Below are 57,671 nucleotides of genomic sequence, written 5' to 3'. Positions count from 1 at the left end.
ATTACTGGTTTAGGCGTCAAACATTATGAACTAGATAATTATGAAGCAGATGATATTATCGGTACCTTAGCAAATAAAGTTGATAAAGAACTTTTTGATGTGGTCATTTTGACGGGGGACCGTGACTTGACGCAATTAGCAACCGATGAAATCAAAGTAGATATTACGGTCAAAGGGGTAAGTGATATCGAATCTTATACGCCAGCTCATATCGCAGAAAAATATGACGGCTTAACACCTTTACAAATTATTGATATGAAAGGATTAGCTGGTGATGCATCAGATAATATCCCTGGTGTCACAAAAATTGGTGAGAAGACAGCGATTAAATTGTTAAAACAATATGGATCTGTTGAAGGAATTTATGAACACATTGATGAAATGAAACAAAGCAAAATGAAAGAAAATCTTATCAATGATCGTGAACTAGCCTTTTTATCCAAAAAATTAGCAACGATTAATATTGATTCGCCTGTCGATATTGCGATTGATGAGTTAAAATACGAAGGCAAAGATTTAGAGAAATTAATTCCATTTTACAAAGAAATGAATTTTAAAACTTTCCTTGAAAAATTAAATGTTGTAGACGATACAAAAGATATGGACGATATCTTATTTGAAGTTGTTGAACAAACTAGTCCGGAAATGTTTGAGGAGCATGCAGCTTTTTATGTAGAAACATTAGGTGACAATTATCATATTGAGGATATTGTTGGTGTCGCTTGGGGTACAAAAGACAAAATTTATGTCAGCAATAATGATGCGATTTTTGAAGATGAAGCCTTTCAAGCATGGTTGTTTGATGAACAAAAAACGAAAACAGTTTATGATGCGAAAAGCACTGAGGTTCTGTTAAATCGTTATATCGGCCGTCCAAAAGGGTTAGTATTTGACGTCTTATTAGCTGCTTATTTATTAGACACCAATGATACCAACAATGATATTGCTGGTGTTGCTGAACATTATGGTTATTCAGATATTCAATCAGACGATGCTATTTACGGTCGAGGCGCTAAAAAAGGACTGCCAGAAGAGGAAGAAGTTTTCTTTGGCCATTTAGCACGTAAAGTGAAAGCTATTGGATGGTTAACGGATAAATTAAAAGAAGAATTAGAAGCAAAAGGCCAAACGGCTTTATTTGATGAAATGGAATTTCCATTATCTAAAATTTTAGCTGAAATGGAAATTACAGGAATCCGAGTAGATGCTTTACGATTAAATCAAATGAAAGGCGAATTCGCCGAGCGACTACAAGAAATTGAACAACGTGTTTATGACCAAGCAGGCGAAGAATTTAACTTGAATTCACCTAAACAATTAGGTGTCATCTTGTTTGAAAAAATGGGCTTGCCGGTTATCAAAAAAACAAAAACCGGCTATTCAACTGCCGTTGATGTCTTAGAACAGTTAAAAGCACAAGCGCCAATTGTCGAAGATATTTTGACGTATCGCCAAATTGCTAAAATTCAATCCACTTATGTTGAAGGTCTATTGAAAATGATTCAAGCCGATGGTAAAATCCATACCCGTTATGTCCAAACACTGACGCAAACGGGACGCTTAAGTTCAGTTGATCCAAACTTACAAAATATCCCAATTCGTTTAGAAGAAGGACGCAAAATTCGGGAAGCCTTTGTCCCAAGAAAAGAAAATTGGGTCATTTATTCTTCCGATTACTCACAAATCGAGTTACGGGTATTGGCGCATATTTCTGATGATGAACATTTGAAAGCGGCCTTCATTGAAGGACAAGATATCCATTCAAGTACTGCCATGCGTGTCTTTGGAATTGAAAAAGCCGAAGATGTGACACCGAATATGCGCCGTCAGGCAAAAGCGGTTAACTTTGGGATTGTCTACGGTATTTCTGATTATGGTTTGTCTCAAAACTTAGGTATTTCTAGAAAAGAAGCCCAGCAATATATTGATACTTACTTTGAACGCTATCCAGGTGTCAAAGAGTATATGGAAAATGTTGTTCGTGAAGCCAAAGATAAAGGATATGTTGAAACGTTATACCATCGTCGTCGTTATTTACCAGATATCAATTCTCGTAATTTTAATGTACGTTCATTTGCAGAACGTACAGCTATTAACTCACCAATTCAAGGAAGTGCGGCGGATATTTTAAAAATTGCGATGATTGAATTAACGAAACGATTAAAAGAAGAAAAACTAGAAGCGACCATGTTATTACAAGTTCACGATGAGCTCGTATTTGAAGTGCCTGAACATGAATTAGAACAATTAGACCAATTAGTTCGTGAAGTCATGGAAAATGCAGTTACATTACATGTCCCATTGATTACAGATAGTAGTTGGGGCAAAACATGGTACGATGCAAAGTAAAGAGGTGAGACCATTTGCCAGAATTACCAGAAGTCGAAACTGTCCGTAAAGGGCTTGTTCGTCTCGTTCAAGGAAAGACCATCGCATCTGTTACTGTTCGATGGCCACGAATTATTGAACTGCCAGAAGTGGAACTATTTCAAGAACAACTAATCAATCAAACCATCGAGACGATTGAAAGACGTGGAAAATTTTTAATTTTTAAATTAAGTGATTTTGATTTAATTTCTCATTTGCGAATGGAAGGAAAATACGAATTTTCTCAAGAACCGCAGACGCCCGGCAAACACACGCATGTGATTTTTACATTTACTGATGGTTCGCAATTAAGCTATCATGATGTCCGAAAATTTGGACGCATGGCATTAGTACCGAAAAATAGCAGCTCATCCTATAAAGGTATTGTCCAACTTGGGCCAGAACCAATTGTTAGTGAATTTAAGAAAGAACGCTTTGAGCAACAATTAAAAAAATCGCATAAAGCAATTAAACCTTTATTATTAGATCAAAAATTAGTGACAGGTTTGGGAAATATTTATGTTGACGAAGCCTTATGGGAAGCAAAAATTCATCCAGAAACACCTGCCAATCTGCTTTCTGAAACGGAAGTGATTGCCTTACATCAAGCAATTATTGATGTGTTGGCACGAGCTGTTGAAGCCGGTGGAACAACAATCCGTAGTTATGCCAATGCTTTAGGCGAAGCGGGAAACTTCCAAGTTTCCTTGCATGTTTATGGACAGACAGGACTCCCGTGTAATCATTGTGGGATAGCGATTGTGAAAACTAAGGTTGCACAACGTGGCACGCATTATTGCCCGCAGTGTCAAGTAAGAAAGGGTGATGACTGATGAGTATGGTACTAGGAATAACTGGGGGTATTGCTACTGGAAAAAGTACGGTTGTCAATTTCTTACGTCAACATGGATTTCCAATAGTCGATGGAGATGTGATTGCTCGTGAAGTCGTCGAGCCAAATACTCTAGGTTTAGCAACGATCGTTGATACATTTGGTGTGGATATTTTACAAGAAAATGGTACGTTGAATCGAAAAAAATTAGGGGCGCTTGTTTTTAGTGATGAGCAAAAACGAGAACAGCTCAATGCAATTCTTGGTCCAATTATCCGTTTAGAGATTTTGAGACAAATCGATAACTATAAATCGCGGTCATCATTAGTGATTGCCGATATACCATTATTATTTGAATCCCATTATGAAGATGTAATGGATCAAGTAGCAGTAGTCTATGTTCCTGAAGAAATACAAGAGCAACGCTTAATGGCACGTGACCAATTGACCAAAGAAGAAGCACAACAACGCATCAAAAGTCAAATGCCAATTGAAGAGAAGAAACAACTGGCAGATGTTGTATTTGACAATCAAGGCAGTCAATTAGAGACCCAACAACAAGTTGAAAAATGGTTGAAAGAACATCATTTTTTGAAGTAAGTTAGTGAGAAAAGACCGTATGAAATCTACTTCTAAAAATAGATTTCATACGGTTTTTTTTACATGTTGGTTTTGTCTCAGGAATGACCATCGTCACTATTCTTGTTTCAGCGATTTTACGCAGTTTTACAATTTTTATGTCATAATATACGATAAAAGTAATGGTAACCTTTTTTGAAAAGGCTTACCATTGCTTTTTGTTTGTGCTATATTGAAAGGAAAGGAGTTGAGTCGATGAAAAACTATCAAGGTGTCGTATTTTTTGATTTAGATGGGACGTTATTAAATAAACAATCACAAATTAGCTCGAGCAATTTAAACGTATTGAAACAATTAGCAGAAAAAAATTATTTAACGGTAATTGCCAGTGGACGTTCGCCTATTGAAATTGAAGAGATTACCAAAGCAACAGCGATTCATTCGTATGTTAGCTTGAACGGTCAGTATGTGGTGGTAGAAGGGGAAATACTTGTTAATCACCGAATCGATACTGCTATTATCGAAAATGTGTTAGCTTTTGCTGAAGAATTAGGACATCCGGTATCCTGTTATACACCAAAGGAATATCGCATTAATTTTATTGATGAAGCGACAAAGAAGCTCTATAAATTAGACAATGCGCCGTTGCCTGAGATTGATCCGTTTTTCTATACAAAAAAAGAGATTAATATGCTGTATCTCTTCAGTGAAGAAATAGCACACGATGCTTTACTGATGGAACAATTTAATGATCAGTTGACTTTTTATCGAGATAGTCCTTTTTCGATGGCAATTGTTAATAAAAATCGTTCCAAAAAAGCTGGGATTGTCGAATTGTTAGAGAAATTAAATCTATCAGATTTGAATCAGACTTATGCATTTGGTGATGGCAATAATGATATTAGTATGTTTGAAGTTGTGCGACATGCAGTTGCGATGGGAAATGCTAATGAACATGTCAAAGAAGCTGCGACATTTATTACGCATGACCATGAAGCCGATGGTATTGAATATGCGTTAAAACAATTGAATGTTCTTTGAGAAAGTTGTATGAGGAGTGAGAAATATGATTAAAGCAATTGCAGTAGACATGGATGGGACCTTTTTAAAGTCAACCAATGATTACTCTCGGGAACGATTTGAAAAAATTTACCAGGAGTTACAAGAAAAAGATATCAAATTCATTGTTGCGAGTGGCAACCAATACGCGCAATTATCTTCTTTTTTTCCAAATCAAAGTGAGATTACGTTTGTTTCAGAGAACGGTGCATTAATCTTTGAAAAAAATCAGTTGCTCAAAAAAGCCACTTTTGATTCGATAACTGTCCATAGCGTGTTGAGATTTTTGTTACAGTTGGATGTATCAATTGGTATTGTCTTATGTGGTGCAAAGCAAGCATATATGCTGGAAAAACAACCAGAGGCATTCCAGCAATTTGCAAACAGATATTACTACGCACTAGCAGAAGTGGCTTCTTTTGATAATCTACCGGAGGATGAATTTGTCAAAATTGCTTTACAAGTTCCAGAACGAGAGGCAAAATCGCTAGTGGACCAATTAAATCAGCACTTTTCAAAGGATATTACGGCTGTTGTGAGTGGTCATGATAGTGTAGACTTGCTTATTCCTTCTGTCAATAAGGGGCAAGCATTGCTTTATTTGTTGAAGCGATGGCAAATTTCAGCGAGTCAATTACTTGCTTTTGGAGACAGTAATAACGATTTAGAGATGTTAAAATTGGCAGAATTTAGTTATGCGATGGCAAATGGCAGTGAAGAGGTACTTCAAACCGCTCGTTATGTGGCACCTTCCAATGATGATGAGGGTGTATTAACTGTCATTGAAACATGGTTAGCTAAAATGAGTGGGATAACATAGTGACGTAGATAGATGTTAATTTTGTACACTTTTTCGTCAAAAATACTTGACCTAGATGTTACTTTAGGTTGTACACTTACATCATAAAAAAGGAGGATGATATGTGTGAATAAACCTTATATATTTTGTCATATGGTAACATCGATTGACGGGAAGATTGATGGCCCTCACAAAGCTTTACCTGCACGCAAAGCAAGTGCAGATTTCTTTTATAATGTTGCTTTTGGACCGGATGCTTATTATGATACACAAGCTTGGTTATCTGGTCGCACGACTTCAGATGAAGCTTTTACCAAATACAAAGAACCTGAATTACCTGAAAATGCACCAATCGTACCTGAAGGAGATTTTATCGTCGAAACAAATGCGCCGAAATATTATGTATCGGTAGATCCTTCTGGCAAATTAGCGTGGGAATCAAATACGCTAGACTATCGAGAAACGCATGCGACGATTATTGAAGTCTTGACGGAAAAAGCGTAGCATGCTTATAAAGCCATGCTACGTGAACGCAATATTCCTTATATCATATGTGGTGAAGACACATTAGACTATGAAGCTGTAGTAGAAAAATTGTACCGTGAATTTAATATTCAGACATTAATGCTAGGTGGTGGAGCGGTATTGAACTGGTCATTCATTCAAGCTGGTTTATGTGATGAAGTCAGCGTTGTAATGGCGCCATTTGCAGATGGAAATGCGAAAACATCAACCTTCTTTACAGCAAAAGAAGGTGTGTCAAAAGATACCCCCGTATCGTTTGAATTATTAAATGTGGAAAGTGAACCAGATGGCACAGTTTGGTTGAGATATAAAGTGAAAAAAGCTGAATAAGGAATTGCTTTGTAAAACTGTCATTGAAAAAAAACAGGAAGTTTCTTCAAGAAACTTCCTGTTTTGTTCTACAAATGTGCATGGTCATAACATGCTTGAATTTCAGCAGGTAATTGATTCGGTAACATTGCCAGAATGTTTTCTTCTGTGCCATCATTCATAGCTGTTTCATAGTACCAGCATTTGTATTTGATCATATCTAATGTTTTTTCTAAATTACGTAGTTCGTCTTCAACGGCTTGTTTCTGTTTTTCAAAGAGTTCTTTCCGTTGCTGGAATGTTTCGCTACCTTGCATATTCCATTCCATAAATTGCTTAATGTCTTTAATTTCTACACCAGATTTTTTTAAACAATCAATCACTCGCAACGCTTCGAGTTCATTTTCAGAAAATTGTCTGATACCACCAACTCTTTGCATATCGGGAAATAATCCTTCTTTGTCGTAATATCGTAATGTTGAAATTGGTAACTGAAACATCTCAGAAACCTGACCAATTGTATACATCCTATTCACTTCCTCGTAAAAAAATAAAACCTCTTGACCTAAAGTCAGGTTTAGGGGATATGCTTATCATACATTCAAAATGAATGGTATGTCAAACAACCAAAAAGGAGAGGATACGATTGAGTAAAGAATTAACAATTACACAAGAATGGGACAAAGTTTTTCCAAAAAGTGACAAGATAAATCATCGAAAAATTACTTTCCACAATCGTTATGGAATCACATTAGTCGCTGATTTATATGAACCAAAAGACGCACAAGGGAAATTATCAGCATTAGCGGTTGCTGGACCATTTGGCGCGGTGAAAGAGCAATCATCTGGTTTGTATGCACAAACGTTAGCTGAACGTGGCTTTTTAACGATTGCATTTGACCCTTCATTTACCGGAGAAAGTGGTGGTACACCACGTTATGTTGCGTCACCAGATATTAATACAGAAGATTTCCAAGCCGCAGTTGATTTTCTATCCGTGCAAGACAATGTCGATCCAGAAAAAATTGGGATTGTCGGTATTTGCGGCTGGGGCGGTATGGCTCTAAATGCAGCGGCAATCGATACAAGAATTAAAGCAACTGTCGCATCAACGATGTACGATATGTCACGTGTCAATGCACAAGGATATTTTGATACAATGGACGCCGACGCAAGATATGAAGCGCGCCAAAGTTTAAACCAACAACGATTGGTTGATTACAAAAATGATTCGTATGAACGTGCAGGTGGTGTTGTTGATCCTTTACCAGATGATGCACCAGATTTCGTCAAAGATTACCACGCATACTATAAAACAACTCGTGGCTATCATGAACGTTCATTGAATTCCAATGATGGGTGGAACATTACGTCGTCACTTTCATTTATGAATATGCCATTGTTGCAGTATATTGATGAAATTCGAAGCGCAGCCTTTTTAATTCATGGTGAAAAAGCACATTCTCTCTACTTCAGTGAAGATGCTTATAAAGAATTAAAAGGAGACAACAAAAAATTAAAAGTGATTCCAGGAGCTTCACATACCGATTTATATGATCAAATGGACATTATTCCGTTTGATGAAATCACTGTGTTTCTGAAAGAGAATTTAAAGTAGTTAGTATTATTTAATTAAACTATCAAACAGCAGTGTTTAACGAGGAAACATAGCTGTTTGATTATTGATAAAGCATAATCATTAATGAAAGTTCCATTCTATCTCCAATGCTTTTAACACATATCTTAGTATGTGATAGGTGAAAATGAGAAACATGTCTGATATTGAATGCGCAATTTTTATTTAAGGAGTGAAGGCGATGGTTCAAAATGTAAAAATAAATGGGCGAGAGGTTTTCCCAATTGGCATTGGCACTTGGAATATTGGAAACAACAAACTAGATCAAGATAGAGAAGTCGAGGCGATGCTAAAAGGTATAGCTGCTGGTGCACAAGTTATTGATACGGCTGAAATGTACGGTAATGGACGATCTGAACAATTAGTCGGACACGTTTTAAAACAGGTCAATCGAGAAGATATTTATTTGATTTCCAAAGTTTTACCTGAAAATGCCTCAAAAAAACGACTAGCTCAAAGTTTGGAACGATCCTTAGAACGGTTAGATGTCCCTTATTTAGACATGTATTTGCTCCATTGGAAAAGTACCGTGCCGTTAGAAGAAACAATTGATGCGTTGGAACAAGTCAAAAACGATGGTAAGATTCGTGCTTGGGGCGTTTCTAATTTTGATACAATAGATTTGCAACACATGATGACATTACCCAATGGAAAAAACTGTCAAACAAATCAAGTGAAGTACAATTTAATTGATCGAGGGATTGAATATGATTTACTTCCTTATATGCAAACCCAACAATTGCCATTGATTGCATATTCACCAATGATTAAAGGGAATTTAAAAGGCTTGCTTTCTTCACAAAGTAAAGTACTTGAAACAATTGCGCTAAATCATCAAGCAAGTATTTCGCAAATTTTATTATCTTGGAGCATACGGAATCAGCAAACAATTGCTATTCCGAAATCGAGTAATCCAAAACATATGATTGATAATATCAAAGCAGCCGACATTCAATTGACAGAAACAGAATTACAACAAATTGATAAATACTTTAAGAAACCAATGAAGAAGCAGTCACTTGCTTTATGGTAATGAAGGGAAATGAATGAGAATGAAACCTTACGTAATTGTTCACACGCACACGTCTTTAGACGGAAAAATTAATAGTATGAAACTTCCTGAATTTTACTCTGCTAGTCAACAATACCAAGAGATTGCTTTACACCCAGATACCCAAGTTTTGGATATTAAAGGATACTTGAATGGGCGTGTCACAACAGACGATAATATGACCCACTACCAAAAACCAGAGTTAGATGAAAACGCAGAAGCAGTTCCTGCTGGGGATTATATTGTCAATGACCATGCAGATATGTATTATGTTTCAATTGATCCGTCTGGAAGATTAGGTTGGACAGTCAATGCTGTTGATTATGGGAAACGACATGCACACATTATTGAAGTATTAACAGAACGGGCATCAAATGCCTATAAAGCCTTTTTAAGAAAAATGAAAATTTCTTATATTATCGCAGGTAAAGACACTCTTGATAATGAGCTTGTCTTAGATAAATTGTATACATTGTTTCATATGGACCGAATCATGATAGGTGGTGGCGGCACACTCAATTGGGCGTTCTTACAAAATGGTCTGGTAGATGAAGTAAGTATTGTCATGGCACCAATTGCAAATGGTGATCCAGATATGCCAACCTTATTTATGGCGAAAGAACCCTTATCCCAAATTGCCCCTATGTCATTTTCGTTAATGGATGTCAAACCTTTAAAGGATAGTACTGTTTGGCTACGATACAAAGTAAACAAAGAATAGCTATTTCTTAGGATGATTGAGAAAATCAAATGATGTAAAAATCGTTAGTAAAATTCTTGACTTCATGTACACTTTAAGTTGTAAAATAGTGTCAGATTGTAATAGGAGGAGATTCAATGTACAACGTAAAAGCAAGAGCCGCTTTTGGTGCAACTGAACCATTTCAACAAACAGAAATCACACGCAGAGACTTAGATGAAAAAGATGTGTTGATTGAAATCAAATATGCAGGGATTTGTCATTCTGATATTCATACCGTACGTGGAGAATGGGGCGAAGTAGAGTACCCACTCGTTCCAGGTCATGAAATTGCAGGGATTGTGAAAGAAACAGGTACTGCCGTACAAAAATATCAAGTAGGTGACCGTGTAGGCGTTGGTTGTATGGTCGGTTCTTGTGGGCATTGTGAACATTGCCAAGATGGCGAAGAACAATATTGTGAAGGTTCGAATGGCCCTATTGACACCTACGCTGATGTGGATCAATATGGTGATTATACGCAAGGTGGTTATTCTACACATATCGTAGTGTCTGAAGACTTTGTGGTACGGATTCCCGATACTATTCCATTAGAAAAAGCTGCGCCTTTGTTATGCGCAGGCATTACAACTTATTCACCATTGAATCATTGGCAAGCTGCTGGTAAAAATGTTGCAGTTGTTGGCTTAGGTGGCCTAGGGCATATGGCAGTAAAAATAGCTCGTGCGATGGGCGCGAATGTAACAGTTCTTTCGCAAACACTTAGCAAAAAAGAAGACGGATTACGTTTTGGCGCAACCGATTATTATGCCACATCTGATTCAGAAACATTTAAAACGTTAAAAAATTCTTTTGATTTAATTATTAATACGGTAAGTGCGATTCTTGATTTTGATAGCTATTTAAGTTTATTGAAATTAGATGGTACAATGGTCAATGTTGGCGCACCAGCAGAGGCTGCACCGGTGCATATTGATAGCTTGATTTCTGGGCGTCGTTCGTTTGCCGGTTCTGCCATTGGTAGTATCAAAGAAACACAAGAGATGTTAGATTTTTGTGGAAAACACAATATTACACCAGAAATTGAATTAATTTCTGCAGACAAAATTGATGAAGCGTACGAACGCGTACTTCGTTCAGATGTGCGTTATCGTTTCGTGATTGATACAAAAACAATTTAATAGCTAAAAAACGTCTTGCCTATAAATAGTTAGGTAAGACGTTTTTTTGTACATAGCATAGCTATTATAATTCGATAATCGCTTTTGTGATCCCAAATGCTGGATAGTTTGCCAAAATTTCTGGCACGGATTCAAGTTGGATTTTGTGAGAAAGTAGAGGCGCCAATTGAATTTTCCCTTGATTTAATAAATGCACCGCTTTTGATAAAGTAAATGGGTTGATAAACGAGCTCGTAATTTTTAATTCTTTACTAAAAATATCAAATGCAGGAATCGTTAACTTTGTGTTAGGAGAAGGGACGCCAAACAATAAAATATTTGCCCCTTTGCTTGCAGTGGCAATAGCTGCTTCACTTGTTTCTTTTCTACCTACACATTCGATAACCAAATCAAAGCTCTCTGTTAATTCGTCTGTTGAACTGTAAACTTCATCGGCACCTAAAGCAAGAAGTTGAGCATGCTTTTCTTTATTTAACTCACAGACATTCACTTTGGCCGGAGAATACAGTTGCACTGTTTGTAAGAATAAAGAGCCAATAAAGCCACCACCGATAATTAAGACAGTAGTCTCTGGTGTGATTGGATCAATTTGATCAAATCCATGGAGGACACAACTTAATGGTTCGACCATTGCCCCATATTCGAAAGGTAAGTCTACAGCTAATTTCAAACAAGCATTAGCAGGAGCAGCGCAATATTCTGCCATTCCACCATTTCTTGTCACACCTAGTGCAGATAAATTTTCGCATAATTGTATGCGTCCTTGACGACAATATTGGCAATGGCCACAATACATATTCGGATCAACTGCAATATGGTCGCCTACTGCTAGCTGTGTGACATTTTCTCCGATTTTGACAATTTCACCTGCAAATTCATGTCCTAACACAACAGGTGGGGTTACTTCAGCCGACCCAGGTTCACCATTAAAGATGTGTACATCAGTTCCGCAAATGCCACAGTATTTGACCTTCACTAAAACCTCATCGGCTGTGATTTCTGGGATAGCTAAATCTTGTATCGTCATTGTTTGTTTCTCAGTTAAAACAAGAGCTTTCATAAACATTCTCTCCTCGCAAAATAATATTCTGCTTCATTATATAATAAAACGTTTTCTAATTGAAAGTTATCTTCATAAAAGGTTGAAAATTTTCGATTGTTACATCTCGTTTTACGTAAAGAGAATCCCATGTTTTGTAACGGAATGAAACGCTAAATATAATACTCCTTGCTAAATTATGACACAAACTGTGATAGCTACCGTTTGACATAATATAGATGAACGCCTATATTTATAGATAGATATCTATCTATATTAGGAGGAGAAAGATGGATTATGAAAAAACAGCTGGAATATTGAAAGCTTTAGCTGACTCTAAACGGCTAAAAATTATCGATCTTCTATCTTGTGGCATGATGTGTGCTTGCGATATTTTGGAACATTTTGATTTTACACAACCAACACTATCACATCATATGAAAGTGTTAGAAAAAGCTGGCATTGTTCAAGTCACAAAAAAAGGACTTTGGCATTATTACCAGCTCACAGAATCATTTGTTGAAGAATTTGATCAATCAATGACACAACTGTTCTCCGATGAATCAAGTTGTATTTGTCATGAGGCAAACCAATGTACTTCTAAAGAAACGATGGTGAGCATACATGAATAAAAAACAAGAAGCAACAGGTATTAACTTTTTTGAGAAGTATTTAACAGTATGGGTCTTACTTTGTATGGCGTTAGGCATTTTAATTGGGCAATTTTTCCCTAGTTTCTCGCAAGAACTGGAAAAAATACAAGTGGCAAATACCAATATTCCAATCGCTGTCTTAACATGGATTATGATATTTCCAATGATGATGAAAATCGATTTTAAGTCAATTTTAGACGTGCGGAAGAATTATCAAGGATTGGCTATTTCAAGTATTACAGCATGGTTAATTAAACCATTTCTTATGTTTGGTTTGGCGACCTTTTTCTTTTTTGTTGTTTTTCAAAATTTTATCCCAACTGATTTAGCAAGAGATTACGTTGCTGGAGCAGTATTGTTAGGAACAGCGCCTTGTACTGCGATGGTATTTGTCTGGAGTAACTTAACAAAAGGTGACCCTGCACATACACTGGTTCAAGTATCGATTAATGATTTATTGATTATTGTGTTATTTGTTCCAATTGTCTCTTTATTACTAGGAATTAACAATGTCTTTGTTCCTTGGGGCATTCTTTTTGCTTCTGTCGCCTTGTTTGTTTTGGTTCCTTTGGTTGGTGGTGCGTTAACGCGCTATTTCGTGATTAGATATAAAGGACTTACTTATTTTGAAACAAAATTTTTACCGAAGTTTGATCCCATTACGACAATTGGTTTGCTTTTAACTTTAATCATAATTTTTACGTATCAAGGAAATATTATCATCAGTAATCCTTGGCATGTCTTAATGATTGCGGTCCCTTTAGTACTACAAAATGTTATTACCGCTAATTTTGCTTATTTTGCTTGTAAATTAACTAAACAACCACATAATGTGGCAGCTCCAGCAGCCTTAATTGGTGCGTCAGATTTCTTTGAATTATCAGTTGCTGTGGCGATTACCTTATTTGGTGTTAATTCACCTGTTGTTCTTGTGTGTACAGTTGGAGTGTTAACAGAAGTACCTGTGATGTTACTTCTTGTAAAATTAGTTAATAAAACTCGTGGGTGGTTCCATCCAGCGAAGAATTGAGGAGAAAAAATGAAAAAAGTTTATTTTTTATGCACAGGAAATTCATGTCGTAGTCAGATTGCCGAAGGGTATGGCAAAAAATATTTAACTGAGAATGGCTACGAAGTGCGAAGTGCAGGGATTGAAACACATGGTTTAAATCCAAGAGCTGTTAAAGTAATGGCAGAAGATGGCATTGATATTACCGTTCACACATCCGATTTAATTGATCCAGCGTTTTTCAATGAAGCCGACTTGATTATCACGCTTTGCGGAGATGCAAAAGATAATTGTCCAGTGATTCCGCAAACAGCAACCCATATTCACTGGGGATTAGAAGACCCAGCGAAAGCAATTGGGACGGAAGAAGAAATTATGGATCAGTTTAGAGCAACACGTGAGATAATCAAACAAAAAATTCAAGAGCTGATGTGAAAAAATCTATTATAGTTCTGAAGATATGCTTAAAATGTCTGTTTATCGTACCGATACAGAAGAATGAGTATTCAAAAAAACTGTTTGAATTAGAATGAAAAAATAGTTATTTTTAAATATGAAAATAACAAAGAAATCTATCTTTGTGAAGGTAATATTAATTTCATAGAAGACTAGGTTGGGCGTAAGCTTTCAAGACACATTCTCCAAGGGAGAAGAGAATTTTGTTTGCTTACGCTCTTTTTGTGTTCTATAGAAAAAGAAAGGGACTTTTTATCAAGAAACAAGGGAGAAACTAATTAAAAATTGATGCTGGCGCAAAGAAGAGTTTTAAGCATAGATGGATACTTTTCGGTGAAACGTTTCTGTAAAATGTTTTTAGATATTATTTTTCTATTATAAAATACAATAGTAAAAATACCTTTTTATATTGTATACAGCGTGTTTAAATACTTTTACAAAAAATACAAAAAGAAAGGGTTTACATTTTCATGGAGGAGTTGTATAATCTTCTATAGAAACGTTTCACTAAAAAGAAAGGAACCCTGTATATGAAAAAACTAAAAAAGTTTTATGATCAACGACAATTACATTGGATGGTGCTTCCGGGGGTAGCATTTATGATTGTCTTTAACTATATTCCGATTTATGGAATTATTATTGCTTTTAAAAATTATACGATTATTGATACAGTCTCTTCTGCACCATGGGTTGGACTTGAAAACTTTCGAATCATTATGGAAGATAGTTTTTTTTGGGAAGCGGTTCGTAATACCTTAGCGATTAGTTTAATGAAACTTTTTTTAGGATTTGCGATTCCAATTATATTAGCGATAATGATTTTTGAAATGAGAGATGGGTATTTAAAAAAGGTGATTCAGACGATTTCATATATTCCTCATTTTTTTTCTTGGATTGTGTTAGGAGGCATGTTGATTTCGTGGCTTTCAACAAGTGGTTTTATCAACCAAATCATGATGTCGTTAGGCTTAATGAATCAGGGTGTCAATCATTTATTAGATCCTGATAAGTATTGGTGGATTGCTGTTCTTTCTGATTTGTGGAAAGAAGTAGGTTGGGGAACAATTCTCTATCTTGCTGGCATGTCTCGCATAGATCCAACGTTTTATGAAGCGGCGAGAATTGATGGTGCTTCAAAATTAACACAAATCCGAACGATTACTTTGCCCCTATTAGCGCCGATTATTTCGTTGAACTTAATTCTAAATGTTAGCGGTTTATTGGGATCAAACCTAGATCAAACGTTGGTTTTAATGAATGCTCAAAACCAAAACAAATCAGAAGTAATTAATTCATTTGTTTATCGTATGGGGCTAACACAAGGGGACTTTTCTTATGCGACAGCAGTTGGTTTAGGGATTTCTGTTATTTCAATTGTTTTATTAGTCATTACAGATCGCATTACTAGAAAAATGAACAATGGACGGTCGGTTATTTTATAAAGGAGGTAACAGCTGTGATTAAAAGAAAATCAAAAGAAAACAAATGGTTTTACTTTTTTAATACGTTAATTCTTGTGTTGTTTTCTTTATTAATTATCGTGCCAATTTGGAATATTTTAGTTTCCTCAGTTTCGTCAAGTTCGGGCTTAGCCGGCAAAGGCTTAGTTTTATGGCCGAAAGGATTTACGCTAGAAAATTATCGGAAGGTTTTTTCGGATAGTAGCATTCCGCGAGCATTTTTGATTTCTGTTTTAAAAACAGTCATCGGTGCGTCGACGCATACGCTGTTCTGTGCGATTGTCGCCTATGGACTTAGTAAATCTAGATTAGTCGGGCGTAATATCTATACAACGATGGGCGTTATTACAATGTACTTTGGTGGGGGTATGATTCCCACGTATCTTTTGATTAAGTCATTAGGACTCTTAGATACCTTCTGGGTATATATCATTCCAGCTTTATTTAGCTATTATGATGTGGTTATCTTAATGAACTTTTTCCGAGAAATTCCACCATCTTTAGAAGAATCCGCCAAAATAGACGGAGCTAGTGAGTTTCAAATTTTTTATAAAATTTTTTTACCTCTAACAAAACCGGCATTAGCCACCATCATTTTATTTAATGGGGTTGGTCAATGGAATGACTTTATGACCACGAAATTATACATTACCAAAGAATATTTGTATCCATTGCAGATGAAAATTTATGAGATTATTGTTCAATCTAACTTGAGTACCATGACAGAGAGCGGCAGTACAGATATGGTGGTGCAGGCAACAACGCGTGGTGTTCAACTTGCAACAATTGTTATTACAACGATACCAATTTTAATTATTTATCCATTACTACAAAAACACTTTATCGGCGGTATGATGGCCGGTGCAGTAAAAGAATAAAGAAAGTAGGGAACAATATGAAAAAAGTTTTAGGCGGTTTATTAGTGGCAACGGCGGTCGTTAGTTTAGCAGCATGTAGCGGTGGGGAAAAGAAAGCTAGCTCAGATGTCTCTATTAAGGATCGGTATGAATTAGATGAAAAGACGCCTGCTTGGAAGTTAGATAAGAAGAAAGAGACTACTAAAATTAGATGGTATATTAACTCAGATTGGACGTCGTTACCTTTTGGCAAAGACGTGACGACTGCACAAATTAAAAAAGATTTAAATGTAGATATTGAATTTATTTCCGGCGATGATTCAAAATTAAATGCTATGATTTCAAGTGGAGATATGCCTGATATCGTGACATTAACTGAAAAAACTGGACAAGCAGCATTGAAAGCAGATTCTTGGGCCTATTCTTTAAATGATTTAGCTAAAAAATATGACCCCTATTTAATGAAAGTTGTCAACCAAGATACGTTTAAATGGTATGCCTTAGAGGATGGAAAAACATATGGTTACCCTAATTACTCTAATACAAAAGCGGATTATGAAAGTGGAAATATCCCAGTAAATGATAATTTTGTTATTCGTGAAGATGTCTATAATGCATTAGGCAAGCCAGACGTTTCAACACCAGAAAATTTTGAAAAGGTCATGCAACAGATTAAAGAAAAATATCCTGAGATGACCCCAATGGGCTTCACCACAGTGGGCGATGGTGCAGGACCATTTTTAGACAAATTACAAGACTTCCTAGGTGTTCCTTTAGAGGATAAAAATGGTAAATACTATGATCGAAATTTAGATAAAGAATATTTAGAATGGTTAAAAACATTTAATGATGTTTACCGAGCAGGCAATATTAGTGATGATAGCTTCACAGATGATGGGGCGACGTTTGATGAAAAAGTGAAACAAGGAAATTATGCAAGCATGCTCGTTGCTGGAACCAGTGGTCAAGGTGGGAACTTTACAGAATTTATGAAAAAATCTGGCACACGTTATATAGCCATTGATGGACCAAGTAGTACTTCTGGCCGAAAACCAACATTAAATCAAACCGGCATTTCAGGTTGGTTAAGTAATTACATTACGAAAGATGCGAAAGATCCAGCGAAAGTCACTCAACTATTCACATATTTAATTGATGAACCGGGACAAATTTTAACAAAATATGGCGTTGAAGGAGTTACTTATGCGTACAATGATCAAGGGAAAATTGATTATTTACCAGAAGTGAAAAAATTAGAACAAACAGACAATGATGCCTATAACAAAAAATATGGCATTAGTCGTTTCCTATACTTTAACAACGACCGTGTCAATAAACTAAAAGTGCCAATGGAAAGTGCTTTAACGCAAATGCAAGAATGGGGCAAAGGAAAATTAGTCCCACATTTCGTAATTGAAAATATTAATCCAGATGCGGGAACGCCGGAAGCTCGTGCGAATGAAGCGATTGAAACCAAACTAAATACAACCGTTATTTCAATGATTCGTGCGAAAGATGATAAAGCCTTTGACAAATCTTTAGAAGACTACAAAGCATTCTTAAAATCAAATAAATGGGATGCAATTGAAAAAATAAAATCTGAGAAAATGGCTGAAAACAGAGACAAACTTAAGTAAGAGAGGAGGAGAGAAAAGCGGATAAAGCAACGAGAAATCCGCTTTTCTCTTTTAATATGAATAAGCTATTTGCATATGAAGGTTGGTATTATCGGATTTTTTCTTTTATTGCCAACCTAATCATTATTAATTTTCTCTTTTTAATTACCTGTATAACAGGCATCTTTAGCGGTGTCGGCTTAATTGCGTTGTATCGAACAATCTATCGTTTGTATCGTGAAAAAGATATTCCTGTTTTGCGAACGTTTTGGACAGCGTTAAAAAATAATATCATGCGAGGTTTTATTTTAATAGGTGTCTTGTTCGTTGCTTTTTTACTGGGCGGTATCGTTGTAACAAGTTTATTTAAAATAGCCACCCGTTTAGGTTTCTTAGCTATTTTTCTATTAAGTTTTGTTGCATTATTTTTGACGAGTTTTCTTTTTCTCTTTTCCGTTTTTAATTGGTCCGTTAAAAAGACACTGGGTGAGACGGTTTATGTGGTCTTAAGTAATAGTGCCAATGCGATTATTTTGTTTATTTTACCTCTTTTAACGTTTGTTTTTTTCTATAAGCTTAATTTGTTTTTATATATTGCGTTAGGATTCGGGACAACGGCTTTTCTTCAAGTAGCGTTTTTTCAGAAAGTGTTAGGTGTAGAACATGAATGAGTATTTTGAGTTTTGGCAAAAGACCAAGGAAGAACTTCAAAAAATACCGCTAGATATCCATCGGCGGGTCATTGACTATCCATTGGAAAATGTTCAAGTTGAACAGGTCAACTTTTTAAGTTTCTTAGGTGAGCGCATCTTTGGCTATTTGTTACTTCCTAAAACGGCGGGGAAACAGCCAATAGTGATTGATTGTTTAGGCTATATGAATCATATTCAAGAACCTTGGCAATTTGCTCATTGGACACAAATTAGTTGTGCTTGTTTTGTCATTGATAATCGAGGTCAAGGGGGATTAACCAAAGATCGTGTGCCATATCAAACAATTTGGCATGAAGCACCAATGGGACGAGGATTTCTAGACAAAGAAGATTGGTACCAACGACGCTTGTTTGCCGACCATTTACGTAGCGTAGAAGTGGTGCGGACTTTTACTGAAATTAATCAGGACCAAATCATTCTTCGTGGTGGTTCCCAAGGGGGTGGCGTAGTGTTAATGGTGAACAGTTTAGTTGACTTCCCGATTTTAGCTACTTTTGCAGATGTTCCAAGTCATTCTTGTTTAGAAAATCGAGTAGCAGAAGGAACGGGTTCGTATCAAATTATTCATCAGTACTTACAAGAGCATCCTCAAGCGCATGAAAAAATTGCCGCGGTTCTTCCTTATTTTGATAGTCGTCACTTTGTTTCGCAAATTAAAAATCCAGTCTTTGCTTCTGTTGGGAGTCACGATCCGATATGTCCAATGAAAGATTTTTTCCATTCTTATCATCAGATAAAGGCAAGAAAAGCAGTCAGAGTGTATTGGAAAAAAGGCCATGGTGGCGGTGAAACAACCCAAATCCGTCGTGAGATGCGTCAAATTCAACAACTATTGCAGGAGGTTAAAAATGAAAATAGCTACGTATAATGTCCGGGTAGATACAGAGTATGACCAAGATTGGCAATGGTCTTTTCGTAAAGAGGCTGTTTGTCAGTTAATCAATTTTCATAATTGGAGTCTTTGTTGTATTCAAGAAGTACGACCGAATCAAGTCAGGGATTTAAAGGCGTATACAACATTCACCTGTCTTTCTGCGGAAAGAGAAGGGGATGGTCAAGGAGAAGGACTAGCGATTCTCTATAACGAACAAAAAGTTCAGGCTATTGATACAGGGTATTTTTGGTTATCTGAAACACCTCAGCAGCCAAGTATCCATCCTGAAGCTGGCTGTCCAAGAATTGCTTTGTGGGGACTATTTAAGGAAACGACTCAAAATGAGCCTTTTTTAGTCATCAATGTTCATTTGGATCATCTTTCTGCTCATGCTCGTTTAGCAGGAATGACCGTTATCTTAGAGGAGTTACATGACAAAATTGCACAGTATCCAACCTTGTTAATGGGCGATTTTAATGCAGAGTCGGGGGAAGAGGTTCATCAACTTGTTCAAAAAAAATTTCAAGATAGCAAAAATTTAGCTACTCATTATGGCCCAAGAGGAACATTTCAAAATTTTACTTACACAAAACCTTGGGCGGAACTAGAAGAAATTGATTATATTTATGCAAAAGGTTGGCAAGTGCAGCAAACCGCAAGTTTAACAGATAGTATCGATGGACGTTTTCCCTCCGACCATTTTCCTTTAGAAGCAGAAGTATGTATTGAAGAAAGGTGAGAGTATGAAAGAAAATCAACTGATTCAATTAGTCGAAGAAATGACGATTGATGAGAAAATTAATCAATTATTACAATTAGCAGCAGCGTTTTATTCAGATAAAGCAGAAGAAAAGACCGGCCCTATGTCAGAGCTAGGACTAAGTCAAGAAACGATTGATACGGCTGGGACAACACTGGGTGTTTCCGGTGCAAATGAAGCAAAACGTGTTCAAAAAGAATACATGCAAAATCATCGATTAAATATTCCAACACTTTTAATGGCGGATATTATTCATGGTTTCAGAACCATCTTTCCGATTCCTTTGGCTTTAGGAAGCACTTGGGATGAAGCAGCGGTTGAAAAAATGGCGGAGATTTCAGCAAAAGAAGCTGCTGTTTCAGGATTACATGTAACCTTTTCGCCAATGGTTGATTTAGTGCGCGATCCACGTTGGGGACGTGTAATGGAGTCAACAGGTGAAGATCCATTACTCAACAGCCGCTTAGCTGCTGCAATGGTTAGAGGTTACCAAGGAGAAAATTTAAAAGAGGACAATTGGCGAGTAGCCGCGTGCGTCAAGCACTTTGCGGCATATGGTGGTGCCTTAGGTGGTCGGGATTATAATACGGTAGATATGTCTGAACGGCAGCTAAGAGAAATGTATTTACCTGGCTATAAAGCTGGATTAGATGCGGGTGCAAAACTTGTCATGACGTCCTTCAATACAGTGGATGGGATTCCTGCTACAGGCAACCAATGGCTGTTTAGAGACGTATTACGAAATGAATTTGGCTTTGAAGGAGTTGTGATTTCAGACTGGGGAGCGATTAAAGAATTAATTTCTCATGGTGTTGCCAAAGATGAAAAACAGGCAGCAGAATTGGCTATCACAGCTGGTGTAGATATTGAAATGATGACCACGTGTTATCCAGATTATTTAAAAGAATTACTTGAAGAAGGCCGGATTGCTGAAACACTTATTGATGAAGCAGTTATGCGAATTTTAAAACTAAAAAATGAGCTAGGCTTATTTGAAAATCCCTATCGTGGTGCGGATGAACAAGCAGAAGCAGAAGTGATTTTAAGCAAAGAACATCGAGAAATAGCTAAAAAGATTGCTCAAAAATCAATGGTTCTTTTAAAAAATGAAAATATTTTGCCTTTTACACCGCAAGAAAAAATCGCGCTTGTCGGTCCAGGGGCCCAATCACAAGATATTTTAGGGGCTTGGTCATGGCAAGGAAAGAAAGAAGAAGCCATTTCCCTCGTGGCTGGGGCCAAAAAATTAACCACAAGTCTTCTAGTTGCCCAAGAACCCTTTGATTACTTTGAACCGACCGCGGCGGCCATTGAAGAGGCTTTAACGTTAGCTAGTCAAGCAGATAAAGTAGTAGTGGCACTAGGCGAAACAGATTGGATGAGTGGGGAAGCTGCCAGTCGCAGTGATATTCGTCTACCCGAAAAACAGTTAGCAGTAGTGGCACAAATTATTGAGAAAAATCCCAATGTTGTTGTCACGGTCTACAGTGGCCGGCCCTTAGATTTACAAGGGATAGATGTTGCAAAAGGAATTGTGCAAGCTTGGCAACCTGGAACAGAAGGGGGCAATGCGCTAGCAGAAATTTTGTGGGGACAGTACAATCCAAGTGGTCGTTTAAGTATGTCGTTTCCTGAAACGGTTGGTCAAGTGCCAATTTTTTACAATGTCGACAATACTGGGCGTCCTTATGAGTCAGCACCAGAAGAAAAATATGTTTCTAAATATTTAGATGTCTCTAATTACGCTAAATATCCCTTTGGATTTGGCTTAAGTTATAGTCATTTCTCTTATCAACCAATTCAACTAAGTGCATTAACATTTACCGAAGAACAACCAGTCACGGTCTCTGTTTTAGTAAGAAATGACAGTCCAATCGCTGGAGAGGAAACCGTGCAATTTTATGTACGTGATTTGGTGGGACAAGTGGTTCGCCCAATTAAAGAGTTAAAAGATTTCCAAAAAGTTTGGCTGGAACCAAAGGAAGAAAAAGAAGTTCAGTTTCTTCTTTCAGAGGATATGGTGCGCTATGTTCATTCAGATAATCAGGTAACCAGTGATGCAGGTGAATTTATCGTAATGATTGGTGGAAATAGTCGCGATGTACAAACCGCAACAGTCACGTTAAATGAATAAGATGGGAAGGATAAGTTATGCAGATAAAGAATCTTAAGCAAGCAGACACAGTCGCTACATTTCTAGAGACAGGTGATTTAAAAGAATTGAATAGCTGTGGTATGATGATTAATCAATTAGAAGGTAATCCTTTAGACGGTAGTATGAATCAACTCTATTTGCGGATAATTACAGGGGACACAATTAATTATCGACCAATGATTGGTTCCAACAGTCAAAGTGATTTTTATCTTTCAGATAACCAATTGACATGGCGGGGCGAATTTGAAGCGGTTCGTTACCAAGTTGACTTTCGTTTGGGACCAAGCAATCAATGGTTCTGGCGGGTTAATGTCACTGGAACTGGCTTAGTAGATATTGTTTATGGTCAAGATATTGGCTTAGGGACAAAAGGAGCCGTTCAGTCAAATGAAGCTTATGTGTCGCAGTATCTTGATCATCACATTTGGCAAGAGGGCGAAGAGCTGGTTGTTTTATCAAGACAAAATCAACCGCAAAATGAGAAGTTTCCAGCCCTTATTCAAGGAAGTTTTCAAAAATTAGCAGGCTACTCAACGGATGGCTATCAATTTTTCGGGCGTTCATTTAAACAAACGAACACACCAGAAACATTGAGGAAAAGATATTTAGCAAATGAAGTCTATCAATATGAATTTGCTTACACCGCTTTACAAACGGAAGCCGTCCAATTAACGAATGAAAGTAAGGAATTTGTTTTTTATGGTGCGGTAACAGAAACACATCCGCAAGCATTAGCTGAACCTTTTTTATCGAAAGAAGCCTTACAAGCTATTTATGAAACTGTGACATTCGATTCATTAGAAGAAACAAAGGACTATCCTACGAAACTTTTAGGAGAACCTATCACAGGAAATCCATTAACAGAAGAAGAGTTGGCCGCACTTTATCCCATTCAGACACAAATTGAAAAAGTAGCAGGTCAGACGTATTCTTTTTTCACGGAAAATTACCATCACGTTGTTCTTCAAGAAAAAGAAATTGCCATGGAAAGAGCGCATGGCCACATTTTATTAAGTGGTAAAGGCTTAACGGTTGACGAACCTTTGCTTAGTACGACAGTGTATATGTATGGCGTTTTCAATTCACAAGTGGTCTTAGGGAATACAACCATGAATAAATTAATGAGTAATAGCCGAAACGCTTTAAACGTTATGAAACGCTCTGGTCAACGAATCTACATTTTAGAGGATGGCTTATGGCGCTTACTAACAATGCCTTCTGCTTTTGAAATGGGGTTGAACTCTGCTACGTGGTATTATAAGTTGCCAAAAGATACAATTCGTGTACGCACCTTCACTTCGCCTGATTCAAGAGTGATTCAATTGGAAGTTACCAGTCAAAAGGATGCATATATGTGGGCTGTTTCTAACCATTTGTTATTAGGACCTGAAGAAGTACCAACCTATCAATTAGAACAAACTGGCAAGACGCTACGAGTGACGGGAAATCATTCTGCCACAAAAAACTATTACCCAGAACTAACCTATGTATTGACAGTCGACAAATCATTTCAAGTAACCGATAGCACATTATTTGGTGGAGCTGAAGCGGACTTATTAGTCTTAGCAATCGAAAAGACCCAAAAATTTTCACTACTTATTTCGGGAAGTATAGAGGACCAAGCATTAGTCAATATACCATTAGATTTTGAAAAAGCAGAAAGTCAATATTTGGCATTCATTAATGGCTTGTTGCATCATTTTGAGTTAAAACACACAGACTCAAGTGTGCAGCAAATGAATCAATTAACCCGTTGGTATACTCATAATATGCTCGTTCATTATTTGTCGCCACATGGCTTAGAACAGTATGGCGGAGCAGCTTGGGGCACACGTGATGTATCGCAAGGACCGACCGAATTTTTCTTGGCGACGCAACAGCCTAAGATCGTGGCCGCCATTATTCAGCATCTATTTGAAAATCAATTTGAGGACGATGGTAACTGGCCACAATGGTTTATGTTTGACCGATACGAAGAACAAAAAGCCAGTGAAAGCCATGGTGATATTATCGTCTGGCCATTGAAAGTAGTGACTGATTATTTGGAGCAAACTGCAGATTATACAATCTTAGCTACGGAAATCCCTTATACAAGTCGCAAAGATAATCATAAAACAAAAGAAACAGCTTCCTTATTTGAACATTTGAAAAAAGAAATAAATTATATCGAACAACATTTTTTACCAGAAACTTTTCTATCCTGTTATGGCGACGGCGATTGGGATGACACGTTACAACCTTATGATAATCGTCTTAAAGAGCAAATGGCTAGTAGTTGGACCGTTGCTTTAACGTATCAAGTGTTGAAAAAATTTGCGGATTTAATTACGGAAATCGATGCTACTTATAGTCAGCACTTAACAATTTTAGTCGCAGGAATAAAGAACGATTTTCAAAAATATATGTTGGCGGATGAAACGATTCCAGGGTTTATTTATATGGAAACGCCAGAAACTTTTGAACAAATGATTCACCCAAATGACCAAAAAACAGGGATTCAATATCGATTATTGCCAATGACTCGTAGTATGTTAGCTGAATTATTAACAGCGGAACAAGTAAGTCATCATTTAGAAATTATTGAAAAAGAATTAACGTTTCCTGATGGCGTGCGCTTAATGAACAAACCGGCGAACTATCAAGGTGGTGTGAGCACTAATTTTAAACGAGCAGAACAGGCGGCTAATTTTGGTCGCGAAATTGGCTTACAGTATGTACATGCGCACATTCGCTATACAGAAGCGATGGCGAAAATTGGTCAGCGAGACAAAACCTGGCAAGCGTTAATGCAAATCAATCCAGTTCAATTAAAAGAAGTGGTTCACAATGCAGAGTTCCGTCAAGCGAATGCCTATTTTAGTAGTTCCGATGGCGATTTTAAAACAAGGTATGAATCACAAGAAAATTTTGGTAAACTAAAAGATGGAAGTATTGGGGTAAAAGGTGGCTGGCGAATTTATTCAAGCGGGCCGGGAATTTATTTAAATCAATTAATTACAGCTGTTTTAGGGATTCGGCAAAAGGCCCAAAGTGTGGTTTTCGATCCCATGTTACCAGAAAAATTGTCTGGTTTAGCACTAACTTACCAATTGTTTAATAAACCTGTCACGTATAAATTTTACCCAAATCAGTCAGCGAAAATAGTTATCGATGGTCAAGAAGTTCCGTTTAAGTTTGAAGAAAACCCTTATCGAGAAGGGGGAATGGAAGTTCAAAAAGACGAGGTGCTTTCATTATTAAATGAAGCAAGTGTTATAGAAATTTACCATTAGAAAGGAGAGTAGTCCATGGTAGGAATTAAAGATATTGCAAAAAAAGCAGGCGTGTCAATTTCAACTGTATCTTACGCTTTGAATGGTAGTTCAAAGGTAACCGAAGAAACTAGAGCGCGTATCCAAGCCATTGCTGAAGAGCTAAACTATGTTCCTAACATGGCCGCTCGTACATTAAAACGTCGTCAAACCAATATTATTGGTGTTTATTTAGCCGATTACGGTGGTAGTTTTTATGGTGAATTATTGGAAGGAATAAAGAAAGGGTTAGCGCTATTTGATTATGAAATGATTGTTTGTAGTGGTAAAAAGTCACATCTTTTTATTCCAGAAAAAATGGTAGATGGGGCAATTATTTTAGATTGGACATTTCCAACAAAAGAAATTGAAAATCTTGCTGAACGAGGCCATTCTATTGTGGTTCTCGATCGAACAACTGAGCATGCAAACATTCGACAAGTTCTCTTGGACAATCGCGGAGGTGCCACACAAGCGATTGAACAATTTGTTAATATGGGTTCAAAAAAGGTTATTCTGATTTCTGGTTCAGAAAAAGGATATGATAGTCAGGAACGACTGGCTGTTAGTATACGAGAATTGACTCGTTTTAGAATACCATATGAAATTATTCAAGGAGATTTCACTGAACCTTCTGGCTATGAGGCGGCAAAAAAAATTCTGAGTCAATCTAAGACAGAACCAATTGATATATTTGCTTTTAATGATGAAATGGCAATAGGTGTTTACAAATATGCAAAAGAAAGAAATTTAGTTATTGGAAAAGACATTCGAATTATTGGTTTTGATAACACTGCATTGGGGGCGGTCATTCAACCTCGATTAGCAACAATTGCTTATTCAAAGCATCGTTGGGGCATGATTGCTGCAGAAAAAATTATTAAATTGAAGCAAGGGGAAGAAGTGGATGATGAATCTATCTATACTACTTTTATTCCAGGAGAGTCATATCCAGTAAACAATGTATAATAGATAGAGAGTGAATATTAGTTAATGAAAAGCATACCATGGAAAAATTTGTCGTATAATTATTTCCATGGTATCTTTTTGTTATGTTAAGAGAATTACCCATTCGTAAGGGAGAAATGATATGGAAAAGAAACTTTTGCGAGAAAAATGGCAGCAATATAGTCGTGAAAATATCATTAATTACAGCACTATCCAAGACAAAGAATTAAATCAATTTCCGATTCGGCATTTTGAGCCCAATGAGACAATGGTTATGCGAGGTGACTTTCCCTCCTCAGTTTATTTTATTCTTAATGGTGTAGTACTGGGTGTTCGTAATTATGAAAATGGGAATGAGTATAGCTATTTTCAATTAGGTAAGAATAACGGTAGTGTGGGATTATTGGAAGTACTCGCACAGAAAGAAGAAATGATTGCGACAATTACTTGTCTAACTAAAGTTGAGGCAGTACAGGTCCCTTCAACAATTGTCTATGATTGGATTATGCAAGATGTTGAATTGTTGCGATTAAGCATTAATCTTTTGGCAAGCGATCTTTATGCACGTTCAGGCAATGATGGACTTCTTTATCGTTATGAAGGCGTCGACCGTTTGCGCTTCTTCTTGATTTCATATTATGAAGAGCATGCAAGTGATAATCAACGACTTGAAGTAACTGAAACAAGGGAAAAAATTGCGAATACATTGGGGATGAGTATCCGTACTGTCGGGCGTTCGTTGCTGAAGCTACGTCAAAATCAAGAAATTATGAATGAGAAACGAAAAATTTATCTTGGTGAAGATGAATATCAGCGCTTAAAAAAAGCTATTCATTTATAGCAAAAAATTCCTGCGAAGGGACAGATGTCCTTTCGCTTTTTTTGATTTCTTCATATACTAAATATGTTAAGAAAACTCTTACATTTTAATGAAAATAAAGAGGAAAGTAGGAAGAGAAATGAAACGAGGAATCAGGTATGATTTTGGCCTACAAGCATTAATGCTTGTACCAGTAGGGGTATCGTTAAATGTCGTGGGCTATCAGTTATGTACGATTTTAAAGTTGCCAGTATTTATTGATCAGATTGGGACGTATCTAGTTGCGATGGTCGCCGGGCCTTGGGTGGGATTAGTTACAGGACTTTTAGGAAATATTGTCAATGGTATGTTGAATCCAGTAGCTATTCCATTTGGTTTAGTTTCGGTAAGTATCGGATTATTTGCCGGCTATTTTTCACGTTTTAAATTTTTCAAAAATATTCTTGGTATGATTGTTGCCTGTATCATTTTAACGATTGTTTCTGCGGGCGCTGCAGCAATTGTCACGGTCTTTATGTTTGGTGGAGTCACTGGTGCAGGAACTGATTTGGTAACAGCTGCCTTTTTAGCTGCGGGCAGTCAATTATGGAACTCGGTTTTTTCTACAAATATGATTACAGGTACGATTAATACGGTGTTAAATTTTGCAATTAGCTATTTAATTATTAAACGTATCCCACCAAGATTTTTAATCAAACTAAATTATGGGGCTACTTATATTAAAAAGGAGGCGTTGAAGCATGTCTAGTGTAATCGGAAAATGGTATCCTTCGACAAAATTAGTGATTTTGTTAACGGTCATTATTATTAGTATGTTTTCAACTTTGCCAATGGTTCAATATGTGCTTTTCGGTGTTGCTCTTATCTTAAGTGTCGCAGCAGGAACCATTTCTCGTTTTTTAAACACCTTTTTTAAATCAATCTTTTTAATCGTTCTCTTTATCTTTTTAATTCAAGTATTTATTGTCAAAAATGAAGATAGTCAGTCAATCTGGTGGTTTATTAGCTATTCTCAGCTAGGCTTGGATAATAGTATCAACTTATCATCACGGATTGTTGCCATTAGTTCCATCATTATTTGGTTTTTCCAAGTAACCAGTGTGAAAGACATTATTTTTGCTTTAGAGAAAGCACGAATTTCGAAAAAAATTACTTTCGTGATTGCTGCAACAATTCAATTAATTCCGCAAATGACTAAGTTGTCGCAAACGATTACTGATGCGCAACGTGCACGTGGGATTGAAACAGAAGGTTCCGTGCTCACGCGTATCAAAGCTTTTATCCCGATGATGGGACCATTAGTTCTAACCTCAATTCAGCAAACAGATGAACGAGTATTAACATTAGAAGCAAGAGGCTTTTCTTCTTCAGCCAAGAAAACAGCGTACTATTCTATCAAAAAAACAACCCTTGACTATACGATTGTTTTGCTTTGTCTCATTGTATTAATCATTTATTTTGTAGGAGGTCCATTATGAGTATTATTGAGTTAAAAAATGTGACATATAAATATCCATTGGATGAGATACCTGCAATCAAAGACCTTTCTTTGTCTATCGAACAAGGGAAGGTATACGGAATTATTGGTGGCAATCAATCTGGTAAAACGACCCTATGCAATATTATTAGAGGGTTTATTCCAGCAATCTTTTTAGGTCAATTAGATGGTGAGGTACGTTACAAAAATAAATCTGTACAAGATTATAATATTGGTTCATTAGCTTCTGAAATGGGCTATTCATCGCAAAATCCGTTTACCCAAATTTCAGGTGTCAAAGATACAGTAGCAGAAGAAATTGCCTATGGCATGGAAAATATTGGGGTATCTTCAGCGGACATGCACGAAAAAGTCGAAGAATTGATTACCTTATTCAAATTGGAAGAATTAAAGGATAAAAATCCTTATGAATTATCGGGTGGACAAAAACAGCGAGTAGCCTTGGCTTCCGTCGTTGCACTTGATCCAGAAATTATTATTCTCGATGAACCAACGTCGCAATTAGATCCACAAAGTACCGAAGAAATTTTTCAAATTGTCGATAGGTTAAAACAAGCAGGAAAAACTATTCTTATCGTGGAACATAAAGTCGATTTATTAGCAGAATATTGTGATGATATCATTTTATTAGAAGATGGTTACCTACGAAAATGTGGAACGGTTCATCAAGTGTTAAGTGATTCTTCTATTTTAGAATATGGGGGTTCGTTGCCTCAAGTTGCGATTTTTTATCTTGAACAATTACGACAACAAGAATCTGTTCCAATTACGATGACAGAAGCGATTGAAAAATTAAAAGGAGATAGATTAGTATGAGCTTTTTAAAGTTAACTGATGTTGGTTTTACTTATCCGAATGGCTTTGAAGCCACCCAACATGTTTCTGTCGCGTTTGAATTGGGAGAAACTGTTGCGATTGTGGGTCAAAATGGTGCAGGGAAAACGACGACTGTCAAATTAATGAATGGCTTATTACGACCAACAAAAGGTGAGCTATTCATTGATGGAAAACCAACGAATACAATGACAACAGCCCAAATGTCAAAATATGTAGGCTATGTTTTTCAAAATCCGGACGATCAAATTTTCCAAGAAACAATTGAGAAAGAAATTGCTTTCGGACCGAAAAGACAAAAATTAGCGCCAGAAGTAGTTGAAAAACGTGTACGAGAAGCAGCAGCGCTATGTGGTTTATCCGATGAGTTGAAAGAGCATCCGTATAATTTACCTTACTCTAAACGAAAATTTATTACGATTGCTGCAGTCATTGCAATGGATCCGGAAGTCATTATTTTAGATGAACCTACTGCTGGACAAGACCGCGAGTCAAGGCAATTATTAGGTCGATTAATGAAAGAATTATCGGCACGTAATAAAGCTGTAATTACAATTACCCATGATATGGAGTTTGTTGCCAAAGAATTTCAACGTGTGTTAGTTTTTGCAAAAAAACAACTACGAAAAGATGGTACACCAAGAGAAATTTTTTGGGACGAATCATTACTTGAATTAAGTGCATTAAAGCAGCCGTATATTTGTCAGCTAGCAAAAGCAGTGGGGATTCAAGATGTGTTAACGATGGAGGAATTAGGAAAGAAGGTTTTAGCAAATGAAAAATATTCTGATTGATTGCGATCCAGGGCATGATGATGCGTTAGCAATTATGGTTGCTCTTGCCCATTCAGAAGCAGTAAATGTGCTCGGAATCACGACAATTGGTGGCAATCAAACGTTAACGAAGGTTACCCAAAATGCCAAAAATATTTTGCATTTTCTAGATGTAACGATTCCTTTGGCTAAAGGACAAGAAGGCCCATTAGTCAAAGCGTTAAAAACTGCACCCGAAGCACATGGTGAAAGTGGGATGGATGGTCCTTACTTTGACGGTGAATCGTACCCTGTAAGTGACTTGACTGGTGTGGAATTTTTATATCAAATGATTCAAGCATCGACTGAAAAAGTGACTTTAGTTGCGTTAGGTCCGTTAACCAATATTGCTTTGCTTCTTAAAACTCATCCAGATATTGTCCCAGCAATCGAAGCCATCTCTTTAATGGGTGGTGGAATCAGCCACGGCAACCAAACAGCTTTGGCGGAATTTAATATCTATGTTGACCCAGAAGCTGCTGAGATTGTTTTTCAAAGTGGCATACCAATTATTATGGCAGGGCTAGATGTAACTGAAAAAGCTGAAATTACTGTTCAAGAAATTAATGCATTACAAAATGGTGGCAAAGTCAGTAACCTAGCGTACGAATTACTCTCATTTTACAATCAATCGGGTCGTCAATTTGGTTTTATTGATTCTCCTATCCATGATTTATGTGCGATTGCCTATCTATTAAGACCGGATATATTCAATGGAGTCCAAGCAGATATTCACGTAATTACAGATAATTCACCAGCTAGAGGATTAACTTATGGTGACTTCCGACGAATTGCAGAAGAACCTAAACAGACGTTTGTGCTTCAAGAAGTCAATCGTGAAAAGTTTGTTGAATTACTCGTGGACTCTTTGAAAAAACTAGATAGGCAGGTGGAAAATAGATGAGCAAAATTTTAGTTGTGGGTTCGATGGCAGTCGATTTAACTGTTGAAGCTACGCGGATGCCGAAGCAAGGAGAAACGATTAAAGGACATTCTATCGAAACTTTTTGTGGAGGCAAAGGTGCCAATCAAGCAGTGGCTATTGCACGTCTTGGTGGTCAAGTTGATTTATTAGGTTGTGTAGGAAAAGATGCATACGGTCAGACGATTTTAGCTAATCTAGAAAATAATCTTGTCGGTACACACTTGATAGGCATTGACGAGCAACGTTCTTCGGGTACTGCACATATTTTTCTGGTAGATAATGACAATCGCATTATTGTGGTAGCGGGTGCCAACGAATCAGTAACGCCACAATTTGTTCATGAACAACTAGGCAATCAATGGCTGAACTATGATTTAGTTGTGTTACAAAATGAAATTCCACATGAGACGATTGATTATGTAATGGACTGTTGTCAGCAAGCGCAAGTACCAGTTCTTTATAACCCTGCCCCAACAGATCTTAAAGCGAATCAACTGATGGACAAACTCACCTTTTTAACACCAAATGAAACAGAATGCCGAGAGTTATTTCCAGAATTGTCCTTAGAAGAGGCAGCAAAAAAATATCCTAATAAATTAATCATTACATTAGGGGCAAATGGAGTGATGTTTCACGATGGCAACGAGATTCGTCTCGTACCAGCTGAAAAAGTTGTACCTGTCGATACGACAGGTGCAGGGGATACATTTAATGGTGCCTTTGCTTTAGCAATTGTTCAAGGGAAATCCATCGATGAAGCCATTCAATTTGGCAACAAATCCGCTGCACTTTCTGTAACTAAAAAAGGTGCACAGGAAGGGATGCCGAGGTTAGGGGAAATTATAACTATCAAATAAATAATATTAAATTACTAGATAAATTTTAGTGTTGAAAGAAATAATTTCAGTTTCTTTCAACACTTTTTTTTAGTTATAGACTCTATTAATTAAAATGATAACCACTAACAACCACTTGACGAATAGCTAAGATTCGCTAAACTTGAAAATAAGAAATAAGTTGAGGGAAAAGGGTAGAAGGTCTCAAAAAGGAGCAAGGGAATATGCTGACGTATCGCCAATTACTAATCTTATCTTACATTGCAAGTATGACTGATGGCATTCAGTTAAAATACTTGATGAATGTATTACAAACATCAGAAAAAACAGTTAAAAATGAAATAAAAGGACTTAATCAGTTGCTTTCGTTTGAAGAACAGATTACGTACGATTCGAAAAAAGGCTACTCACTTAACCATATCAGCTCACAGACACAACAGTTAATCGAGCAATCTTTTCAGTTAAATCAAGAAGAATACATTGACAAAGATCGGACGAATCAAATTTTGATGATTCTACTGTTTGAAAGAGATTATATTAGTATGGAAAATTTAGCCAATCACTTATTTTTATCAAAATCGATGTTGAGTCGTCATTTAGATAAATCTTGGCGTTTACGTAAATATATTGAGGTGTCTTCTATAAAAGGATTACGTATACCATGGTCCGAGTTACAAAAAAGAAATTTTCTTGCTAAATATTTCTTTTTAAATACAAGTACTTTGCCATTGCTAGAAGACGGTTTTGACTTGAACCGTGTGATGGATCAACTATACTCAATTGTGCAAGAATTATTTATTAAACATGATTATTATGTCTCTGGGTTGGCATTTACAACTTTCTATAATTTTTTGTTAATTACGATTGTTCGAAATCAACAGCAATTTTTATTTGATGAAAACATTTTACCCATTCCTGTTTCAAAATTAATGTTAGAAATTTATGATGCAGTGCAAAAAGATTTAGGTTTTACATTGACAGAATCGGATTTATGGAGTTGCCAAAGAAAATTAAATGAATTAAATGTCATCGATACAGAGAAAAAACTACTAAGTCATAACGTATTGGAACAACAATTGATCCTATTTTGTCAAAAGATATCCGATGAGTTCGGGCTGGAGATTAAAATGAACGCTCACCAAAAAAAGCAATTCTTACTTCATATGCATAAATTGAAAATCCGCCAAGAAAACGATATTGATGTGGCTAATTTTGAGAAAAGAACAATCAATAATAGCTACCCTTTAACTGCCCAGATTATTCGAGATTATTTTTTACCAATTTTTCAACTAGATATCCATGAATCAGAAATTGCTTATATTATTCCCTACTTCGCTAGTTTTTTAGAGCCTTCAAAAGAAACTAAAAATGTTTTATACATTAGTGATAGTACTCCAAGTTTGATCCATGATAGCATTCAAAAGCTAGAGGCTATTACTCAAGATAGGCAGATTTCATGGAAGGTATTCCCACAATATTATTACCAAGCTAGAAAAGAAGAGCTCCAAGTAAATACCTTGATGGTAGTTACGACAGAAGTTCCCGTCATCGTCAATAACCCGCAAGCGTTACTAATCTCCAAAATGCTTATGAATCAAGACATTGATTTAGTAAAACTATACTTAGATGGATGCTTGAGACGAGAAGACCAAATGCAGTTACTTGAAGATGAAAGAAAATACGTATTACCAACTATTCAAGTGCAACTGAAAGTAAATCTGCTTGATGTTTTACAAAATGAATATCTAGGGAATTATCAGACATATGATTTGGTATTAGAAGGAGAGATTGGCTATTTTGCAGCATTTACTGAGAAAAGCCAGATTCAGATATATGAATTCGCCCATTCTGTTTTATACAAAGATCATCATTTAAAGAAAGTGATTGTTGCGAATTATTGTATCCAAGATAATAAATTAAATAGATTTTACCAAGTTGTCCGTAAATTATTAGCTACTGATTAGCTGTTTACTCTTTTTCTGTTTTTGATGGAAAAAGAGTGAATGGCTCTTTTTTTTGTTTCTTTTATAATAAAACACATCAGACATGTCATAAAAGAAAAATAGGAGGATAATGATGTATCATAATCGATTAAAACAATTTCCAGAAGAATTTTTATTTGGAGCAGCAACATCCGCTTTTCAAGTAGAAGGAGCAGCAGATGTAGATGGACGAGGGATTGCTGTTCATGATATCCAACCTAAAAAGAAAGGAATTACTGATTTTTCTGTTGCTAGCGATCATTATCATCATTACCAGGAAGACATTGCGCTTATGAAAGAATTGGGATTAAAAGCTTATCGCTTATCACTTTCGTGGGTACGAATTATGCCTGATGGTAAAACAATTAATCCAGCAGGTATTGACTTTTATAAAAAATTATTGGATGAAGTGACTGCTAATGGCATGGAACCGATTGTAACAATTTATCATTTTGAATACCCGCAAGCATTGGTTGGTAGATATGGTGGATGGGCATCACGTGAGGCAATTGATGATTTTGAAAGGTTTGCCGAAGTATTATTCGAGAATTTTGGTGATAAAGTCAAGTACTGGTTGACGATTAATGAGCAGGATCACTTATTGAAAATTCCTAGCCGTTTAGGTATTTCAGAAGAAATAGAAGGAAAAGACTATTTAAAATTAGCTGAACAGATGAACTATCACATGTGTGTAGCGACGGCTCGAGTGATTAAACTTTGTCATGAATTATTGCCACATGCGCAAATTGGGCCAGTCATCAATCCAATGTATGCGATTCCTAATAGCAATCGACCAGAGGATACATTGGCAGCAATGGAATTTAATGAATTATCAACGTACTATATTACTGAATTACATTGTCGTGGACGCTTTGCTCCGTTGCATTGGAAGTATATGGAAGATCGTGATATTTTACCAGAAATTGAATCAGAAGATATGGAATTAATGAGAAATAACACACCTGATTTTTTAGGGATGAATTATTACTTAAATCAGACCGTAGCTACAAATAAAAAAGAACAATTTTCATATCACGAGAAGACGGTATTTATTCAAGAAGAACCAGGAATTTATGAAATCACAACGAATGATAACATTACTCAAACAGATTGGGGATGGAATATTTGTCCAGAAGGAATGAAATTAGCGATTATGGATTTTTATAACCGCTATCAATTACCTATTTTAGTGACTGAAAATGGGTTAGGAGCATATGACGTATTAGAAAATAATCAAGTAGAGGATGATTATCGCATTGAGTATATTCACAATCATCTATCACAAATTAAAGATTGCTTAGGGTTAGGTTATCCAGTATTAGGCTATTGTGCCTGGTCATTTATCGATTTGGTTAGTGGGCGTGAAGGCATGGACAAACGTTACGGATTTGTTTATGTCAATCGTGATAATGAAGAGTTGAAAGACATGAGACGTATTAAGAAAAAAAGCTTTTACTGGTATCAAACGATTATTAATGAAAGAGGGGAATCGTTGTGAATAATGAGGAATTAGCAAAGAAAATATTGAGTCAAGTTGGTGGAAAAGAGAATGTCCAAAATGCCACACACTGTGCCACTCGTCTTAGATTAAATGTTCAAAATGAAGAATTAATAGATTTAACGTCTTTAGAAAAATTACCTGATGTCATTCGTGCTCAGTTTAGTAACGGTCAATTACAAATTGTTTTAGGCGGAAAAGTCACCGGTGTATATGGTGCATTTTCAACACTATTACCAGAAAGTAATGATGTATCTGGAGAGACAGAGAAGAAAAAACTCTCATTTGGTTTGTTTATTGAAACGATTGCAGGAATTTTTAGCCCAACTTTGCCTATTTTAATTGGTTGTGGGATGGTGCAGTCTGTTAATGCAATCTTGACAAATTTTCAATTGATTTCACCCGAATCAGATGTCATCAAGTTGTTGCAAATGACAGGCGATTTAATCTTCTATTTCTTACCATTCTTCCTTGCTGTCAGTGCTGCAAAGAAATTCAAAACAAATGAATATATGGCAATCGCTCTAGCAGCTGCTTATATGTATCCTACGATTCAAAATGGAGCGTTGCAAGCAGCAGAAACTGGGATTCAAGCCTTAGATTTCTTTGGTTTGCCATTGTTGTTTGTCAATTACAAGTCAACAGTTTTCCCGATTATTATTGCCGTTTGGGTGATGAGTTATGTCTATAAATGGATTGAAAAAGTTATGCCAGACATGCTCAAAATTTTATTGGTTCCTTTACTAACGTTGTTCATTATGATTCCTTTGCAATTAGGTGTATTAGGACCGATTGGCTCTTATCTTGGTATTTATATCGCTCAAGGAGTGAATTGGTTATATAATACTGGTGGATTAGTTGGTGCGTTCTTGCTTGGTGCACTTCGACCTGTATTGGTCATGTTCGGTATGCATTATGCAATTACACCGATTATGGTACAAGAAGTTGCAGAAACTGGTAAAACAGTTATTATTCCTGCATTATTAGCAGGAAACTTAGCGCAAGCAGGTGCGGCATTTGCTGTTGGCTTCAAATTAAAAAATAAAGTTGAAAAAACAGGAGCGTTCACTGCAGCAACAACAGCATTCTTAGGAATCACAGAGCCGGCAATGTATGGCTATAATTTAAAATATAAAAAGCCATTTTATGCAGCTTTGTTATCAGCAGGGGTTGCAGCAGCTTATTTAAGCATTTTCCATGCATATAGTACTGCTGTGGCATTACCAGGGATTTTGGCAATTTCAACGTATTCTGCTACAAGCTTTATTCATATTTTGATTGGTGTGTCTATCGCTTTAGTTGGTGGATTTGTTTTGACGATGATTTTAGGTCTGGATGGGAAGGTAAATCAAACTGTTGATGAAATGGAGCAAGAAGAATCAATTGTATCCGAAGTACAAGAAATTCTACTCCCTATTAAAGGTGAAAAAAATTGACTTAAGTGAAGTACCAGATGAAATGTTTTCTCAAAAATTATTGGACGATGGGTTTGCTATTCGTCCAACAGAAGGTAAAGTCTATGCACCATTTAATGGCACAGTCGAAATGATATTTGATACGTACCATGCCATAGGTTTGAAATCTGACACTGGTACAGAATTATTGATTCATATTGGTATTGATACAGTGAATTTGAAAAAGCAAGGTTTTGTACCAAAAGTCCAAGCAGGAGATACCATTAAAGTGGGCGATTTATTAATGGAATTTGATATTGATCAGATTAAGAAAAGTGGTTATTCAATTGAAACACCGATTGTAGTGACAAATGGGCGGGAGTTTCGAATAGTGGAATAATAAAAAATGGTAGTCCTTGAAAGAGGATTACCATTTTTAAATTGTTTGATAATTAAGCACTTCATAAATGACCATTCACCTAATCTTGAATCATTTGAAATAGCAAATTGATATCTCCAGAAGAAGAAACACCAATTACTTTGGTTTGGTCAAAACTTACACGTTTATTTAAACTTTCAAGAATATTATTTTGTGTAATGACAACATCCGCATCGTCAATAGCATGTTGAAGTCTCTCTGTGGAGACTTCTTTTGTATCAATGGAATCAATAATGGCATTGGTACTATGTGTAATTTCATCGATATAGAAGCGACAAGCGCTTTTTTTACATTCGATGAATAGGTAACGTTTTTTGTTTGATTCTGAGAAATCATAGAGCTGGTTATATGCGACACCAGATAAAAGAATATTTTCAACCGCATATTCAGAAGTAGAAACTTTCTCTACAATTTCTTGAACTAAAGCGAGGTAAGTATCATCTTTAAAATGTTTTGCGATTTGTTGCTCATTGGCTACACGTGTGCCAATGCCTTTTCCTGTTTCTAATAATCCTTCGTCTTTTAATTGGGTATAGGCTCCAAGGATGGTGTTTTTATTTAAAGATAATAATTGGGCTAATTGATTTGTGGATGGGAGGTAATCACCTGGTTGTAAAAACTTTTTAGCAATCAATACTTTAATCTGTTCTTTAATTTGTGTATTCACTGATAAAGGTAGAGAAGGTTGAATTTTTAAAGGCAATTCCATATGTTTCATAGGATAAACCAACTTTCAATAGTAAATTATATGTTTTATAGTAGTCAACCTGAAACAAAAGGTCAAGAGACCCACATGTTTTATATAGTTGACAAATCTAGTATAACTCATTTAGAATATAGTTGTCTAGTTAACTAGACAACTAATTGTGTGCAACCTAGAAAGAAGGATTTGAAATGAATAATTTAACAAAAGATAATTTTAAAGAGACGATTACAACAGGCGTACAAATAGTAGATTTTTGGGCTGTATGGTGTGGACCTTGTAAAATGCAAACACCAATATTGGAAAATTTAGCAGAAGAATATGCTGGAACTGAAGTTCAAATTTATAAAGTGAATGTGGATGATGAACCAGAATTATCTGCACAATTTGGAATTCAAAGTATTCCAACATTACTCTTCTTTAAAAATGGTAACTTAGTGGATCGTTTAATTGGCGTTCGAATGATTGAAGAGTTGAGAGAAACGGTTGAAGAACTACGTTAAATAAATATATATTAGACAAAAAAGGGAGGGAAGTCCCTTTTTTGTTTACACATCTAATTTAATTAGATGTTACATACTTTAAATAAGATAGTATTATAATTGAAAGCGTTTACATCGTTGCCCTCTTATGATACATTCATTGTTAGAAAACAAAAAATGATTCCTAGCGCCGTAGCTTTGAATCAGAGTATGTTACTGATACGATCAGGCAGAACTCAAGAAAGATATGAAGAGATTCTCTTTGTATCCTTTCTTGGGTTCTTTTTTTGAAGGGAGGGAATTTTAGTCTTGTTGTGGAATTAGTGGTTACAAAAATATAGTTACTTTTAGGAGGATAAAAATGAAAAAAATATCAAGTTATCAGTTATTGCCTTTTTAATAATCTTTTTATTAGGTGCATGTGGTAAAAATAATGAAAAAACAGAGGAAGCTAAAGAAGAGCCAATTACTATTTATTTAGTACGTCACGGAAAAACATTCTTTAATACTACTGGTCAAACTCAAGGTTGGAGTGATACCCCATTAACCGATGTCGGGGAAAAGCAAGCAGAACAAGTAGGCAAGGGTTTGAGTGAAGTCAAATTTGTTACAGCATATTCTAGCGATTTAGGAAGACAGCGTAAAACAGCTGAGCTTATTTTGAAGAATAATGAAAATAAAGTACCTGAATTGCAAGAACATATTGGATTTAGAGAGTTTTTTTATGGAGGTTTTGAAGGCAGTACAGATGAAGAAGTGATGCAAATAATTACTGAAAAAACCGGGATTGCCAATTGGGAAGAAGTGACTGCTGATGATATTGCAGCAGCAGATGATTTGGGTTTAGCTGAGACAACAAAAGAGGTTAACAAGCGAGCAAAAGAGGCGATGACACAAGTGATAGAGGAGGCTGAAAAACTTGGTGGTGGTAATGTATTGATTGTTTCATCTGGTGGGATGATTCCGGTCTTACTAGAGGCAGTTCTGCCAGATAACTATCAAGGGGAAAATATTGGAAATGGTAGTGTTACTACTTTAACTTATCAAGATGGTAAATATGAACTATTGAAGATTGGTGATGAAAGTTACGTGGAAAATAATCAATGAATTTGGCGTTGATGACACCTATAGGAGGAAACTATGAAAAAGTATTTGAAAATAATTGTTTGGGGAGTGGCTATATTTATAGTTGCAGGATGTAGTAATCAAAAAGACTCAGTATCGAAGGAAAAAGTAGAGGATACAACCTTGTATTTGGTTCGACATGGAAAAACTATGTTCAATACAACTGGTCAAGTTCAAGGTTGGTCGGATACACCGTTGACTGATGAAGGACAAAAAGTTGCTGAGTTATTAGGAAAAGGCTTACGCGAAGAGCAGATTCAATTTGATCATGCTTATTCGAGTGATTTAGGTCGTGCAATCTCCACTGCGAACATTATTCTCAAAACTTCGGACAATCAGAAAATAGAGTTAAATACTTTATCTGGGCTAAGAGAATGGGGCTACGGTGGTTATGAAGGTCGGAATAATGCTGATATGTGGACCCCAATTTTTGAACAGTATGGACTTACTTTTGATGAAGAATGGTCGCAATATCCAAAACTAATGGAGAAGATGGATGATGAAGCGATTGCGAATGAAATAGCTAAAAATGACGAAACCGGTACTGCTGAAAGTTATCAAGAAATTGTTACACGTTCAAAGAAAGCAATGGATCAGGTTATTAAAGAGGCCTCTGAAACAGGAGGAAATGTGCTAATTGTTTCTCATGGTAGTGAAATTCCTACTATTTTAGAAATTCTTGCTCCGGGATCTTATAAAGGAGAAGATATTGGTAATTGTAGTGTCACTAAAATAGTTTATAAAGAAGGGGTATATACTGGTGAATCGATTGGCGATACTCACTTCTTAGAAAATGGAAATAACAAGGATTAAAAAAATAGTATGATAATATGGATTGAAAAGTGGGATGCTTTCCAATCCATATTATTATCTACAGTGACTATTTTTGAAGTATAACGATTTTCTAAAATATCTCTTACGATGTTAGATTCACTTTAGAAAAACAGGAATGATAAGTGAAGAAAATGAGATATGTCTGTTTTTTAACAAATTAAGTATTTTTTTTGTTTACAAACATAAACAAAAGGTGTAAGATAATCCTAGAACAACAATTACAAACGTAAATGAATGGAGGAATCATAAGTTATGAATACAACTTATTTAGTATCAGATATGTCATGCGGACATTGCAAAGCAAAAATCGAAAAAGCAGTCAATGCTTTAGCAGGTGTGCAATCAGCTACTGCCGATGTAGAGTCAAAAATTTTATCGGTTACTGCTAAGGAAGATGTCAAAAATGAAGCAATTGTTGCAGCTGTCGGAGAAGCGGGTTATACTGCAGAACGCCAATAGTCAAAAGTAATTCAAAGGTAATGAAGTACCTACTAATAGACACTTCATTACTTTAAAAAATCATATTTTTTTAACTGTATCGTTTACAAAAGTAAATTTAAAATATATAATAATTATAGAAAGAGAATCTCACAATTGTTGTGGAATTTAATTATATACTAAGAAATAAAGGAGATGAATGAATTGGTAAAAGATACGTATGCTATCGAAGGAATGACCTGCGCTTCGTGTGCGCAGTCAATTGAAAAAAGCGTCAATAAATTAACCGGCATTCAAAATGTATCAGTTAATTTGGCCACAGAAAAAATGAGTGTCGCGTATGATGGCGATTCATTATCTAGCGATGAAATTGAAAAAGCTGTCGAAGATGCTGGCTACAAAGCAGTCAAAAATGTTGCTACACAAGGATTTGAAATAGAAGGAATGACCTGTGCCTCCTGTGCACAAACGATTGAAAAAAGTGTCAATAAATTGGCAGGCGTAACCACTGCTTCTGTCAACTTAGCCACAGAAAAAATGAGTGTCTCTTATGATGAAGATGCGCTATCAACAGGTGATATTGTACGTGCTGTTGAAGATGCGGGCTATAAAGCAATACCTGAAACGGCCTCACATACAGATGATAATGGCACAGAAAAACGTTACGCACACATGAAGGAATTATGGACACGTTTCATTTGGTCAGCGGTATTTACTGTGCCATTACTTTATATCGCAATGGGACCAATGTTGCCATTTGGCGGACTACCTTTACCAAATTTTCTTGATCCAGTGCATCATACCGTCACTTTTGCTATCACTCAACTTATTTTGACACTACCAGTTGTTTATTTAGGTCGTTCATTTTATACAGTTGGTTACAAGGCATTATTCAAAGGTCATCCGAATATGGATTCGTTAATTGCGATTGGGACAACCGCTGCACTCTTACAAGGAGTTGTCATGACGGTGTTATTAGCCACTGGTCGTGTGGAAGTGCACCATGGTCACCCCGATTTATATTTTGAATCAGCAGCGGTCATTCTAGCATTGATTACCTTAGGAAAATATTTAGAAGCTGTTTCAAAAGGCAAAACCTCTGAAGCAATCAAAAAACTGATGGGCTTAGCGCCAAAAACAGCCCGCGTTGTACGTGATGGGCAAGAAGTTGAAATATCGATTGATGCAGTCGTAACTGGTGACATCTTAGTTGTTCGTCCAGGAGATAAAATTCCTGTGGATGGTGTGATTGTAGAAGGAAATTCTGCCGTGGATGAATCAATGATTACAGGTGAAAGTATACCGATCGAAAAGAATGTAGGCGACAATGTTGTCGGTGCAAGTATCAATAAAAATGGTTCATTCCGTTTTAAAGCCACGAAAGTCGGAAAAGATACCACACTTTCGCAAATTATTAAGTTAGTCGAAGATGCACAAGGATCCAAAGCGCCGATTGCCAAATTAGCGGATAAAGTCTCTGGTATTTTTGTTCCAATCGTGATGGGAATTGCAGTTCTTTCTGGCTTAGCGTGGTTCTTCTTAGGCCAAGAATCTTGGGTCTTTGCTTTGACCATCACCATCTCCGTATTAGTCATTGCTTGTCCATGTGCCTTGGGATTAGCGACCCCAACCGCCATTATGGTCGGTACTGGAAAAGGTGCCGAGAATGGCGTGTTAATTAAAAGTGGGGATGCGTTAGAAGAAGCACAAAAGATTCATACAATTGTGTTTGATAAGACCGGAACGATTACTGAAGGGAAACCTGTGGTAACGGATATCGTCAATTACAATGGCTATTCAGAAGAAGAGGTGTTAGTGATTGCGGCATCCGCAGAAACAAGTTCAGAACATCCGCTAGGTGAAGCGATTGTGGAAGGCGCAAAAGAACGCAACCTTTCATTAAAAACAGTCAAAGCGTTCCAAGCCATTCCTGGACATGGGATTCAAGTTACCATTGATCAACAAATTATTCGTTTAGGTAACCGCAAATTAATGCTTGAAAACAACATCAAAATGTTAGACGCCCAAGAAGTCTCTGATCGTTTAGCTTCAGAAGGAAAAACACCGATGTTTATCTCTGCAGATGACAAGTTAATCGGGATTGTTGCAGTTGCTGATACGATTAAAGAAAATAGTATTGCAGCGATTGATAAATTACACCGAATGGGTATTCAAGTGGCAATGATTACTGGTGACAACAAACGAACAGCCGAAGCCATTGCGAAGCAAGTAGGCATTGACCGCGTATTCAGTGAAGTCCTACCAGAAGATAAAGCCAATGAAGTGAAAAAATTACAAAATGAAGGCTTGCATGTTGCTATGGTCGGTGATGGAATTAACGATGCACCCGCCCTTGCACAATCAAATGTAGGAATTGCGATTGGTTCAGGAACTGATGTTGCGATTGAGTCTGCGGATATTGTATTGATGCGTAGCGATTTAATGGATGTGCCAACAGCGATTGAATTGAGTCGTGAAACCATCAAAAATATCAAGCAAAACTTATTCTGGGCATTTGCCTATAATACAATTGGTATCCCAATTGCAATGGGTGTGCTTCACTTGTTTGGTGGCCCCCTATTAAATCCAATGTTTGCCGGTGCAGCAATGAGTTTAAGTTCGGTTTCCGTATTACTAAATGCATTACGTTTAAAAGGGTTTAAACCTAAATTATAAGTTTGTCCTTTGCCACTTTAAAAGTATGTGAAAAACTTTTAGAGTGGCTTTTTGCTTTTAAGTGAGGTGGTGATAACGATTAAAGAATGATTTTCTATGATTAAAATGAATAACTAGGAGGAATAGAAGATGAAAAAATTAACAATGCTTATTCTAGGAGTAAGCTCATTAACACTTTTGGGTGCATGCGCATCAGCAAATGAACCCGACAGCACGGATCACTCTGAGCATAATATGACAACAACATCATCAAGCATGGACATGCATCATCATTCTGGGGAAGTTCCTGAAGGAATGAAAGAAGCAAGCAATCCGAAATATCCGGTAGGAACAGCAGTGACCCTTAAAGAAGGACATATGCCAGGAATGGAAAATGCAAAAGCAACTGTTGTTGGAGCTTATGACACGACGATTTATGCAGTAACCTATACACCAACGACTGGTGGCGATGAAGTTAAAAATCACAAATGGGTTGTGCAAGAAGAACTAGAAAACCCTGAAGAACCTTTTACAAAAGGAGATACCGTTGTTTTAGAAGCCAATCATATGGCAGGCATGCAAGGAGCAACAGCCACTATTGACCAAGCAATTGAAGGGACTGTGTATGTTGTGGATTACGAGCCAACGGATGGTGGAGAAACAGTGACCAATCATATGTGGATGACTGAAGATGAGTTGACAGCTGAATAATATTTTTAAGGCATGATAAAGAATTTCTTTGTTGTGCCTTTTTATTTAGTTTATCTGTCATCTTTTTAGTTATGTTCACTTGTGTCTAATTCATCTTCTTGGTATCCTTTCTTAAGACAAGTCGTAATAAATAGAAAAGGGATGGATAAATGTGGAAATTCGCCTATTAAAGTATTTTCTTGCTGTAGCTGAAGAACAAAATATTACGCAAGCCGCTAAACGACTTCATATTACTCAACCGACTTTAAGTAGACAAATCCGAGAATTTGAAGAAAGTTTGCAAGTAAATTTATTTATTCGTAAAAATAAAAAATTGTATCTGACAGAATCAGGTACATATTTAAAGAAAAAAGCCGAAGAAATTTTAGCATTGGATGAAAAAGTAGAGCAAGAATTTGCTAACTATCAAAATAAGATGCTAAGTGGGCAAATTTCAATTGGATGTGTCGAAGCAAATAGTTCCCATTTTCTGTCAAAAATGCTAGAAGAAATGATTACGAATCATCCGCAAGTCACATTTAATATTTTTAGTGGGACTAGCAATGATATTGTGGAAAAGCTTGATAAAGGCTTATTAGATATTGCCCTGTTAATCGAACCGATTTCAGAAGGAAACTATAATAAACTTATTTTACCCGAGAAAGAAGAGTGGGGATTGCTTGTATCAACAGAACATTATTTAGCGAACCGACCAAATGTTCTTGCGGAAGATATTTTGGGTGTACCATTGATTTGTTCAAGTCGGAAAGCAGTGCAGGATTTATTCTTTTCTTGGGGGAAGTTTAATGAAGAAAATTTAAATATTGTGGGAAAGTATAATTTAATTTTCAATGTTATTTCTTTGGTTGAAAATAAAGTAGGAGCAGCATTTTCACTTAAAGGAGCAACTACGAATCGGACGAATAAGATAAAGTTCCTTCCTTTTGAACCTAAGTTAGAAACAAATTGTGTCCTCGTATGGAAGAAGGGAAGTCTTTTAAATACAACTGTACGCGCATTTATTCAGCATATAAAGTATGCCTTGGAAGCATGAAGGTAAGCTTAAAAGGTATTAGACGGAATCTAAATGGAGCTGTAATATAAACTTGTAAGCGGTTCGAGTTTATATTACAGTTTTTTTTGAGGTGGAAAAATGACAATTGTACTCTATTTTTCTAGGGCAAATCAAAATTTTGTGCACGGAGAAATTCAAACGCTAACTAAAGGCAATACCGAAAGATTAGCCGAAAAGATTAGCCAAATGATTGATGCACCCATGCTTGAGATTGTACCAGTAATTGACTATCCCTATGATTATCATGAAACGATTAAAATTGTAGAGGAAGAAAGGAATAAGGGTATTGAACCCGAATTTCAGCCAGTTCCAATTGATTTCGAATCTGTGGAACATATTTTTTTAGGATTTCCTAATTGGTGTGGCTCTATGCCGAAAATAGTTAGTCATTTTTTAAAACAAATCGACCTTTCAAATAAATGTATTTACCCGTTTTGCACACATGAAGGCAGTGCATTTGGAAATAGTTTAGTTGAACTCAAAAAAATCTGTCCAAACTCGAATATTCAATTAGGCTTACCAGTGAGAGGTTCCAGAGTTGAAAGAGCAGATCAAGCAATTTCAAACTGGATAAGTCAATATCAATCAAATAGGAGAGGATAGCAATGACAAAATTTGAAGAAATAAAAGATGGTGTCATTTTTTCAAGTGGCGAGAAAAATGATGCGTTTGCTCAATACTTTGTAGGGCAAAGTTATCTAAAAACGCTAGTAGCTGATCCAGCAATTAATGTGGGTGTAGGAAATGTCACATTTGAACCTGGTTGTCGCAATAATTGGCACATTCACCATGATGGCTTTCAAATTTTACTTGTCACTGGAGGAGAAGGCTGGTATCAAGAAGAGGGAAAAGCAGCTCAATTTTTGCAAGCTGGAGATGTTGTCGTGACGCATGATGGAATTAAACATTGGCACGGTGCGGCTAAAGATAGTTGGTTTGAGCACTTAGCGATTACGGCTGGGACTCCAGAATGGTTGGAACCAGTGTCTGATGAACTTTATTTCAATTTAAAATAAGAAAGTAGGGAACGAAAATGCCAAAACAAACAGCTGGAAGAGATAATTTAGGAGAATTCGCTCCTCAATTTGCGGCTTTAAATGATGATGTGTTATTTGGAGAAGTGTGGGATAGAGAGAAGGAATTATCCCCGCGCGATCGTAGTTTGATTACAGTGGCTAGTCTTTTAACACAAGGTGTGCCTCAGTTAGAAGCACATTTAACTATTGCGAAACAAAACGGCGTAACGAAAGATGAAATTGTCGAACTTATTACCCATCTTGCGTTTTACGCAGGGTGGCCAAAAGCGTGGACAGCTTTTAATTTAGCAAAAGAAATTTTTGGAGAAGAATAATGTTATGAGTACTCTAGCAACTACAAGGAGTGTTGTTAGAGTACTCTTATTGATAAAGGAGATTATATGAAATTTTATTCGATAAAGTTATTTGCCTTACTTTCAGTCGCGTTAGTTGTCAATTCAGCGCCAGCTATTTCTGCTAATATTCCTGCAATTGCACAAAGTTTTCCGGAAGTAAGCGCCGTTTATATCGGTCTTCTGACGACAATTCCTTCTTTATTTTTGGTTATGGGTGTCTTTTTAACAAGTATCATTGAAAAACAAATTGGTCGAAAATATACGATGCTTGCAGGGTTAGTCATGGTGGGTATATTTGGTACCTTACCAGCATGGTATCAAGGGAGTTTTGTTGTCTTATTTCTTTCAAGATGTTTATTGGGACTAGGTATTGGCTTATTTAACCGTTTATTGATTGAAATGATTAGTCAGTTATTCCAATCAGATAATCGCAAAAAAGCAAAAGCTCTAGGCTTAGAAAGTGCATGTGAGGGTTTAGGCGGGATTTTTATGACAATTATGGTTGGCCAATTAATCAAGCTTAGTTGGGAAATGTCATTTTTAATTTATGCTTTTGCGATTGTTAGTTGGATTTTTGTCTTTGTGTTCATACCGAATGAAAAAAATACACCCCAAAATAGTATGACTGATTCTACTGATTCCAATCTTTCCAAAGCACGTAAAATGAAATCTATCTTATTGGGTCTCGTTTTATTTGCAATCGTGCTACTGTTTATCAATTATAATTTACAAATCACCCCTTTGTTGCTTGAACAAGGAATTGGCGATGCGACTAATGGGAGCAATATGATTGCAGCGATTGCAACGGGAGCATTTATTGCAGGAAATTTTTTCGGTGTTGTTTATAGTTATTTGAACAGATGGTTATTACCAATTGCTGCTATGCTTGCTGGACTAAGCGTTTTTCTTACCAGTCTTTCCAACTCGGTACTGTTCACTTTATTTTGTTCTTTGATGTTAGGTTTTGCATTTCGTAATATTATGCCTTATTTTATGCATACCTTTACGTCGGGTGGAGAAAATATTGCTAAGTTTGGGACGACAGTCGTATTAGTCGCCTACAATTTAGGTGCAACACTTGCACCATATGTTTCTCAACTTATATCAACTGTTAGCAGAAATAGCAGTGCTAGTCAACAAATCATCGTTACAGGTTTTTTATTAGGGGTACTAGGTTGTTTTACATTGCTATTTAATAAGTATATGACTATTTAGAATGAAATTAGGAGGTATTGAAATGGACTATACAAAATTAGGAAATACAGGAATGGATGTCTCTCGGATTTGTTTGGGAGCTATGAGTTTTGGCGATCCAAACAAATGGTTTCATAAGTGGGTATTAGAAGAGGAAGATAGTCGTCCAATTATCAAGCGAGCATTGGAACTCGGAATTAATTTTTTCGACACAGCCAATGTATATTCATTAGGCCGAAGTGAAGAGATTTTAGGCAAAGCGTTGAAAGACTATGCCAAGCGCGATGAAATTGTTTTGGCAACGAAAGTTCATCAAAAAATGTTTGATGGACCAAACGGCCAAGGATTATCTCGTAAAGCGATTATGTCACAAATTGATCAAAGTCTACAGCGTTTGCAAACCGATTATGTTGATTTATATATTATTCATCGTTGGGATTACGATACACCAATTGAAGAAACAATGGAAGCCTTACATGATGTTGTAAAATCTGGTAAAGCTCGTTTATATTGGTGCTTCAGCAATGCATGCTTATCAATTCCAAAAAGCCAATCATGTGGCAGAAAAAAATGGCTGGACCAAATTTGTTTCGATGCAAAATCATTTGAATTTAATATATCGCGAAGAAGAAAGAGAAATGATTCCTTACTGTGTAGACCAAGGAATAGCACTGACGCCATACAGTCCCTTAGCTTCTGGAAGATTGGTTAAGTCATTGAATGATACTTCTTTAAGAAGAGAGACGGATACAGTCCAAAAAGACAAATATGATGAATCAGAAGAAAAAGATCGTATCATTATCGAACGAGTAGCTGAAGTTGCTGAGCAATATGGTGTCAGTAAAGTGGAAGTTGCCCTTGCTTGGTTACTGCAAAAAGAGAATCTTGCGGCTCCAATTATTGGCGCAACAAAACTTAGCCATGTAGAAACAGCAGTTAAAGCAATCGATTTTAAGCTAACACCAGAAACTGTGAATTACTTAGAAGCGGAATATGTTCCACACAAAATTGTCGGTTTTTCTTAAACTGGAATGCCGTCTAAATATGAATTGTGGCTGAAGAATGATTATCACAAAATTTATGGCATTTATGATTAATATTCGGGAGGATAACTATATGAACATTTCAGAGGCTGCATCAATCCATGGATTGACTCCGTCAACGTTGAGATATTATGAGAAACAAGGTCTATTACCTCCCATCAACCGTGATGCATCTGGAAATAGGGACTATTCTGTGGAGGATATAAATTGGATTGGCTTTGTCAAATGTATGCGAGATTCAGGGTTATCCGTGGAGGCATTGGCTAGGTACACCGCGCTTTATCAAATGGGAGATGACACATTAGTTGAGCGAAAGCAGCTTCTTATTTTTGAATATGAGAAACTACGGCAGAAGCAACAGCAAATCAATGACACTGTTTTTAAGCTAAAAAGTAAAATTAATCATTACGAAGCAAACATTCAAAATTACTAAGCGAATGTATTACAGTAAAAAAAGGAGTGTGAAGTCAAATGTATCTTTTTCAAAAGATTGAGGAGGCTGCTTTTAAGAAAAATGATGCGCGACGGACAATTGGTGAGTTTCTCTTGGCAAATAGAGAGGATTTGGCAAGCTACTCAATGGATGAAATTGCAAAATTGACACATACTTCTAAACCGACACTGGTTCGCTTTGCTAAGTATTTTAACTTTTCTGGATGGCGAGAGTTTATCTATGCGTTTAATCATGAATTGGCTCATTTCGATGAGAATCATTTAGAAGTCGATGTGAATATACCATTTGATCATTCAGCAGATACGTTGGAGATTATTGAAAATATTGCGAATCTCCGTATTCAGACCATTAAAGAAACGACCTCATTGATGTCCGTTACAATGATTAATCAAGCAGCGACTATTCTTAATGAGGCACATACGATCGTGATTTATGGCAGAAGCCCAAATTCTTATTATGGTGAATTATTCAAACGAAACTTGAATACCATTCATAAAAAAGCGTTTGTCGCTGATGCCAATGAATCTGGTCTTGTGTCGAATACGCTAACGCCAAAGGATTGTGCAGTCATTATCTCATATTCAGGCAATAATTCAGAGACATATCCTATGAAAAACGTAAAATTACTTTTAAAAAATCAAGTTCCTATTATTAGTATAACGAGTGGTGGAGAAAATTATTTAAGGGATTATTCGACGATTGTCTTAAATATTTCGAGTCGAGAAAAGTTGTATTCTAAAATAGCTAATTTTTCTACGGAAGCGTCTATTCAATTTATTTTGAATATTCTATTTGCAAAAATTTTTTCTTTGAATTATGAAGAGAACATGCAGGCAAAAATTTTAAACTCACGTATATTGGAATCAACCAGGAAATCGACATTTAAAGAGATAGCCGAAGAAGATTTTTAGTTTAGGTAAGAGTTTGATAAAAAGGCAGCAACTTGATGTACCAAGTGTACAATCAAGTTGCTGCCTTTTTTGAATGCTTGTAAAGAGGAATAAACGACTACAATGATGAGTGTAGCTCAAAGGGTTCACCTGCTGCGACTAATCGAATTCTTTCAGGATTGATAATTCGAGGGTATAATTCTTCAGGATCACCATTAAATGCATCGATATGAGGGGCATCTACAGTTCCCCAGTGGGAAAGAATTAGGTCAGCGTTAGGATACGTATTAGCTAATTTAATGGCATTTTCAAAACCAATATGCCAACTATTATCATTAAAATCAAAAAGAATAGCATCGGGTTGTGGCATTTCTAATTGTTCAGGAAGTAGCCGCGAATCTCCAGGAATCCATAGTGAGCCGTCAAGTGTTTCAATCCAAAAACCACAATAATCTTCGATTTTAAAGATACGGTCAAATTTATTTGTTTCATTTTGCCATAAATGATGGGCTTTTGTTAATGATATGGTTAGATTATCAATCATAAATGTATCATAAATCGGATGACCACTAGCTTCTATCCCAAAATGTTCAGTAATTAGTTCAGCAACATACTCAGGGCTGTGAAAAGCTTTTGTTTTGGTGGTTAATTTATCTAATGTCGGTAAACTAAAATGATCGTTATCAGAATGAGTGATTAAAACGGCATCTAAAGAAGGAATATCCTCCATTTTAATAGGTAAATCAATTAATAAAGGAAGGTCAAAACCTTCTAAAACGGGGTCAACCATTAGACATGTGCCTCGACTATTTAATAAAATGCCTGAATTACCCAACCATCGAATAATCGTTTTTTCACTTTTTTGGAAGGCTTCAGCTCCGAAAAAGATTGTTTGTGGTGGAATTGCTTGCTTTTTGTTGTTCATTGAAATTTTTCCTTTCTAGGCTGTTTTTGCTGGATCAATGATATCAATTAAATGGAATTCATTGTTAGTAAAACATAATTTGATGATGCAACAATTAGGAAGTTGAATCGGTTGTGTTCCATATTCTTTTTTCCAGATTTGAGCTAAAAAATAAAAACAAGCGCCATTATGCGAAACTGCAAGCGTGTGTTGTGCGTTCTTGTTCTCATTCATTATATCAAATAGCGTGTCATACATTCTTCGTCTAACTGTTTCAGCACGCTCGCCACCATAATCGGCATAAAATGTTTCGAACGTATGCGGACCTTTGGGTTGTAAGTAGGTTGCTTGAGCTTCATACTTGCCGAAGTTCATTTCTTTTAATCCTTTTAAACGAGTATAGGGTGATGATGTCACAATTTCTAAAGTATCACAAGCTCTTTCTTGTGTAGAAGCATAGGCTTGATCAAAGGTAATGTTCTGTTTTTCAAAATATTTTTTGGCTGCTTGAGCTTGTTTAACGCCTTTATCAGTCAGTGGAGAATCACAGGCACCTTGAACGAGCTTTAATTGATTGAAAAGAGTTTCGCCATGTCGCATTAAGTAAAGGTATTTTGGCACCATATTCGCCTCCTTTTTAAACAGTATACACTATGAAGCAAACTTTAAGTCAATGGTATTTTATGAAATTCATTTCATAAAAAAGGCTGAATATCAAAAGAATGTGAAACCTATTTCGAGTTTCGTAAAATCTATTGGAAACGCTATCTGCACATGATAAATTGCAGATAGAGAAACATGATGTCTTACCGGTGACAGCATCCATTTTCTTCAAAATTTATTAGGAGTGGTTTGTATGAGCAAAAAATATGAACAGTTGGCGAAAGAAATCGTGCAACAATTAGGTGGCAAAGAAAATATTACTGATGCTTATCATTGTCAAACAAGATTACGCTTTAAAGTAGCAGATGAATCGAAGTTAAACAAAGAAAAGTTAGAAGATTTAGATGGTGTCACAAAATACATTCATAATGCAGGTGTGCATCAAGTTGTTATTGGGACACATGTAAAAGATGTATTTGAAGAAGTGGAAAAATTCGTTGATGTCCAAACATCAAATGATAGCAATTTAAATGAGAAAAAAGGACCTGTTGCAACAGTTATTGATTTTGTTGCGGGAACTTTCCAGCCAGTCATTCCAGCTTTATCAGGCGCTGGGATGGTCAAAGCAGTTTTAGCTCTTTTAATTGTCTTTAAAGTAATTACACCAGATTCTCAAACGTATTATATGTTGAATTTATTTGCAGATGGGGTCTTTTTCTTTCTACCGATGATTTTAGCTTTTACTGTTGCTCAAAAATTAAGATGTAATCCAATTTTAGCAGCATCTGTAGCGGCTATGATGATGCATCCTAATTGGGGAGCTTTAGTGACGGCAGGAGAACCAGTAAATTTCTTTGGATTTATTCCTTTTACTTTGGCTACTTATACTGGTTCAGTAATCCCTATTTTGATTGTCATTTTCTTCCAATCGTATGTTGAAAAGTTCTTACACAGAGTAATTCCAAAATCTGTGGAATTAGTATTTGTACCAATGCTGACATTTTTAATTATGGGGACATTAGCATTTTCAGTTTTTGGTCCAATTGGTAGTATTTTAGGTGGTTATTTAGCTTCTTTCTTTACTTTCTTAAGTATTCATGCAAGTTGGGTGCCAGCTGTTTTAATTGGTGGATTGCTTCCGGTGATGGTGATGTTTGGCTTACACAACGGTGTGGCACCACTTGGCGTTATGCAAATGGCTGAATTAGGATATGATAGTATTTTTGGTCCAGGTGCATTGGTATCAAATATTGCACAAGCGACAGCAGCTGCAGTCGTGGCTTTCCGCACAAAGAATAAAAAAGTGAAACAAGTTGCTATTTCAGGAGCAATTACTGCTTATATGGGGATTACAGAACCTGCACTTTACGGAGTGAATTTACCTAAGAAATACCCATTAATTGCCGCAATGATTGGTGGTGCATCCGGTGGTTTATATGCTGGTTTAACAAATACACATCGCTTTGCAACAGGTTCATCAGGTTTACCAGCAGTCTTACTTTACATCGGTGATGATACCATGCGTTTCTTCTGGAATATCATTATTGCTTTAATTATTTCCGCAGGAGTTAGTGCTATATTGACCTATGTTTTGAGTTTCAAATATGAGAAAGAAGAAATAGAAGGTGTGTCTGAAATCAAACCTGTGATTTTAGAAGACACACGTTTAGTTAGCCCGATTCCTGGTAAAGTTATGCCGTTAAGCCAAGTACAAGATGAAGCATTTGCTTCAGAAGCTTTAGGAAAAGGCTTTGCAGTTGATCCGTCTGAAGGAGAAGTATACGCACCTTTTGATGGGAAAGTAGTTGCCGTTTTTCCTACTAAACATGCGATAGGCCTTGTTTCAGATACAGGCGTTGAACTTTTGATTCATGTTGGTTTAAATACCGTTGAATTAAATGGGCAATATTTTGATACATTCGTTGAAGCAGAACAAAAAGTTACCAAAGGTCAATTATTACTGACATTTGATAGCAAGAAAATTGAAGCAGCTGGTTATCCAACACAAGTACCAGTTGTGGTTACGAACACGCCACAGTATTCCTCAATCGAAATACTTAAACAAGGAACTGTGAATAAAGATGAAGAAGTACTAGTTATCAAAGTTTAGGAGTGAATAAAAATGGCGTTAAATAAAGATTTTTTATGGGGTGGCGCAACAGCTGCCAATCAATCAGAAGGAGGTGTGCTAGAGGGTGGAAGGGGACTATCTAATGTAGATTTACTTCCAACAGGACCTGATCGTAAAAAGGTTGCAGCTGGTAACCTAGAAATGTTGGAATGGCAGGGTGGGTATTATTATCCAGCCAAAGTAGCGATTGATATGTATCATCACTACATGGAAGACATCAAGTTATTTGCAGAAATGGGTTTCAAGGTTTATCGCATGTCTCTGTCTTGGTCACGAATATTTCCTAAAGGAGATGATCAAGAACCCAATGAAGAGGGATTAGTTTTTTATGAAACAATTTTTAAAGAGCTCAAGAAATACAACATTGAACCCTTAGTAACGATTGCTCATTTTGATATTCCTGTTCATTTGATTAAAGTGTATGGTGGTTGGCGCAACCGAAAATTGATTGACTTTTATGCGAAGTATGCCGAAACAGTCATTAACCGTTATAAAGGCCTAGTGAAATACTGGCTAACAATTAATGAGATTAATATCTTGTTACACCAACCGTTTGTTGGTGGTGGCATTATTTTTAAAGAAGAAGACAATCAACAAGAAATTAAATACCAAGCAGCACATCATCAATTAGTAGCTAGTGCCTTGGCTACTAAAATCGCACATGAAGTAGATAGTGAAAATATGGTTGGTTGTATGTTAGCTGGTGGAAGCCACTATCCTTATACATGCCGACCAGAAGATTATCAAGAAGCGATTAATCGTGACAGAGAGGGCTACTTCTTTATTGATGTACAAGCGCGTGGAAAGTATCCCAATTATGCACTGAAGAAGTTTGAGCGTGAAGGTTTATCCATTCAAATGAAAGATGGTGATGAAGCAATACTGGCGGCATCACCAGTTGATTTTGTGACCTTTTCTTATTACTGTTCTCGAACAGTTAGTGCGCATTCGGAAGACTACGCCCAAGCCACGGGTAATTTATTCCCATCAATTAAAAACGAGCACCTGCCTTCTACAGAATGGGGCTGGCAAATTGATCCACTTGGTTTGAGAAATTCGTTGAATCAAATGTATGATCGCTATCAAAAACCGTTGTTTATTGTAGAAAATGGGTTGGGAGCAATCGACACGCCAGACGAAAATGGTTATGTAGAAGATGATTATCGTATCGACTACTTGAAGAAACATGTGCAAGCATTTAAAGATGCTGTCGAAATTGATGGCGTAGAACTCCTTGGTTACACCACATGGGGCTGCATTGATTTGGTGGCAGCAAGCACTGGACAAATGAGTAAACGTTACGGATTTATTTACGTTGACCGTGATGATGAAGGCAATGGCACCCTTAAACGGACTAAGAAAAAATCATTTGAATGGTACAAGCAGGTTATTGCATCAAATGGCGAGGATTTGGACTAAGCTTGTTAACTCAAACGCAAACAACAACCAAAATGAGTACATCTTTTTGGTTGTTGTTTTGTTGTAGAGAAAAGGCAGAGTCTATTTGCAACTCTGTAGTGTAATATGGTACGCTAAAATAGTAGATTTTGTTTATATTCCTCATGTATGATAGCGCTTTTTTGTAAATTATTAGAGAGGTAAGAAAATGAAGAGTAGGCACAAATTGATTCTCGCTCGGATCTTTTATTCTGTATTCATAGTAGCAACAATTTTAGTTTTTGGAAGACAAATCTTGTTGGGAAACAAATTATATATATTCGTTCTTATCCTTACTCTAGTAGGATTTTCAAAAGAGTTGTGGTTAATTGAAAGAAGGGCGAAGAAGAGACAAAGTGGGAATCATTGATAAGTAATTGAAGAAAGATTGATATGTTGTATCGTTAGAATGACAGGAGGAAAGAGAAACATGCGTAAGAAGTTCGTTCTAGTTGTCATAATACTATTATTGCTACCTATTATTTTTATGTGGATTCATAGCATAATCTCTCCCTATATAGTACCAGAAAAATTATTTGTTTTTTACTCTATTGTAGGTACGATTATTTTCATCATTGGACTTTTGATGTTTATTGGTATCTTATCGAAGAAAGAAATATTTTTCTCTATTGCTAGCAATAAATACCTCCAAACAACTGCAATCATCAAGAAAGAAAAATTTACCAATGTGAGCTACGGTGGCTCTGTAGGTGGATATGGAGGTTTTAGACAGCGTAAGTATAAATTAGAATATAGAAATAAAGACGGAAGAATCACTGAAACAATCTATAAGACAGGAATTTCTGAATCAAAATTTGCTACTGTTTTGCATTGGAAAGTAGGTACAAGGATTCGGATACTATATTCACCTAAGAATCCCCAAAACATTCTAATTGATCGCTCATATTACAAACAGCAAGTAAAAAAAATAATGGCGATGGATGATTGGTAATAGAAAAAACGTCAATGTTGTAAAATATAATATTTATAACGTTGACGAGTGTTCTATTAGATTTTATTGAAAGTAAATAGCGTAAGTTTAAAAATTTTGATACAATTAAGGTGTTTAAATAAATCTGCGAAAGGAGTGAATGATTCTTTGACTGGTAATGAAAATAAGCGATATATCGGATTGATTGGTCTATATGTACTTTTGTTAATAATATCTTCTTTGGTACGTCAAATTAACTATTATGGTAGCTCAGTAGTCCTTTTAATAGCCATGACCATCGTGGCATTAGTTGTGCTATGGAAGTATTTGCTACATAAAAATATCATTAGTATTATATGGAAAAGCATGACATATGAATCGGCTCCTTATAAAAGTGAGCGTATGATTGTATAATATCTGGTATAGCGATATTGGTTGGTATCACGGGTTATATAATGAACGAACGTCATTTCTCTGCCAAGAACGGTCAGTAACAGAGATGTTCTAATATGAAGCCCTAATCATTAATTCAGACCAGCTATCACATGGGACTAATTATTAAGATGAAATTTTAAGTTACTTGCTTCAAAAAATAGATAAAATTGCTGCTCCATTTAGTGCGAACCCCAAGTGAACAGAAAAACACTAGGAGATTCGCACCACAATAAAGCAGTAAAATGAAAAAACAATGAGAAAAATCTGCTATATGTCATTGAATTAATAAATTAGATAGTGATTATTTCAGTAAAGAGCATTTTTATTCCTTTTTATTTGTAATAATCGCAGTTACAACCTGTATAGGTT

55 protein-coding genes and 1 pseudogene (1 of these 56 running past the window's edge) are annotated in these 57,671 nt (G+C 36.3%); 51 read left to right on the top strand and 5 right to left on the bottom strand.

The genetic code is table 11. The features are described from left to right. The 7 genes from polA to BAU17_RS14225 all read left to right on the top strand — a co-directional run. A protein-coding gene (gene polA, locus BAU17_RS09845; protein WP_161902647.1) for a DNA polymerase I crosses the window boundary here: on the top strand, positions 1-2,349 show its 3' portion. Its footprint begins 297 nt before the window's first position; only the last 2,349 of its 2,646 coding nucleotides appear in the window; the start codon falls outside the window, past its left edge; the stop codon is at positions 2,347-2,349. Positions 2,350-2,363: 14 nt separating this feature from the next. Beyond that, positions 2,364-3,200 (top strand): DNA-formamidopyrimidine glycosylase, encoded by an 837-nt coding sequence (gene mutM, locus BAU17_RS09840; protein ID WP_161902646.1) that lies wholly within the window; start codon positions 2,364-2,366, stop codon positions 3,198-3,200. Further along, a complete protein-coding gene (coaE, locus tag BAU17_RS09835; protein WP_202622314.1) occupies positions 3,200-3,799 on the top strand; it encodes a dephospho-CoA kinase in 600 nt (199 codons plus the stop codon). The genes mutM and coaE overlap by 1 nt, the downstream gene beginning before the upstream one ends. A gap of 234 nt (positions 3,800-4,033) precedes the next feature. Then, complete coding sequence (locus BAU17_RS09830; protein ID WP_161902645.1) at positions 4,034-4,819, top strand: Cof-type HAD-IIB family hydrolase; 786 nt, start codon at positions 4,034-4,036, stop codon at positions 4,817-4,819. A 25-nt stretch (positions 4,820-4,844) separates the two neighbouring features. Further along, positions 4,845-5,657: a Cof-type HAD-IIB family hydrolase gene (locus BAU17_RS09825; protein WP_161902644.1), complete on the top strand. Its 813-nt coding sequence runs from the start codon at positions 4,845-4,847 to the stop codon at positions 5,655-5,657. Between the two features lie 105 nt (positions 5,658-5,762). Further along, entirely contained in the window at positions 5,763-6,140 is a 378-nt protein-coding gene (locus BAU17_RS14230) for a hypothetical protein (RefSeq protein ID WP_237579113.1), read from the top strand. 15 nt (positions 6,141-6,155) lie between these two features. Further along, positions 6,156-6,491, top strand: a complete 336-nt coding sequence (locus tag BAU17_RS14225) for a dihydrofolate reductase family protein (protein ID WP_237579111.1) — start codon at positions 6,156-6,158, stop codon at positions 6,489-6,491. 68 nt (positions 6,492-6,559) lie between these two features. On the opposite strand, the gene BAU17_RS09815 is transcribed toward BAU17_RS14225, so the two are convergent. Then, the gene (locus BAU17_RS09815; protein WP_161902643.1) at positions 6,560-6,997 is read right to left on the bottom strand and encodes a MerR family transcriptional regulator; all 438 of its coding nucleotides are present in this window, start codon (positions 6,995-6,997) and stop codon (positions 6,560-6,562) included. 119 nt (positions 6,998-7,116) lie between these two features. Between BAU17_RS09815 and BAU17_RS09810 the strand changes: the two genes are divergently transcribed. The 4 genes from BAU17_RS09810 (at position 7,117) to BAU17_RS09795 (ending at position 11,038) form a co-directional block, all read left to right on the top strand. Beyond that, positions 7,117-8,088, top strand: a complete 972-nt coding sequence (locus tag BAU17_RS09810; protein ID WP_202622313.1) for an alpha/beta hydrolase — start codon at positions 7,117-7,119, stop codon at positions 8,086-8,088. Positions 8,089-8,287: 199 nt separating this feature from the next. Continuing rightward, positions 8,288-9,139, top strand: coding sequence for an aldo/keto reductase (locus tag BAU17_RS09805; protein ID WP_161902641.1), 852 nt, complete (start codon positions 8,288-8,290; stop codon positions 9,137-9,139). A gap of 13 nt (positions 9,140-9,152) precedes the next feature. Continuing rightward, positions 9,153-9,878: a dihydrofolate reductase family protein gene (locus tag BAU17_RS09800; RefSeq protein ID WP_231474650.1), complete on the top strand. Its 726-nt coding sequence runs from the start codon at positions 9,153-9,155 to the stop codon at positions 9,876-9,878. Positions 9,879-9,994: 116 nt separating this feature from the next. Beyond that, positions 9,995-11,038 carry an NAD(P)-dependent alcohol dehydrogenase gene (locus BAU17_RS09795; protein WP_161902640.1) on the top strand — a complete coding sequence of 348 codons (1,044 nt, stop codon included), beginning with the start codon at positions 9,995-9,997 and terminating at the stop codon, positions 11,036-11,038. A gap of 64 nt (positions 11,039-11,102) precedes the next feature. On the opposite strand, the gene BAU17_RS09790 is transcribed toward BAU17_RS09795, so the two are convergent. Continuing rightward, positions 11,103-12,098, bottom strand: coding sequence for a zinc-dependent alcohol dehydrogenase family protein (locus tag BAU17_RS09790; protein ID WP_161902639.1), 996 nt, complete (start codon positions 12,096-12,098; stop codon positions 11,103-11,105). Between the two features lie 269 nt (positions 12,099-12,367). On the opposite strand from BAU17_RS09790, the gene BAU17_RS09785 reads away from it, so the two are divergent. The 23 genes from BAU17_RS09785 to BAU17_RS14220 all read left to right on the top strand — a co-directional run bounded on the left by BAU17_RS09785 (position 12,368) and on the right by BAU17_RS14220 (position 37,867). Further along, positions 12,368-12,709, top strand: a complete 342-nt coding sequence (locus tag BAU17_RS09785) for an ArsR/SmtB family transcription factor (RefSeq protein ID WP_161902638.1) — start codon at positions 12,368-12,370, stop codon at positions 12,707-12,709. Beyond that, a complete protein-coding gene (gene arsB, locus BAU17_RS09780) occupies positions 12,702-13,760 on the top strand; it encodes an ACR3 family arsenite efflux transporter (protein ID WP_161902637.1) in 1,059 nt (352 codons plus the stop codon). The genes BAU17_RS09785 and arsB overlap by 8 nt, the downstream gene beginning before the upstream one ends. A 9-nt stretch (positions 13,761-13,769) precedes the next feature. After that, positions 13,770-14,174 carry an arsenate reductase (thioredoxin) gene (gene arsC, locus BAU17_RS09775; protein ID WP_161902636.1) on the top strand — a complete coding sequence of 135 codons (405 nt, stop codon included), beginning with the start codon at positions 13,770-13,772 and terminating at the stop codon, positions 14,172-14,174. Between the two features lie 551 nt (positions 14,175-14,725). Further along, positions 14,726-15,637 carry an ABC transporter permease gene (locus BAU17_RS09770; RefSeq protein ID WP_161902635.1) on the top strand — a complete coding sequence of 304 codons (912 nt, stop codon included), beginning with the start codon at positions 14,726-14,728 and terminating at the stop codon, positions 15,635-15,637. A gap of 14 nt (positions 15,638-15,651) precedes the next feature. Then, entirely contained in the window at positions 15,652-16,533 is an 882-nt protein-coding gene (locus BAU17_RS09765; RefSeq protein ID WP_002357901.1) for a carbohydrate ABC transporter permease, read from the top strand. Positions 16,534-16,550: 17 nt separating this feature from the next. Beyond that, the gene (locus BAU17_RS09760; RefSeq protein ID WP_161902634.1) at positions 16,551-18,149 is read left to right on the top strand and encodes a type 2 periplasmic-binding domain-containing protein; all 1,599 of its coding nucleotides are present in this window, start codon (positions 16,551-16,553) and stop codon (positions 18,147-18,149) included. A gap of 56 nt (positions 18,150-18,205) precedes the next feature. Beyond that, positions 18,206-18,799, top strand: a complete 594-nt coding sequence (locus BAU17_RS09755; RefSeq protein ID WP_161902633.1) for a YesL family protein — start codon at positions 18,206-18,208, stop codon at positions 18,797-18,799. After that, the gene (locus tag BAU17_RS09750) at positions 18,792-19,709 is read left to right on the top strand and encodes an acetylxylan esterase (RefSeq protein WP_161902632.1); all 918 of its coding nucleotides are present in this window, start codon (positions 18,792-18,794) and stop codon (positions 19,707-19,709) included. The genes BAU17_RS09755 and BAU17_RS09750 overlap by 8 nt, the downstream gene beginning before the upstream one ends. Next, positions 19,690-20,454, top strand: coding sequence for an endonuclease/exonuclease/phosphatase family protein (locus BAU17_RS09745; protein ID WP_161902631.1), 765 nt, complete (start codon positions 19,690-19,692; stop codon positions 20,452-20,454). Before BAU17_RS09750 ends, BAU17_RS09745 begins: the two co-directional genes overlap by 20 nt. Before the next feature lie 4 nt (positions 20,455-20,458). Next, positions 20,459-22,609 (top strand): glycoside hydrolase family 3 N-terminal domain-containing protein, encoded by a 2,151-nt coding sequence (locus BAU17_RS09740; RefSeq protein ID WP_161902630.1) that lies wholly within the window; start codon positions 20,459-20,461, stop codon positions 22,607-22,609. Positions 22,610-22,626: 17 nt separating this feature from the next. Further along, positions 22,627-25,902, top strand: a complete 3,276-nt coding sequence (locus tag BAU17_RS09735) for a GH36-type glycosyl hydrolase domain-containing protein (RefSeq protein ID WP_161902629.1) — start codon at positions 22,627-22,629, stop codon at positions 25,900-25,902. 15 nt (positions 25,903-25,917) lie between these two features. Continuing rightward, the gene (locus BAU17_RS09730; protein ID WP_161902628.1) at positions 25,918-26,889 is read left to right on the top strand and encodes a LacI family DNA-binding transcriptional regulator; all 972 of its coding nucleotides are present in this window, start codon (positions 25,918-25,920) and stop codon (positions 26,887-26,889) included. 121 nt (positions 26,890-27,010) lie between these two features. After that, positions 27,011-27,709, top strand: coding sequence for a Crp/Fnr family transcriptional regulator (locus tag BAU17_RS09725; RefSeq protein WP_161902627.1), 699 nt, complete (start codon positions 27,011-27,013; stop codon positions 27,707-27,709). 118 nt (positions 27,710-27,827) lie between these two features. Further along, positions 27,828-28,436 (top strand): ECF transporter S component, encoded by a 609-nt coding sequence (locus BAU17_RS09720; protein WP_161902626.1) that lies wholly within the window; start codon positions 27,828-27,830, stop codon positions 28,434-28,436. Further along, positions 28,429-29,166, top strand: coding sequence for an energy-coupling factor transporter transmembrane component T (locus BAU17_RS09715; protein WP_161902625.1), 738 nt, complete (start codon positions 28,429-28,431; stop codon positions 29,164-29,166). Before BAU17_RS09720 ends, BAU17_RS09715 begins: the two co-directional genes overlap by 8 nt. After that, the gene (locus tag BAU17_RS09710) at positions 29,163-30,002 is read left to right on the top strand and encodes an energy-coupling factor ABC transporter ATP-binding protein (RefSeq protein WP_161902624.1); all 840 of its coding nucleotides are present in this window, start codon (positions 29,163-29,165) and stop codon (positions 30,000-30,002) included. Before BAU17_RS09715 ends, BAU17_RS09710 begins: the two co-directional genes overlap by 4 nt. Further along, positions 29,999-30,814 carry an energy-coupling factor ABC transporter ATP-binding protein gene (locus tag BAU17_RS09705; protein WP_161902623.1) on the top strand — a complete coding sequence of 272 codons (816 nt, stop codon included), beginning with the start codon at positions 29,999-30,001 and terminating at the stop codon, positions 30,812-30,814. The genes BAU17_RS09710 and BAU17_RS09705 overlap by 4 nt, the downstream gene beginning before the upstream one ends. Then, positions 30,795-31,736: a nucleoside hydrolase gene (locus BAU17_RS09700; protein WP_161902622.1), complete on the top strand. Its 942-nt coding sequence runs from the start codon at positions 30,795-30,797 to the stop codon at positions 31,734-31,736. Before BAU17_RS09705 ends, BAU17_RS09700 begins: the two co-directional genes overlap by 20 nt. After that, positions 31,733-32,614 carry a ribokinase gene (gene rbsK, locus BAU17_RS09695; RefSeq protein WP_161902621.1) on the top strand — a complete coding sequence of 294 codons (882 nt, stop codon included), beginning with the start codon at positions 31,733-31,735 and terminating at the stop codon, positions 32,612-32,614. Before BAU17_RS09700 ends, rbsK begins: the two co-directional genes overlap by 4 nt. A gap of 203 nt (positions 32,615-32,817) precedes the next feature. Then, on the top strand, positions 32,818-34,557 hold the full coding sequence (locus BAU17_RS09690; RefSeq protein ID WP_161902620.1) for a PRD domain-containing protein: 1,740 nt from the start codon (positions 32,818-32,820) through the stop codon (positions 34,555-34,557). Positions 34,558-34,669: 112 nt separating this feature from the next. Next, positions 34,670-36,073, top strand: coding sequence for a glycoside hydrolase family 1 protein (locus BAU17_RS09685; protein WP_161902619.1), 1,404 nt, complete (start codon positions 34,670-34,672; stop codon positions 36,071-36,073). Continuing rightward, a complete protein-coding gene (locus BAU17_RS09680) occupies positions 36,070-37,509 on the top strand; it encodes a PTS transporter subunit EIIC (RefSeq protein ID WP_237579110.1) in 1,440 nt (479 codons plus the stop codon). Before BAU17_RS09685 ends, BAU17_RS09680 begins: the two co-directional genes overlap by 4 nt. Positions 37,510-37,531: 22 nt before the next feature. After that, positions 37,532-37,867, top strand: coding sequence for a PTS sugar transporter subunit IIA (locus tag BAU17_RS14220; protein ID WP_237579106.1), 336 nt, complete (start codon positions 37,532-37,534; stop codon positions 37,865-37,867). Positions 37,868-37,946: 79 nt separating this feature from the next. On the opposite strand, the gene BAU17_RS09675 is transcribed toward BAU17_RS14220, so the two are convergent. Continuing rightward, positions 37,947-38,624 carry a GntR family transcriptional regulator gene (locus BAU17_RS09675; protein WP_161902618.1) on the bottom strand — a complete coding sequence of 226 codons (678 nt, stop codon included), beginning with the start codon at positions 38,622-38,624 and terminating at the stop codon, positions 37,947-37,949. Positions 38,625-38,800: 176 nt separating this feature from the next. On the opposite strand from BAU17_RS09675, the gene trxA reads away from it, so the two are divergent. The 14 genes and pseudogenes from trxA to BAU17_RS09605 all read left to right on the top strand — a co-directional run bounded on the left by trxA (position 38,801) and on the right by BAU17_RS09605 (position 50,882). Next, positions 38,801-39,112, top strand: coding sequence for a thioredoxin (gene trxA, locus BAU17_RS09670; protein ID WP_161902617.1), 312 nt, complete (start codon positions 38,801-38,803; stop codon positions 39,110-39,112). A 351-nt stretch (positions 39,113-39,463) separates the two neighbouring features. Further along, positions 39,464-40,198: a histidine phosphatase family protein gene (locus BAU17_RS09665; RefSeq protein ID WP_161902694.1), complete on the top strand. Its 735-nt coding sequence runs from the start codon at positions 39,464-39,466 to the stop codon at positions 40,196-40,198. Between the two features lie 33 nt (positions 40,199-40,231). Beyond that, positions 40,232-41,029: a histidine phosphatase family protein gene (locus BAU17_RS09660; RefSeq protein WP_161902616.1), complete on the top strand. Its 798-nt coding sequence runs from the start codon at positions 40,232-40,234 to the stop codon at positions 41,027-41,029. 273 nt (positions 41,030-41,302) lie between these two features. Further along, positions 41,303-41,509 (top strand): heavy-metal-associated domain-containing protein, encoded by a 207-nt coding sequence (locus BAU17_RS09655; RefSeq protein ID WP_161902615.1) that lies wholly within the window; start codon positions 41,303-41,305, stop codon positions 41,507-41,509. Positions 41,510-41,692: 183 nt separating this feature from the next. Beyond that, positions 41,693-44,164 carry a heavy metal translocating P-type ATPase gene (locus tag BAU17_RS09650; RefSeq protein WP_231474684.1) on the top strand — a complete coding sequence of 824 codons (2,472 nt, stop codon included), beginning with the start codon at positions 41,693-41,695 and terminating at the stop codon, positions 44,162-44,164. 129 nt (positions 44,165-44,293) lie between these two features. Beyond that, complete coding sequence (locus BAU17_RS09645) at positions 44,294-44,854, top strand: YdhK family protein (RefSeq protein ID WP_161902613.1); 561 nt, start codon at positions 44,294-44,296, stop codon at positions 44,852-44,854. 151 nt (positions 44,855-45,005) lie between these two features. Then, the gene (locus tag BAU17_RS09640) at positions 45,006-45,887 is read left to right on the top strand and encodes a LysR family transcriptional regulator (RefSeq protein WP_161902612.1); all 882 of its coding nucleotides are present in this window, start codon (positions 45,006-45,008) and stop codon (positions 45,885-45,887) included. A gap of 99 nt (positions 45,888-45,986) precedes the next feature. Further along, positions 45,987-46,511, top strand: a complete 525-nt coding sequence (locus BAU17_RS09635) for a flavodoxin (protein WP_161902611.1) — start codon at positions 45,987-45,989, stop codon at positions 46,509-46,511. Between the two features lie 2 nt (positions 46,512-46,513). Further along, positions 46,514-46,924, top strand: a complete 411-nt coding sequence (locus BAU17_RS09630) for a cupin domain-containing protein (protein WP_161902610.1) — start codon at positions 46,514-46,516, stop codon at positions 46,922-46,924. A gap of 17 nt (positions 46,925-46,941) precedes the next feature. Next, positions 46,942-47,259: a carboxymuconolactone decarboxylase family protein gene (locus BAU17_RS09625; RefSeq protein WP_161902609.1), complete on the top strand. Its 318-nt coding sequence runs from the start codon at positions 46,942-46,944 to the stop codon at positions 47,257-47,259. Positions 47,260-47,325: 66 nt separating this feature from the next. Beyond that, entirely contained in the window at positions 47,326-48,495 is a 1,170-nt protein-coding gene (locus BAU17_RS09620) for an MFS transporter (RefSeq protein WP_161902608.1), read from the top strand. Between the two features lies 1 nt (position 48,496). Beyond that, positions 48,497-49,499 (top strand): annotated as a pseudogene (locus BAU17_RS14325) (aldo/keto reductase). Positions 49,500-49,590: 91 nt separating this feature from the next. Beyond that, positions 49,591-49,950 (top strand): MerR family transcriptional regulator, encoded by a 360-nt coding sequence (locus tag BAU17_RS09610; protein WP_161902607.1) that lies wholly within the window; start codon positions 49,591-49,593, stop codon positions 49,948-49,950. 38 nt (positions 49,951-49,988) lie between these two features. After that, entirely contained in the window at positions 49,989-50,882 is an 894-nt protein-coding gene (locus tag BAU17_RS09605) for a MurR/RpiR family transcriptional regulator (protein WP_161902606.1), read from the top strand. Between the two features lie 97 nt (positions 50,883-50,979). On the opposite strand, the gene BAU17_RS09600 is transcribed toward BAU17_RS09605, so the two are convergent. Next, the gene (locus tag BAU17_RS09600) at positions 50,980-51,786 is read right to left on the bottom strand and encodes an MBL fold metallo-hydrolase (RefSeq protein ID WP_161902605.1); all 807 of its coding nucleotides are present in this window, start codon (positions 51,784-51,786) and stop codon (positions 50,980-50,982) included. A gap of 15 nt (positions 51,787-51,801) precedes the next feature. Further along, complete coding sequence (locus BAU17_RS09595) at positions 51,802-52,389, bottom strand: histidine phosphatase family protein (RefSeq protein WP_233706823.1); 588 nt, start codon at positions 52,387-52,389, stop codon at positions 51,802-51,804. Positions 52,390-52,621: 232 nt separating this feature from the next. Between BAU17_RS09595 and BAU17_RS09590 the strand changes: the two genes are divergently transcribed. From BAU17_RS09590 to BAU17_RS09580, 3 genes are all read left to right on the top strand, one after another. Then, positions 52,622-54,478, top strand: coding sequence for a beta-glucoside-specific PTS transporter subunit IIABC (locus tag BAU17_RS09590; RefSeq protein ID WP_161902604.1), 1,857 nt, complete (start codon positions 52,622-52,624; stop codon positions 54,476-54,478). 12 nt (positions 54,479-54,490) lie between these two features. After that, positions 54,491-55,918, top strand: coding sequence for a 6-phospho-beta-glucosidase (locus BAU17_RS09585; protein ID WP_161902603.1), 1,428 nt, complete (start codon positions 54,491-54,493; stop codon positions 55,916-55,918). A gap of 448 nt (positions 55,919-56,366) precedes the next feature. Continuing rightward, a complete protein-coding gene (locus BAU17_RS09580) occupies positions 56,367-56,888 on the top strand; it encodes a hypothetical protein (protein WP_161902602.1) in 522 nt (173 codons plus the stop codon). Positions 56,889-57,671 lie beyond the last annotated feature (783 nt).

It is taken from the genome of Candidatus Enterococcus willemsii (genome assembly GCF_009933335.1).
Lineage (GTDB): Bacteria > Bacillota > Bacilli > Lactobacillales > Enterococcaceae > Enterococcus_F > Enterococcus_F willemsii.
This window is presented reverse-complemented; position numbering and strand designations above follow the sequence as displayed.

Excerpts from the sequence above, each read along its gene's own strand:
- coaE (WP_202622314.1), top strand. The coding sequence starts at position 3,200 with ATGAGTATGGTACTAGGAATAACTGGGGGTATTGCTACTGGAAAAAGT.
- BAU17_RS09830 (WP_161902645.1), top strand. The coding sequence starts at position 4,034 with ATGAAAAACTATCAAGGTGTCGTATTTTTTGATTTAGATGGGACGTTA.
- BAU17_RS09825 (WP_161902644.1), top strand. The coding sequence starts at position 4,845 with ATGATTAAAGCAATTGCAGTAGACATGGATGGGACCTTTTTAAAGTCA.
- BAU17_RS14225 (WP_237579111.1), top strand. The coding sequence starts at position 6,156 with ATGCTACGTGAACGCAATATTCCTTATATCATATGTGGTGAAGACACA.
- BAU17_RS09815 (WP_161902643.1), bottom strand. The coding sequence starts at position 6,997 with ATGTATACAATTGGTCAGGTTTCTGAGATGTTTCAGTTACCAATTTCA.
- BAU17_RS09805 (WP_161902641.1), top strand. The coding sequence starts at position 8,288 with ATGGTTCAAAATGTAAAAATAAATGGGCGAGAGGTTTTCCCAATTGGC.
- BAU17_RS09800 (WP_231474650.1), top strand. The coding sequence starts at position 9,153 with ATGAGAATGAAACCTTACGTAATTGTTCACACGCACACGTCTTTAGAC.
- BAU17_RS09795 (WP_161902640.1), top strand. The coding sequence starts at position 9,995 with ATGTACAACGTAAAAGCAAGAGCCGCTTTTGGTGCAACTGAACCATTT.
- BAU17_RS09790 (WP_161902639.1), bottom strand. The coding sequence starts at position 12,098 with ATGAAAGCTCTTGTTTTAACTGAGAAACAAACAATGACGATACAAGAT.
- BAU17_RS09785 (WP_161902638.1), top strand. The coding sequence starts at position 12,368 with ATGGATTATGAAAAAACAGCTGGAATATTGAAAGCTTTAGCTGACTCT.
- arsB (WP_161902637.1), top strand. The coding sequence starts at position 12,702 with ATGAATAAAAAACAAGAAGCAACAGGTATTAACTTTTTTGAGAAGTAT.
- arsC (WP_161902636.1), top strand. The coding sequence starts at position 13,770 with ATGAAAAAAGTTTATTTTTTATGCACAGGAAATTCATGTCGTAGTCAG.
- BAU17_RS09770 (WP_161902635.1), top strand. The coding sequence starts at position 14,726 with ATGAAAAAACTAAAAAAGTTTTATGATCAACGACAATTACATTGGATG.
- BAU17_RS09760 (WP_161902634.1), top strand. The coding sequence starts at position 16,551 with ATGAAAAAAGTTTTAGGCGGTTTATTAGTGGCAACGGCGGTCGTTAGT.
- BAU17_RS09755 (WP_161902633.1), top strand. The coding sequence starts at position 18,206 with ATGAATAAGCTATTTGCATATGAAGGTTGGTATTATCGGATTTTTTCT.
- BAU17_RS09750 (WP_161902632.1), top strand. The coding sequence starts at position 18,792 with ATGAATGAGTATTTTGAGTTTTGGCAAAAGACCAAGGAAGAACTTCAA.
- BAU17_RS09745 (WP_161902631.1), top strand. The coding sequence starts at position 19,690 with ATGAAAATAGCTACGTATAATGTCCGGGTAGATACAGAGTATGACCAA.
- BAU17_RS09740 (WP_161902630.1), top strand. The coding sequence starts at position 20,459 with ATGAAAGAAAATCAACTGATTCAATTAGTCGAAGAAATGACGATTGAT.
- BAU17_RS09735 (WP_161902629.1), top strand. The coding sequence starts at position 22,627 with ATGCAGATAAAGAATCTTAAGCAAGCAGACACAGTCGCTACATTTCTA.
- BAU17_RS09730 (WP_161902628.1), top strand. The coding sequence starts at position 25,918 with ATGGTAGGAATTAAAGATATTGCAAAAAAAGCAGGCGTGTCAATTTCA.
- BAU17_RS09725 (WP_161902627.1), top strand. The coding sequence starts at position 27,011 with ATGGAAAAGAAACTTTTGCGAGAAAAATGGCAGCAATATAGTCGTGAA.
- BAU17_RS09720 (WP_161902626.1), top strand. The coding sequence starts at position 27,828 with ATGAAACGAGGAATCAGGTATGATTTTGGCCTACAAGCATTAATGCTT.
- BAU17_RS09715 (WP_161902625.1), top strand. The coding sequence starts at position 28,429 with ATGTCTAGTGTAATCGGAAAATGGTATCCTTCGACAAAATTAGTGATT.
- BAU17_RS09710 (WP_161902624.1), top strand. The coding sequence starts at position 29,163 with ATGAGTATTATTGAGTTAAAAAATGTGACATATAAATATCCATTGGAT.
- BAU17_RS09705 (WP_161902623.1), top strand. The coding sequence starts at position 29,999 with ATGAGCTTTTTAAAGTTAACTGATGTTGGTTTTACTTATCCGAATGGC.
- BAU17_RS09700 (WP_161902622.1), top strand. The coding sequence starts at position 30,795 with ATGAAAAATATTCTGATTGATTGCGATCCAGGGCATGATGATGCGTTA.
- rbsK (WP_161902621.1), top strand. The coding sequence starts at position 31,733 with ATGAGCAAAATTTTAGTTGTGGGTTCGATGGCAGTCGATTTAACTGTT.
- BAU17_RS09690 (WP_161902620.1), top strand. The coding sequence starts at position 32,818 with ATGCTGACGTATCGCCAATTACTAATCTTATCTTACATTGCAAGTATG.
- BAU17_RS09685 (WP_161902619.1), top strand. The coding sequence starts at position 34,670 with ATGTATCATAATCGATTAAAACAATTTCCAGAAGAATTTTTATTTGGA.
- BAU17_RS14220 (WP_237579106.1), top strand. The coding sequence starts at position 37,532 with ATGTTTTCTCAAAAATTATTGGACGATGGGTTTGCTATTCGTCCAACA.
- BAU17_RS09675 (WP_161902618.1), bottom strand. The coding sequence starts at position 38,624 with ATGAAACATATGGAATTGCCTTTAAAAATTCAACCTTCTCTACCTTTA.
- trxA (WP_161902617.1), top strand. The coding sequence starts at position 38,801 with ATGAATAATTTAACAAAAGATAATTTTAAAGAGACGATTACAACAGGC.
- BAU17_RS09660 (WP_161902616.1), top strand. The coding sequence starts at position 40,232 with ATGAAAAAGTATTTGAAAATAATTGTTTGGGGAGTGGCTATATTTATA.
- BAU17_RS09655 (WP_161902615.1), top strand. The coding sequence starts at position 41,303 with ATGAATACAACTTATTTAGTATCAGATATGTCATGCGGACATTGCAAA.
- BAU17_RS09645 (WP_161902613.1), top strand. The coding sequence starts at position 44,294 with ATGAAAAAATTAACAATGCTTATTCTAGGAGTAAGCTCATTAACACTT.
- BAU17_RS09635 (WP_161902611.1), top strand. The coding sequence starts at position 45,987 with ATGACAATTGTACTCTATTTTTCTAGGGCAAATCAAAATTTTGTGCAC.
- BAU17_RS09630 (WP_161902610.1), top strand. The coding sequence starts at position 46,514 with ATGACAAAATTTGAAGAAATAAAAGATGGTGTCATTTTTTCAAGTGGC.
- BAU17_RS09625 (WP_161902609.1), top strand. The coding sequence starts at position 46,942 with ATGCCAAAACAAACAGCTGGAAGAGATAATTTAGGAGAATTCGCTCCT.
- BAU17_RS09620 (WP_161902608.1), top strand. The coding sequence starts at position 47,326 with ATGAAATTTTATTCGATAAAGTTATTTGCCTTACTTTCAGTCGCGTTA.
- BAU17_RS09610 (WP_161902607.1), top strand. The coding sequence starts at position 49,591 with ATGAACATTTCAGAGGCTGCATCAATCCATGGATTGACTCCGTCAACG.
- BAU17_RS09605 (WP_161902606.1), top strand. The coding sequence starts at position 49,989 with ATGTATCTTTTTCAAAAGATTGAGGAGGCTGCTTTTAAGAAAAATGAT.
- BAU17_RS09600 (WP_161902605.1), bottom strand. The coding sequence starts at position 51,786 with ATGAACAACAAAAAGCAAGCAATTCCACCACAAACAATCTTTTTCGGA.
- BAU17_RS09595 (WP_233706823.1), bottom strand. The coding sequence starts at position 52,389 with ATGGTGCCAAAATACCTTTACTTAATGCGACATGGCGAAACTCTTTTC.
- BAU17_RS09590 (WP_161902604.1), top strand. The coding sequence starts at position 52,622 with ATGAGCAAAAAATATGAACAGTTGGCGAAAGAAATCGTGCAACAATTA.
- BAU17_RS09585 (WP_161902603.1), top strand. The coding sequence starts at position 54,491 with ATGGCGTTAAATAAAGATTTTTTATGGGGTGGCGCAACAGCTGCCAAT.
- BAU17_RS09580 (WP_161902602.1), top strand. The coding sequence starts at position 56,367 with ATGCGTAAGAAGTTCGTTCTAGTTGTCATAATACTATTATTGCTACCT.